The organism is Paenarthrobacter sp. TYUT067 (assembly GCF_023656375.1).
Taxonomy (GTDB): domain Bacteria; phylum Actinomycetota; class Actinomycetes; order Actinomycetales; family Micrococcaceae; genus Arthrobacter.
Map to the genome: position 1 here is coordinate 1 of NZ_JAMOIT010000014.1, position 57,671 is coordinate 57,671.

Genomic DNA, 57,671 nt, shown 5'->3' on the forward strand with positions numbered 1-57,671 from the left:
GTTTTCCGAGACAGGGGATCGGGTCGAGGGTGTCGCGGTGGGGGACTCTCACCGCCGTCGTCGTCGCATGTGTTTAGGCCCCTCCATTCGTTGGGGGCGCTTCACAAGTGCTTTGAATTCGGACCGTCCAAGGTATCCGCGTCGGGCAAGGGTTCCGCGTCAGGCCGCACGGCTGACAGCTGCTTCGGCCAGCTGGCGCAATGCCACCAGCGGCAGTTCCTCAAGGGGCAGGCGTTCAAGAGCTTCGAAGGCTCTATCGCTTAGCTCGCCGATCAACGCTTCCGTGGCTTCCAAAGCACCGCATTGGACCATGATGCGCCGAATCTCAGCTACTTCGTCCTCCATCAGGAGAGGATTGCCGAGCATGCGGTCAAGGTAATCTGCCTCGGCGCGGGGTGCCTGGTTGATGGCAAACCCAACCAACACGGTCCTTTTGCCTTCCCGGAGATCGTCCCCGGCGGGCTTGCCGGTAGTTTCGGGATCTCCAAAGACACCCAGGACGTCATCGCGCATTTGGAATGCTTCGCCCAAGGGCAAGGAGAACTCCGAATACCCTGTCATCAGGCTGGCCGGTGCGCCGGCAAGTGCACCGCCCAACGCCAACGGGTGCTCAGTTGAGTATTTGGCGGACTTGTACCGAATGATGGATTGTGCCCGCGCCACAGATCCCGCCCGGTCACGCACGGGGCCGGCCACTTCCTCCAGGATGTCCAGGTACTGACCTGCCATCACTTCAGCCCGCATCACGTTGAAGATCCGGCGTGCAGGGCTTCCAGCTGCTGCCCGGGGGCCGATTTCCGTGAAGGATTCCTCGCTGAAGGAAAGGCAGAGGTCGCCGGTCAGGATGGCAGCCGCATCTCCAAACCGCCCGCTGTCCAGCGCCCACCCATTGACTTCATGGAGCTGGCTGAACCGTTTGTGCACGCTGGGACCGCCGCGGCGGGTGTCGGATCGGTCAATGATGTCGTCGTGGATCAGGGCGGCCGCCTGGAAGAGTTCCAAGGCGCACCCGGCGGTGACAATGTCCTGGTTGTCGGAAGCGCCTCCGGCGCCCCTCCAACCCCAGTAGCACATCAGTGCCCGGAGGCGTTTGCCGCCGGTAACGAGGGCCGAAATGGATCCGATGAGTGGTTCGGCGTCCGGAGAAACCGACGCCATGAGTTCCTGTTGGGAGGACAGGAACCCGTTCAACCTGCCGGCGACACCGCCAATGAACTGTGCCTGCTCCGAGCTGACAAGTGAAGCGGCCGTCACTTGACGGACCCGGCCGCCACGTTCGCACCGATAGTGAACGTTGAAACGCCTTCTTTTTGCCTCACCGAGACATTCACCGTTTCGCCGTCACCACGAATGAAATCCAAGGACGTGACGTTCCCAACAGCGGACGGCCCCGGGACAAGTTTGAAGCCCTGAGCTTCCATGGAGGTCTTGTAGTAGTCCACAACACCCTCGGGTGGGGCCTTGACCGTTCCAACCAGAGCCACGGTGGCTACTGCCTCGCTCTTATCCACGCTGCTTGAACGAATGGAAGTGTTGGGCATGACCGGAATAAGTTGCGCAGGAAAACCAGGAACCAGCGCATTTACCGTTGCTGTGGTGTCCGGTGCCGGCGCGGGCGATTCGGTGAACGTCGTAGTTTCAGGTGAGGCTGTGGACCCCGAAACGGACGGGGATGGTGTTGACGTCGCCTGGGTGGATGCCGAAGCGGCACCAGATGTGGACGGCGCTGCCGTACCGCCGGGCGATGGTGTGCATGCTGACGCCGCCAAAGCGACACTGACTGCGAGCAGGGCAAACCCTCGCGATTGAGGAGTTCCAAAGAGCTTCACAGGGTATCCTTCCTGGGGCTGAGCCGGACTGTGCCTCCAGTTTAGTCAGTGGCCGGGCATAGTATTGCCGATGTGAGGCAGGAAGCATTCGGTGGCGCTCAAAGCGCCGGTAGCAAGCCCGCCCGCAGCGCCGGAGATGCCCTGCGGGAAATGCGGCGAACCAGCATACTTCACGTGGATATGGACGCCTTCTTTGTCTCCGTCGAACTGCGTAGCCGTCCGGAGCTTCGAGGCAAGCCTGTGATCGTAGGATTCCCCGCGGAACGATCGGTAGTACTTTCCGCTTCCTATGAGGCCCGTGCCACGGGCGTGAAGTCGGCCATGCCGATGTCCATCGCCATGAGGCGGTGTCCTTCTGCGGTGATCATCAACCCCCGGCACAAGGAGTATTACGAGGTCTCAGCCCGGCTCATGGAGATCTTCGCTTCCATCACAGACCTTGTGGAGCCGCTGAGCGTAGACGAGGCATTCCTGGATGTGAGCGGAGCAATTCGTCGCCTTGGGTCACCGATGGACATCGGCCACCTCATCCGCCGCAGGGTCCAGTCCGAACTTGGCATCACGGCATCCGTAGGAATCGCCAGCACCAAGTTCGTTGCCAAGATCGCATCAACGAGGTGCAAACCTGACGGCATCCTCCAGATCGATGCCGAGGATTCCATCCGTTATCTGCATAGTCTTCCTGTCGGCGCATTGTGGGGTGTTGGAGGAAAGACGGCCGAAGTGTTGTCGCGTCTGGGCATCCGCACGGTGGCCGATGTCGCTGCAACCCCGCTGGCGTCGCTCAAAAAAGTTCTGGGAGCAAGCGGTGAGCACGTTCACCGCTTGTCCATGGGTATCGACCCGCGCCCGGTAACTCCAACCAGGCTTGAGAAGAGCATCGGAGCGGAGGAGACGTTCTCCGTGGATACGTCAGACGAGGCCTTGCTGCACAGGGAATTGCTGCGCCTGTCGCACCGCACTGCCATCCGGCTGAGGAGCTCAGGCATGCTGGCCAGGACCGTGGCGCTGAAGCTTCGCTACGCGGACTTCTCAACGGTCACACGCAGCCGCACCATGCAGACCCCCGTGGACAGCGCCCAACTGATCTACCAAGTGGCCGTGCAACTCCTTGAATCCTTGGGCACCCGGTCCATGAGCGTTCGATTGGTAGGGGTGCGTGCCGAGCAATTGGAGCCGGCAGGTCAGACGTCTCTGCAGTTAAGCCTTGATCGACGGGATGACAACTGGCGGGCGGCCGAACAGGCATTGGACCGTGTCTCCGAGCGTTTCGGGTCCAAAACCCTTCTTCCGGCCCGGTTACTGGAACCCGGCAAGCCCGCAACGGACACCTGAGGAACGAAGGGGTTTTGCGGCAGGACTCCGGGCGTCTTTCAGAACGGCGTCCGACAAACTATCCTATTTATTACAGAGATTTAGATCGTCTGGACAAACTGTTTCCTGAACAGTCGGCCCCGAGATGCCCGCTGAACCAAGAGGGGATTTTCGGGGAACGATTTTCTTGGTCCGATCGTTATGGAAACAGACGCACAGGAAGCGTTATGTCCAGACGCTGGCTGACTAAAGGAGGTCGCGATGCCCCTCTCGGAGCACGAACAGAAGCTGCTTGAGCAACTTGAAAAGCAACTTCATGAGGACGATCCGAAGTTTGCCAACACCATGGGGTCGGATCCCATCCGCAGCTGGTCTACCCGGCATGTGATCATAGGTGTGCTTGGTGCCATTGCCGGTATCCTGCTCCTGCTTGTTGGAGTATCACTGCAGGCGATACCTGTGGGTGTCCTCGGCTTCGTTGTCATGGGTGCTGGCGTCTATTTCGCTACGTTGCGTGGCGCGGCCTTCGGCAAAGCCAGCAAAGGGAAGCCCGGTAAGAGCAAACCAAAGAGCTCGTTCATGAGCAGCCTGGAAGAGCGATGGGACGAACGGCGTCGCGACGACAACTGACAGTCCGCTTCGAATCGGCGTTAGGCTGCCACGGCCTTACCTGAGTCAGCCTTGTCCCTAAGGTGCCAGGGGACATAACGAAAGACCCGCGCTGCGGGTCTTTTCGCGTTTAAGGCTGAAGATCCTTCAGCCAGGAAATGCCGGTCCGTTTCCCCATCCACGGACGTTCCAAGGCTCGCTCCACATTCCACCCTTTTCTCCACATTGCTCCCCTTGCCCCCGATCAGAGCCGTATTTACCGGTTTTCGTGTGCGAAATTCGGAAGCGGGGCCCGCGCGACTCTCTGCCTTCGCATTGTTCCTCCACTTTCCGCCACCACCCGGAATGCCGCGTGAGTTCAGGGCGGATGAATCTCAAAGTGGTGGAGAAACGCACCATGGTGCGTTGACTGTGGGGCGTTGTGGAGTAAAGTGGAGAGCATAAGAGGGTAGTGGCAGTGTTGGGCATGTGCGGGCACCTTGATTGAGGGGCGGTGGGGCCAGTGTTTCTGGGTACTCACTCGCCGCGTCTCGATGAAAAGGGTCGAATCATCCTTCCAGCCAAGTTCCGCGAGGAGCTTGCCGATGGACTGGTTCTCACCAGGGGCCAGGAACGCTGCATCTACGTCTTCAGCCAGAAAGAATTCGAGCGCATTCACGAGTCGATGCGGGAGGCACCACTGTCTTCCAAACAGGCGCGTGACTACATTCGGGTTTTCCTGTCTGGAGCCTCTGATGAGGTACCTGACAAGCAGGGGCGCGTGACGATTCCGCCGGCGCTCCGGGCTTACGCAGGGCTTGGTCGGGAGCTGGCGGTCATTGGAGCCGGTACCCGGGCCGAGATCTGGGACGCCGAAGCTTGGAATGAATACCTCAACGAGAAGGAAGCAGCCTTCTCGGAAACGGATGACGAGAATCTGCCCGGGTTCATCTGACCCCGGTTGGATGAAGCCGCAGTCCAGCTTCTTGAATGGGATCTCCAGCCGCCCATCGAACTGTCTTCCTGGCTCAACTTCCCCTGAGCCAGGCCGGCGGCCGATAGGCGCGGATGGGGATCCGATTCAAGAAACAGCATGTAAGCGATTGAGGAAAGAGGAGGCAGCGTGGAAGAGCAGGACGCGGCAAAGCCCACATCGGAGCGCCACGTGCCCGTCCTGAAAGACCGCTGCATCAACCTGCTCGCTCCCGGATTTGAAGCTGCCAGAAAACGCGGTGATACCCCCGTGGCCATCGATGCCACCTTGGGTATGGGCGGACACTCGGAGGCAATGCTGCAGCGTTTCCCGGATCTCCACCTCGTGGGCATCGACCGTGACGAGGAAGCCTTGGCTCTGGCCGGTGCCCGATTGGAACCCTTCTCCGACAGGACCGACCTCGTCCACGCGGTCTACGACGAGATCGAGGACGTCCTTCTGGACCTCGGCATAGCAGAAGTCCACGGCATTCTGATGGACCTCGGGGTCTCCTCATTGCAGCTCGATGAGCGTGAGCGGGGCTTCGCCTACTCGTACGACGCACCCTTGGATATGCGGATGGATACCAGCCGCGGGCAAACAGCGGCTGATGTAGTCAACAACTACAGTGAAGACGAATTGGTGCGCATCATCCGCAAATGGGGCGAAGAGAAGTTCGCCGGGCGGATAGCCAACAGGATCGTCAATGCCCGCACGGACAAACCTTTTGCAACCACGGGGGAGCTCGTAGAGCAGATCCGTAGCGTTGTCCCTGCTGCAGCCGCCAAAAGTGGCGGACACCCCGCCAAGCGCACCTTCCAGGCTTTGCGGATTGAGGTCAACGAAGAACTCGATGTCCTGGAACGGGCAGTTCCGGCAGCTGTGTCCGCGACTGCCATGGGTGGTCGGATCGTGGTGATGTCTTACCACTCGCTGGAGGACAAGATCGTGAAGTCAGTTTTCCAGTCTGGTTCCAAATCATCTGCGCCGCTCGGTTTCCCGGTGGAGCTTGAAGAACATAAACCCGAACTAAAGACCATCACCAAGGGCACGGAAGTGCCTACGGCAGCTGAAATCGCTGAAAATCCCCGTGCGGCGTCTGCCCGGCTGAGGGCAGTGGAGCGTATCAAACCGAGGAGAGACGCATGAGCAACGCCGCAGCGAAGATTTTGCCCTCCACAGTGGGTAGCTCTGCCGGCAGCCTTTCCGCGCCGTCGGAAAAGGCCGAAACCGGTCGCAAAGCCCGCACGCCCTTGTCGGTGGTACGCAGTGCCCCGGGCAAGCGGAGGACGCCGTTCGTCGTCCTTTGCTTTGTGGCGATGGCGGCCGCACTCCTGACGGTTCTGGTGTTGAACATCTCCGTGTCCACGGCGCAGTACCAATTGGTGCAGCTGAAAGCCGAAGCTGCAACGCTGAATAAGGAAAACCAGGACCTGACACAGAAGAAGCAGAACTACGAAGCTCCGCAGAACCTGGCTGCGAAGGCAGCAGAATTGGGAATGGTTGCTTCCACGGTCAAGGGTCAGATCGATCTGAACACCATGGCAGTGACCGGCAAGGCATCACCGGCGGTCAAGGGAGACAACCCCGGTGCCCTGCTTGCAGCCCCGGCCGTTGAGGGGTTGATTGATGTGGTTCCGTCGGTGACAACCAAAGACCCCTTGGAAAGCCGCACTACGGAAGCAGCTCCGGTGGCTCCGGCAGCAACGCCGTCCACCCCGGCAGCACCCACCGCGTCCCCTGCCGCTGCCCCGCCTGTTGAACTCCACGGGGGATCGGTACCGGCACCCCGGCAGAAGGCACCAGGGCAGTAGATCGTCAGACCACCGAAGCAGGGCCAGCAGCAAGGAATCAACGTGGCAAAGAACCCCGGCACATCGACAAAAACGAAGACGCCGGCGGCAAGAAAGCGGTTGCGCGTTGGCCTTGGCATCATGCTGACCCTGCTGCTGGTGGTGGGCGGCAAGCTTTTCATGGTCCAGGGCCTGGACATGGGCGGCATGGCTGAAGCCGCCTTGGCGAGCCGCCTGACTCCGCAGGTACTCCCTGCCGAGCGGGGACAGATCGTGGACGCAAACGGCACAGTGCTGGCCAGTAGTGTGATCCGGTACAACATCGTGGTGGACCAGACGGTCAACACCGGGACAGAAACCTTCCATCGCTTCAATGAGAAGACCGAGAAGCTGGACGAGATCACCCGAGATCAAGGGATTGCCGACCTCGCCGGGCTTCTGGGGGCAGACGAAAGCACCATCCGAACGTCACTGACCGGAGACAAGAAGTACTTCATGGTGGCAAAGGACGTGAAGCCGGAGCTGGAAGACCGGATCTCGAAGCTCTATATCCCCGGACTCAGCGCGGAAGGCGTCAGCAAGCGCGTTTATCCCAACGGCAGCGTCGCCGGAGGTGTGGTCGGTTTCCTCAAGGATGGAACCAGCGGCCAGTCTGGTATAGAGCAAACGCAGGACGAGATTCTTCGTGGTGTTGAAGGTAAACGTGTCTTTGAAATAGGTGCTGACGGACTCAGGATTCCGGTGGCGACAGATGAACTCACTCCGGCCGTCGATGGCAGCGACGTCAAACTGACCATCAACACTGATATCCAGTACTTTGCCCAGCAGGCCATCCAGAGCCAAGTCAACAAGATGAACGCCGAGTGGGGTTCCATCATTGTGATCGACACCAAAACGGGCAATCTCATTGCCTTGGCCGATACCAATGCGCCGGACCCCAACGACCCCGGGAAAGTCGATGCCAAGGATCGCGGCGTCAGGTCCGTAACAGCCGCCTATGAGCCCGGTTCCGTGCAGAAGATGATGACCGCCGCGGCCGTGATCGAGGAGGGGAAGTCATTTCCCCTGGACCACTTCACCATCCCTTCGGCCTACACCATTGACGGGCAGACGTTCACCGATGCTTTTGAGCACGGCACTGAAGAGCGCACCCTTGCCGGAATCCTGGGGTGGTCCATGAACACCGGAACGGTGATGGCGGGTAGCCGGCTCACCAAGGAACAACGGTACGACTGGCTGAAGAAATTCGGTATTGGAGAGCAAACGGATATTGGGCTTCCAGCGGAAGCTACCGGCATACTGGCCAAGCCCGAGCAGTGGGATGACCGCCAGCAGTACACGGTGCTTTTCGGTCAAGGCGTTTCCCAGTCGACACTCCAGACAGTGCGTGCTTTCCAAAGTATTGCCAATGATGGCGTGATGCTGCAGCCCAGGCTTATTGACAGCTACATCACTCCGGAGGGTGAGGAACAGAAAGTTCCCGCGAAGGACTCACGCCAGGTGGTTTCCAAGGAAACTGCCCAGCAGGTCCGGGACATCCTGGAAAGCGCCGTGACCGAGGGGCAGATCAAGGATGCAGCCATCGACGGTTATAGGGTGGGGGCCAAGACGGGAACGTCCCAGGCGCCCCGCGAGGATGGGCTGCCCGGCTTTGACGGTTTCACGGCCTCCATGGTGGGCATGGCCCCCATGGATGACCCGAGGTTCATCGTGGAAGTCGTCCTCCAACGGCCCAAAGGAAACATCTATGGCGTCACGAATGGGCCGGTGTTCCGGTCCGTGATGTCCCAGGTCCTCCGGACCTACAACGTGGCCCCGTCCACCGGGACGCCCGCGCGGTTGCCGCAGTTCGTCAAGTAAGCTTCTTGGGCGTCTGTTTCGGCTAAATAGCGATCCACCACCAACGGCCTGGGCGCCGCCGGCCCCAAGCCGGTCGTTCCACGAGCACCAACGGAGAACCACGTGTCAGAGCACCATGAGGCAGCTACCAACGCCACGACCCCGGACGCCGGCCAGAGCGGCTTTCGTCCCGCATCCGTGGCTGCAGTACCGTTGGCCACCATCGCGGAAACACTCGGTGTTGCCGTTCCTGCCGCCAGCCAGGACAGGGGAGTGACGGGCATTTCCCTCAACTCGCGGGCTGTCGAAGCCGGCGACCTCTATATGGCCCTGCCCGGAGCCTCCCGCCATGGTGCGGACTTCGTTCCGCAGGCTATTGACGCAGGTGCGGTTGCGGTCGTGACGGACGACGCCGGAGCGCGCCAGCTGGCGCTTGCAGGTGACCAGCCCGTACCGGTACTCATTGTCGCCGAGCCGCGTACCGCCGTCGGACGCCTGGCTGCCTTGATCTATCGCAGCCAGCCGGCGGATGGCGGGTTCCCGACTCTGTACGGGGTTACGGGTACCAACGGAAAGACCACCACCACCTATTTCATCAACTCCTTGCTGAGCGCCTTGAAGAAGAAGCCCGGCCTGATCGGGACCATCGAGATCCTTGCGGGCGGGGCGGCGATCCCCAGCCTCCTCACGACCCCGGAGTCCACGGATGTCCATGCGTTGCTGGCTCTGATGCGCGAACGGGGCTTGGACGCGGCATCCATGGAAGTTTCATCCCACGCGATCTCCTTCCGCCGGGTGGACGGAGTGATGTTCGACGTTGCCGGCTTCACCAATCTCACCCAGGACCATCTGGACCTTCATGGCAGCATGGACGAATACTTCCGAACCAAGGCGGAACTCTTCACTGCCGGAAGGGCCAGGCGCGCGGTGGTCACAGTGGACGATCACTGGGGCCGCAAGCTGGCCGATTCAGCCGACATCCCGGTAACCACCCTCGCAACCAAGCCCCCCGTTGAGGGCAGCGCCGACGCCGACTGGAGCGTTGGGTCCATCACGGCGCGGGGGCTGGGGTCGGAATTTGAGCTCAGGCACGTCGACGGCCGAACCCTTCACGTCCACACCGGCCTGCCGGGAGACTTCAATGTGGCCAATGCAGCCCTGGCTACGATCATGGTCCTGGCATCCGGCGTCGACGAAAAGACGCTCCAGACTGCCTTGGATGCGCATGACCCCTTCACTGTTGCGGTCCCCGGACGCATGCAGCTCGTTTCAGCAGAGCCTGCCTCGGTTGTTGATTTTGCCCACAATCCGGACGCTCTGTCCCGTGCCCTGGAAGCCGTTCGTTCTCCGAAAGAGGGATCGCGGGTCATCGTGGTCTTCGGTGCAACGGGCCAGCGCGACCAAGGCAAGCGGCCCACCATGGGCGCAATCGCTGCCCGCCTGGCCGACGTCGTGATCATCAGCGATGACGATCCCCACGACGAAGACGCAGCAGCCATCCGGGCCGAGGTCCTCCAGGGCGCCTACGCTGCACGGGACTCCGAGGACCTGAGTAGCGAAATCATCGAGTCTTATCCAAGGGATGCCGCCATCAGACTGGCCGTCAACGTGGCCACCAAAGACGACACCATCCTCATCGCCGGGCGTGGCCACGAGGTGTGGCAGGAGGTCAAGGGCGTGAATCTTGCCTTGGACGACAGGGTGGAGTTGCGGGCCGCCTTGACATCCAAGGGATTCAGCGTTTCAACGGACCAGCGGATAGAGTCCTAAACCGAGATGATTGCACTTACTGCGGCGGAGATCGCCGACATCACCCATGGCCGATTGACCGGAGATCCGGACATCGTCCCCACCTCCGTCGTCACTGATTCCCGGGAAGCGACGCCCGGATCGTTGTATGTGGCCAAACCCGGCGAGCACGCTGATGGGCATGACTTCGTCGATGCCGCATTCGAACGCGGTGCCGTCCTGGTTCTCGCCGAACGTGAAGTGACCGACGCCGACGGCCGCCCTTATCCCGCCGTCGTGGTTAACGACGCTGTGGTGGCCATGGGCGAGCTGGCAGCGGAATCTGTCAGCCGCATCCGCGCTGAGCGTAAGAGCCTCGGCGAGGACTTCACCGTCATAGGGATCACCGGTTCTGCGGGCAAAACCACCACCAAGGACCTCCTTGCCGGTGTATTGTCCACCGCCGGTGCCACGGTGGCGCCGCAAGGCTCCTACAACGGCGAGGTAGGTGTGCCGCTGACGGTCTTTGCCGCGGACGCCGGAACCCGCTTCCTGGTGATCGAGATGGGCGCTACCGGCCTGGGCCACATCAAGTACCTGGCCGAGATGGTCAAGCCGGACATCGGTGTGGTTCTGGTGGTTGGCACGGCCCACGCCGGTGAATTCGGAGGCGTTGAGAACATCGCCAAGACCAAGGGCGAATTGGTGGAAGCACTGGGGGAGCGCGGCACGGCTGTGATCAACCTCGATGATGGCCGCGTCGCTGCCATGCGCACCCGGACCAAGGCCAAAGTGTTGGGCTTCACGGCCTCGCCGGCCACCACTGAAGAAGTGGAAGCGCGCAACGTTGTGGTCAATGAGCAAGGCTTCCCTGATTTTGATTTGGTGCTGCCCGACGGCGGCCCGGCCGTTGAGGTGCGAAGCCGCCTGATCGGTGGTCACCATGTCACCAATCTGTTGGCAGCAGCCGCCGCCGCGTTCGCCGCAGGCATCCCGGCCGCTGACATCGCATCCTCGCTCAGCTCCCAGTCCGCAGCCAGCCGCTGGCGGATGGAACGGACTGAACGTGAAGACGGCGTCACCATCATCAACGATGCTTATAACGCCAACCCCGAATCGATGCGGGCTGCCCTGCGCACGCTGGCGGACCTGGGACAAGGCAGAAGGACCTGGGCTGTTCTGGGAGCCATGCTCGAGCTGGGCGAGGACTCCATCCGTGAACACACTGCAGTGGGCACCCAAGTGGTCCGCCTGAACATTTCCAGGCTGGTGGTGGTGGGGCGTGAAGCCCGTGCGCTCTACGTCTCCGCCATCCAGGAAGGCTCCTGGGGTGACGAATGTTCCTTCACCGAGACAGTGGAAGAAGCCTACGAGCTCCTTCAAAATGAGCTGGAGCCCGGCGACCTGGTGCTCTTCAAGTCCTCCAACGGTGTGGGCCTTCGGCATTTGGGTGATCGGATAGCATTACCTCCACGGGCCGAGCCCACCGGAGACAACGCGGATGAAGCTGCCGCAAGCGAAGGGAACGAGCTGCTGTGATTGCACTTTTGATCGGCGCTGGCGTCGCCCTTCTGGTGGCCCTGATCGGGACGCCCCTGTTTATCAAGTTCCTTGTGGCCAAGAGCTACGGACAATTCATCCGGGACGACGGACCGACGTCCCACCACACCAAGCGCGGCACGCCCACCATGGGCGGAACCGTAGTGGTGGCCGCGGTACTGATCAGTTACTTCGTGACACACCTGATCATGTGGATCATGAATCCGGCCTCCGCCGGCCCCTCGGCATCTGGACTGCTGCTGCTGTTCCTCATGGTGGGCATGGGTTTTGTTGGCTTCCTCGATGACTTCATCAAGATTTCCAACAAGCGCAGCCTTGGCCTGAACGCACGCGCCAAATTGATCCTGCAGGCAGCTGTGGGCATCATCTTTGCGGTGTTGGTCCTTCAGTTCCCCAACGAGGACGGCCTGCGGCCCGCATCCACGCAAATTTCCCTGGTGCGCGACATTCCGTGGCTGGACCTCGCGTTCGGCGGGACAGTAGTGGGCGCCATCCTGTTTGTGCTCTGGTCCAACTTGATCATCACCGCAGCTACCAACGGCGTTAACCTGACCGACGGCCTGGACGGCCTGGCTGCCGGAGCGTCCATCATGGTCTTCGGCGCTTACACCATCATGGGAATTTGGCAGAACAACCAGGCCTGCGGCTCACCACGGGAAGCCGGCAGCGGTTGCTATCAGGTCCGGGACCCCATGGACCTCGCCCTGTTGGCCGCGATTCTGAGTGCCGCCTTGGTGGGATTCCTGTGGTGGAATACCTCACCTGCCAAGATCTTCATGGGTGACACAGGTTCCTTGGCCATTGGTGGTGCCGTTGCGGCGTTCGCTATCCTCTCACGCACCGAACTCCTGCTTGCGTTCATTGGCGGGCTCTTTGTACTCATTACCTTGTCCGTCATCATCCAAGTGGGCTTCTTCAAGCTGAGCGGCGGGAAACGCGTCTTCAAGATGGCTCCGCTGCAACACCACTTTGAATTGAAGGGCTGGGCAGAAGTTACGGTGGTGGTGCGGTTCTGGATTCTCGCCGGGCTCTTTGTGGCTGCGGGCCTTGGAATTTTCTACGCTGAATGGGTGGTGCTGCTGTGAACGAAAGCCCGGAAACTCTGTCATCGAACGCTGAGAGGCTCAGCACACTGACCAGCTGGGATGCTGACTGGTCAGGTCTGCGCGTTGTGGTGACAGGTATAGGTGTCTCCGGCTTCGCTGCAGCCGACACACTCATCGAACTCGGCGCAAAAGTTGTTGTGGTTGACGCAGCCACCAGCGCCAAGGCCAAGGCCCAGGCCGACACCCTCAAGATCGTGGGTGCCGTTGATGTGCTGTTGGGGGAGGAAGCCGTGACGGCTCTCCCGTTGATCGACGGAAGTTTGCCGGACCTCGTGGTCACGTCGCCAGGATGGCGCCCGGATCAGGCCCTGCTTGCCGCGGCCAAGCGCAAGCACATCCAAGTCTGGGGCGACGTCGAACTCGCTTGGAGGCTGAGGGAGCGGGCAGGGCGCAAGACCGCGGACTGGCTGACGATTACCGGTACCAACGGCAAGACCACCACAGTCGGCATGGCCGAATCCATGCTGCAGGCGGCCGGGCTCAAAGCAATCGCCGTGGGTAACGTCGGCACCCCTATTCTTGACGCACTCCGGGATCCGGTGGACTACGATGCTTTCGCTGTTGAGCTCTCCAGCTTCCAGCTGCATTGGAGCCACTCGTTGTCTCCTGTAGCGAGCGTCTGCCTGAACGTTGCCGAGGACCATGTTGATTGGCATGGATCCTACGCCTCCTACCTCGCGGACAAAGCCAAGGTGTACGAGAACACCCAAAAGGCGGCGATCTACAACGCCGAACAGATTGAAACTGAACGTATGGTGGAGAACGCCGACGTCGTTGAGGGATGCCGGGCCATCGGTTTCACCACCAACACGCCGGCCATCAGCATGGTGGGCGTGGTGGATGGCCTCCTTGTTGACCGGGCCTTTATTGCCGAACGCAAAGACTCTGCCGCGGAACTTGCCTCAATGTCCGATCTTGGCCCGGTGGCACCCCGCCACATGGTGGCCAATGCCCTTGCGGCGGCGGCCCTGGTGCGGGCCTACGGAGTTGATGCCGCATCCGTGAAACAAGGCATCCTCAATTACCTGCCAGGTGCCCACCGCATCCAGTTGGTGGCGAACCACAAAGACGTCTTGTGGATCAACGACTCCAAAGCAACCAACCCGCACGCAGCCTCCGCGGCACTCTCGGCTTTCCAGAAGGTTGTATGGATTGCCGGCGGGTTGTCCAAGGGCGTCAACTACGACGACCTCGTCAAAGAGCACGCGCCCAGGCTCAAAGCCGTAGTCCTTATCGGAACTGATACTGAGGCACTGGAGGGGGCCCTCCAGCGACACGCACCCGATGTCCCCGTGATCGCGCCTTCAAAGGGCGACACTGAAGGAGTGCAGACCGCAGCCGGAGACGCAGCTTCGCCTATCTACGGTGAGACCATCATGGCCCGGGCAGTGGCATCGGCGGCCGAAGTGGCTGCCTCTGGCGATACCGTGCTGATGGCACCGGCGGCTGCATCCATGGATCAGTTCTCTTCCTACGCTCACCGTGGCGACGCTTTCGTCCTGGCAGTTCGCGAGCTTGTGGAAGGGCAGGCACCGACCACCGAGGAGTAACAATGGTCAGCACGCCCACCCGCACCCGCGGCAAAGAACCCCGGGACGGGAAGCCCAAGCCGGCATCAGGTGACGGCAGCCGCCCCTCAGGGCTCCGCGGACACCTGCGTGGCTTTTGGGAGAGCCTTGAAGGAAAGAGCAAGGCACCTAACAGCTCCACCTACTATCTGATTCTCGGCTGCGCCCTCGCGTTGACGGCGATCGGGATCATGATGGTGTTGTCCGCGTCAAGCGTTGAAGCCATTTCCGAGGGCAAGTCGCCCTATGCTGATGCCCTCAAACAGGCGCTCTTCGGTGTGGTTGGACTCATCGCCATGTACGTCATTTCGCGGACCAACGTGAACTGGATGAAGAAACTCTCCTGGTGGGCGCTGGGGGCCGTCATTGTGCTCCTAGCCTTGGTCCAGGTCATGGGCAACACCGTCAACGGCAACAAGAACTGGATCGACATTGGAGGTATCACCCTCCAACCCTCGGAGATGGCCAAGCTAATCCTCTGCGTGTGGATCGCTGCCGTTCTGGCGCGGAAGCAGAAACTCCTTAACCGTTGGATGCACGTCATCATTCCGGTGGTTCCCGGTGCAGGACTCGTCATTGCCTTGGTGATGTTGGGCAACGACCTCGGAACTGTGATCGTCATCGCGGCCATTACCGCTGCCGGGCTGTATTTCGCCGGCGTTCCCGGCCGCATGCTGGCCATTGCCGGCGCGGTTGGCGCCCTAGGCGCCGTCCTGGGGACCATCAGCAGCCAAAACCGGATCTGCCGGATCACCTCGTGGTTGGGAACAGCCTCCACGCAGTGCACCGAGCAGTTTGACTTCGATTTCCAGTCAACCAATGGCATGTACGGCCTCGCACAGGGGAGCTGGACCGGATTGGGCCTTGGCCAAAGCCGGCAGAAGTACAACTGGCTGCCGGAGGCGCACAACGACTTCATCTTTGCCATTATTGGCGAGGAGCTGGGACTTGTTGGAACCATCGTGGTCCTGGTCCTGTTCGCCATCCTGGGTATCGCCATCTTCCGTGTAGTCGTGAGGCAGACCGACCCGTTCCAACGCACGCTGGCTGGTGGAATCATGGTGTGGCTGCTCGGCCAGGCGAGCATGAATATGGCGGTGGTGACCCAACTTCTTCCTGTGGTGGGGGTGCCCCTTCCGTTCATCTCCTATGGTGGCTCCGCGCTGATCATGTCCCTCTGCGGTGTGGGCGTAGTGTTGTCTTTGGCCCGCGGCCAATTGCCGGCGCAGCAGCGTTCAGGATTCTTCCCGCGCCTCATGTCCAAGACTGCACGAAAGCGTACCTAGCACTTCATGACTTTTGACTCCGCAAACGCGCCCAAGCCGTTGTCCGTCGTCCTTGCCGGCGGCGGGACAGCCGGTCACGTCAGCCCGCTGTTGGCGATTGCCGACGCCATCAAGGACAAACGTCCGGAGGCCGCCATCCTGGCTGTAGGGACGCCGTCGGGCATGGAAACCCGTCTCGTCCCGGCGGCCGGGTACCAGCTCGCAACCATCGACCGTGTTCCCTTTCCGCGGCGGCCGTCAGCGGACCTCCTGAAGCTGCCCGCCCGCTTGAGCGGCGCGGTCCGGCAGGCCCGGCACATTTTGGAGGCCTCCGGCGCGGATGTTCTGGTGGGTGTGGGCGGGTACGTCTGCACGCCCATGTACCTTGCTGCACGCAAACTCCGGATCCCCATCGTCATCCACGAGGCCAACATGAAGGCCGGCCTGGCTAATCGCGTCGGCGCCCGGTTCAGCAAGCATGTTGCCGTGGCATTTGCCGGGACGCGCTTGAGGGGGGCCCGCCACGTGGGAATGCCCATGCGCCGGGCTATCTCGCAAGTGGACAGGGCTGTTGCGGCGCCTGCGGCAAAGGCCGCGCTGGGGCTTGATGCCCACCGTCCGGCCTTGATCGTCACAGGCGGCTCCTCAGGGGCGTTGAGCATCAATCGTGCCATCACCGCAGCTCTCCCCGCACTGGCCGCTGCCGGTATTCAGACCCTCCACATCACGGGCAAAGGCAAAGCCGTCAAGGATGACGACGGCGGACTCCTCGCCGCCGACGGCTACAGGCAGGTTGAGTACGTGGACGGCATGGAGAACGTCTACGCCGCTGCCGACGTCATTCTGGCCCGTGCCGGTGCCGGCACCGTCAGCGAGGTAGCGGCTGTGGGAGTCCCCGCAGTGTTCGTGCCCTTGCCCATCGGGAACGGAGAGCAGGCACTGAACGCCGCCCCCTTGGTTGCCGCAGGCGGTGCACTGATGATCGATGACAAGGATCTCAGCCCGGAGTGGCTCCGGACCGAACTGATTCCGCTGCTGACAAACCGCAGCAAACTCAATGACATGGCTCGGAAATCCGAAGCACTTGGTATCAGAAACGCCGATCAGCGGATGGCTGATCTTGTCTTGGAAGCGGTATCCGCATGACCACCAGCATCGCCCGGCTCGAGTCCCTCGGACGCGTCCACTTCATTGGAATCGGCGGAGTGGGAATGTCCGCCGTCGCGCGCATTATGGTGGCGCGGGGCATCCCCGTCAGCGGCAGCGATGTCAAAGACCTGCCCGTGATGCGTGACCTCGCCGTGGCAGGTGCGCGTATTGCGGTCGGCTACGACGCCGGAAACCTGGGCGATGCCCAGACGGTCGTGGCTGGTTCAGCCATACGGGACGACAACCCGGAGTTGGTGGCGGCGCGTCAGACCGGGTTGCCCGTGCTTCACCGTTCGGAAGCTTTGGCCGCCACCATGGCCGGGCACCGGGTTGTCACCGTGGCAGGTACCCACGGCAAATCCACTACTACGTCGATGGTTGCGGTACTCCTCAAGGAAGCCGGTCTGGATCCCTCCTTCGCGATCGGCGCGAACGTGCCGGCACTGGGCGTCAACGCAGCCCACGGTGAATCCGATATTTTCGTGGCAGAGGCCGATGAGTCGGATGGGTCATTCCTCAACTACCGTCCGTTGATTGCGGTGGTTACCAATGTCGAAGCGGATCACTTGGATCACTACGGAACACCGGAGGCCGTCTTCGCGTCCTTTGATGAGTTCGCCGCGCTCCTGCCTGCCAACGGCGTCCTGCTGGCTTGCGCCGACGACGCCGGTGCCCTGGCCTTGGCGGAACGGACAGCCTCAAAGGGGATAACGCGCGTCCTGACGTACGGAACATCATCTGCTGCCGATGTCCGGCTTCATGACGGCGGTCCGGGCGATGTATCCGTTGCCCTGGGCGGAGCCGTCCATAGCCTTGAGCTGAAGGTGCCGGGACGGCACAACGCCCTGAACGCCGCAGCGGCGTTCGCAGTCGCCGTCGAACTCGGCGTGGAACCGGGCGCTGCCGCGGCTGCACTGGGCCTCTTTACCGGTGCTTCACGTCGCTTTGAGTTCAAAGGCCAGGGCAGGGGAGTGCGGGTCTATGACGACTACGCCCACCATCCCACCGAGGTCCGCGCAGCATTATCGGCAGCGCGCTCAGTGGCAGCCGGCAAGAAGGTGCACGTCCTTTTCCAGCCGCACCTGTTTTCGCGGACCCGTGAGTTCGCCACGGAGTTCGCCGCTGCTTTGGACATGGCGGACACCGCATTGATTTTGGACATCTATCCTGCCCGCGAAGATCCCATCCCGGGGGTCACGAGCACGCTGATCACCGATCACTTGGTGAACGGCCGGCTCGTTTCAGCCGGTGAAGCCGTGGACGCCGTGGTGGACGCTGCAAGCGACGGCGACGTGGTCCTGACGGTCGGGGCCGGAGACGTCACTGCCTACGGGCCTGCCATCGTGGCGGCATTGGATGGCTAACACCCGGAAACCCACCTTCAAACCGGCCACGGAGCCGCGCCCCGGCAAGGCGGAGAGGTCCGGAGGTGACCCAATGGAGGTCATCAGTGCACAACGATCTGTTGACACTGACCTCAAGGCCCCGGTGGCGTCGGGTCGCCCCTCGAAGCCTGGCGGTGCCGCGAAGGCCGGCAAGGCGCCAGGGACTGACAACGTCATTGCTTTTCCTGAGCCCAGGAACCGACGTCAGCGGAGACTGGTGCTCTGGACGCTCTCGATGGTGGCTTTGGTGGTCGGATCCTTGATCGCAGGGGCCATCTTTTCTCCCGTGTTGGCAGTGCGCACCATAACCGTGGACGGAACATCGCTTGTGACGCCGGATGCGGTGCAAAAGGCGCTGTCAGGCTTGGAAGGCAAGCCGTTGCCGCAAGTCAGCGAACAGGAGATCAACGAGCTCCTGAAACCACTTGTCCAGGTCCGTTCGGCAACCATGGAAGCACGGCCGCCGTCAGAGTTGCTGGTGCACGTGGACGAGCGCGTTCCTGTGGCACTGCTCAAGCAGGGTGACAGCTACGTGATGGTGGATGTAGATGGCGTTCAACTCGGAGCGACGCAGGATTTGGCCGCTGTAGCCCTGCCGTTGATCGACGCTGGCGTGGGCACCACCAACACGGAGTTGTTCAAGGCGATTGCCGCTGTTCTGGACACCTTGCCCGCGGACATCCTTGCCAGGATGTCTACCGCCTCTGCAGCCTCGCCCGACGCCGTTGAGCTGAAACTGGTGGACGGAAAGACGGTAGTCTGGGGCAATGCCGAGGACAGGGAACTGAAGGCCAAAGCACTCGAGGCGTTGCTGAGGATGCCGGCGGACCCAAAGGTCCCGGTCAGTATCTACGACGTCAGTGTTCCCCGGCATCCATTCACAAAATAGGCAGTATTGAGAACGTAACCTGCGGGCCGGCGGTGGCCTTATTTCACGGCAATCACACGACACGCGCAAGCGGAGATTGCATGTGGGAACCAGAGGAAATACCGTCGCAGTAGAGTTACTTGACATAACTATAACCTTCAACTAGAGGGTTAAGGTCCAAGGATTCAAGTTGGACTCGATCAGTTTCGCTATAGGACACAAGCAAGGGGCACGAAACGTGGCAGCACCGCAGAATTACTTGGCCGTCATCAAGGTCGTCGGCATCGGCGGCGGTGGCGTGAACGCAGTCAACCGTATGATCGAGGTCGGCCTTCGGGGCGTCGAGTTCATCGCCATCAACACCGACGCGCAGGCGCTGCTCATGAGCGACGCCGACGTCAAGCTCGACGTCGGACGTGAGCTCACCCGTGGCTTGGGTGCAGGAGCGAACCCGGAGGTCGGAAAGCAGGCAGCAGAAGACCACGCCGACGAGATCGAAGAAGTTCTCCGCGGTGCTGACGTGGTCTTCGTCACGGCAGGCGAGGGCGGTGGCACCGGTACCGGTGGTGCTCCCGTGGTCGCGCGCATCGCCCGCTCCCTCGGTGCGCTGACCATCGGCGTCGTGACCCGACCCTTCACCTTCGAAGGCCGGCGCCGTGCAGGCTCTGCCGAGGCTGGAATTGACGCCCTCCGCGACGAAGTCGACACCCTGATTGTGATCCCGAACGATCGCCTTCTGTCCATCAGCGACCGCAATGTCTCCGTCCTGGACGCCTTCCGCTCTGCGGACCAGGTACTCCTGTCCGGTGTCCAAGGCATCACTGACCTCATTACCACTCCCGGCCTGATCAACCTTGACTTTGCTGACGTCAAGTCAGTCATGCAGGGCGCGGGGTCTGCCCTCATGGGCATCGGTTCCGCCCGTGGTGAAGACCGAGCCGTCAAGGCTGCGGAACTGGCCATCGCCTCGCCGCTCCTGGAGGCCTCCATTGACGGCGCCCACGGTGTCCTGCTGTCCATTCAGGGCGGCTCCGATCTGGGCCTGTTCGAAATCAATGAAGCCGCGCGCCTGGTGCAGGAAGTGGCCCACCCTGAAGCGAACATCATCTTTGGTGCCGTCATTGACGACGCCTTGGGAGATGAGGCTCGCGTGACAGTCATCGCAGCGGGCTTCGACGACGTCAAAGCAACCTCGCCTTCCATGGATCAGTCCCGTCCGGCCCAGAACCCGGTGCCTTCGGAAAGGCCTGCTGCTCCGAGCAGTGCGCCGTCCAACGCTGCAGCCCCGCAGCACGCCACGGCAGGTATCGGTGCTGCAGGCCTGAGCAACTGGGGCCAGCAGCGTCCGTCGGCCTTGCCTGCGGACTCCGGCTTTGACGTCGACCTCCCTGCAGTTGTTGAACCCGACCTTTCGGGCAGCCGCTCCGATGATCTCGACGTTCCTGACTTCCTGAAGTAAGCCGCGGTTCGAAAGAGTCAGTACCAGGTGTTTTGGTGGCGAAATGAAGTACGACCCGGCGTTTCTGTAGCCTTCACGGATACAGGCGCCGGGAACCTGGCTCTCCACGTACAGGACGACCCCACGGAAGTGATGGTTCGTCGTGCCCGGGTGGAACACACTCTCGGCTTGCGCCCGGACGGTTCGCGTACGTGCCAGTTCCAGTACATGAACCAGGTCCATGGAAATCATGTGGAGTTCATTGCAGCTCATGGACCTGGACCAACCGCTGATGCCATGGTCTCCGCTGCCCCTGTACCGTCTGGACAGCATGCAGTCTCCCACCCGCCTGCAATCCCCGGGCGATCAGCACAGCCTTTGGCCGTGATGGTGGCCGATTGTGTCCCGGTTCTGCTGGTTGGTAGCGACTCCAACAACAGCCCCGTTCTGGCCGCTGCCCATGCCGGGCGTCCCGGGGTCGCTTCAGCCGTGGTGCCCGCTACTGTCGCTGAAATGCGGCGTCGGGGAGCTGTTGATATCAGCGCTTGGCTCGGACCGTCCATTTGTGGCTCGTGTTACGAGGTCCCCGAACAGCTGCGTGCCGAGGTGGCAGAAAAAATACCTGAAGCGTGGTCCTCCACATCGTGGGGTACACCTGCCCTTGACCTTCCGGCGGGTGTACGCGCGCAGTTGCACTCACTGGATGTCCCCGTGGAGTACTCGGGGGAATGCACCCGTGAAAACGACTCCCTTTTCTCTTACCGGCGGGACTCCCGGACCGGTCGATTTGCAGGTTTGGTGTGGACGCATGACTAGCCTCAAAGACGGCAACCAACAACGGGAAGAATCATCAAGTGATCCCCGCACGGCTGAGCTGTCGGCCCGGCTGGAGGTGGTGCGGCAGCGGATTGACGTCGCTACCCGCACTGCAGGACGGCTTGACCTGCCGCGGTTGGTGGTGGTGACTAAATTCCATCCGGCGGCCGATGTTCGCCGCCTGGTGACACTTGGTGTCGAGGATGTCGGCGAGAACCGCGACCAGGAAGCGGCCTCCAAGACTGCTGAACTCTCCGGGATTGACGTCCGATGGCATTTCATCGGCCAGCTTCAGAGCAATAAGGCAAAGTCGGTGGTCAAGTATGCTGCTTCGGTCCAGTCTGTTGACCGCGTGCAGCTGGTTGATGCTCTGGCCAAGGCCGTCGCCAGGGAGAAGGATGCCACGGGGCGAAGCGATCTTGACTGTTTCATCCAAGTCAGCCTGGATGACGACGCCGGCGCACACCGGGGCGGCGCCACGCCCTCCGATGTTGAGATGCTCGCGGAAAAAATCGAGGTGGCGGACGGTCTGGTGTTGTCCGGACTGATGGCCGTGGCGCCTTTGGGGGCTGATCCGAATGTGGCATTCGAGCGACTCGCGGGGATTTCCAAAGCGCTCTGCGCAGTGCATCCGGCCGCAACCGGTATATCCGCCGGCATGAGTCAGGACTTGGAAGCCGCCGTGAAGTTCGGAGCGACACACCTGAGAATTGGCTCCGATATTCTCGGTTCCCGTCCGGCCGTGGGGTAGCGTCAAAGTATTGGAATGACGGGCCGGGGTTCCAATATGTCAAGTCATGGCGGCCCGCCTACTGCAGAAACGATAGGAGTGCACCATGGCTGGCGCTCTGCGCAAGACAATGATCTATCTTGGGCTCGCCGACGGCGATGAACACTACGAATCTGAGCAGTCCGTCGCCACGCAGCACGATGAAGAACGCCCCCAGGCACAGGAACGGGAAGAGCGCCGTGCGCCCGCTCCCGTCCGGGAAGTTGTCCGTGAAATGCCCACTGTAGATGCCGAAGAGGAATACCGCGCACCCGTGACACCCATCAAGCGTGCGGCATCCAGCCGCGAAGATGCCTCGGGCCTGAGGCAGATCACCACCGTCCATCCTCGTTCGTACAACGACGCAAAGGTCATTGGCGAGAGCTTCCGGGATGGCATTCCGGTCATCATGAATGTCACTGACATGGGTGAGTCCGATGCCAAGCGGCTTGTGGACTTCTCCGCCGGCCTCGTCTTTGGCTTGCACGGCAGCATCGAGCGGGTGACCAACAAGGTCTTCCTGTTGTCGCCGTCGTACGTTGAGGTCATCGGGGATGACAAAAAGGCCAGCGAAACGCAGGCCAGCTTCTTCAACCAGAGCTGACAACAGTCTTTTGCGGATGCCAGGCGGGTCAACCCGCCTGGCATCTGTGTTGCAATAGTAGGGACCGATCGGCATTCCGGAACAAGTGGGAGATCTGAGCTAACTCGTGGGCATTGTTTTCGGCCTTATCTATATTGTGTTGTTGCTGTTCTTCATCGCCCTGATCATCCGACTCATCTTCGAATGGGTCCAGATGTTTGCCCGCCAGTGGCGGCCCAGGGGTGTGGCGTTGGTTACAGCCCATGTGGTCTACTCCGTCACTGATCCTCCCCTTAGCAGGCTCAGGAAGCTGATCCCGCCCCTCCAACTTGGCGGAATCTCCTTGGATCTTGGGTTCTTGATCCTGATTATTGCCGTCAGCATAGCCATGGCAGTGACCAACAGCCTGGCGTAGTTGCTCCGCGGAACCCGGGCCACCGATGGTCCATAGGCCGCAAATTCTCCAAATCAACACGATGGTGTTGAATTGGAGGAACAAGATGATATTTAGGTACCGTAGTTTTGAACGGCCGGAAGGCCTACTGACTAACTAGACCAACGAGGTGACCAGATGGCTTTGACGCCAGAAGACGTTGTCAACAAGCGCTTTCAGCCGACCAAGTTCCGCGAAGGCTACGACCAGGACGAGGTTGACGACTTCCTCGACGAGATCGTGGTGGAACTTCGCCGCTTGAACCAGGAAAACGACGAACTTCGCAAGAAGCTCGGCGAGGCCGGTTCGGCCGTTCCCGCTGCAACTGCTGCGGCTCCGGTCGTCGAGAAGGTTCCGGCCCCGGTCAAGGTTGACAAGGAAGCTGAGGCGAAGGCGGAAGCCGAAGCCAAGGCCGCAGAAGATGCCAAGAAGAAGGAAGCCGAGAAGGCAGCAGCCGCTGCTGCAGCTCCGAAGGCACCTGCTGCAAGCAATGGCGTCACCACGTCCGCTGAGTCCGCTGCAGGTCTGCTGGCCATGGCGCAGCAGATGCACGACAAGCACGTTTCCGACGGTGCGCAGCAGAAGGAAAAGATCATTGCCGAGGCTCAGATCGAGGCTTCCAGCCTCGTCAACGACGCCCAGGAGAAGTCCCGCAAGATCCTTGGTGCCCTTGAGCAGCAGCGCTCCGTTCTTGAGCGTAAGGTTGAGCAGCTCCGTGGTTTCGAGCGCGACTACCGTTCACGCCTGAAGGCTTACATCGAAGGTCAGCTCCGCGACCTTGACGCCCGTGGTTCCGTCGCTGCCCCTGAGGTTGGCGAAGCAACCGCTGACGTTTAGCAAGTATTCTGAAAGCCGGTGGCTGAGGACTCCTCGGCCGCCGGCTTTCTCTGTTAAGAGACCGACAGCAGCCCGCACGCTTCCCGAATGAAAGCACTATGACCGACGACTTCACCGCTGAGGCCACACAGCCGACGCCTGCCGGACGCCGTAAGTGGCGTCCTGCCATGCTCTGGCTTTTTGCCGGCTTCGCCGTGTTCGCCTACGTTTTTGACCAACTCACCAAACTTTGGGTCACCAGCACCATGACGGAGGGTGAGCGCATTCCGGTGCTGCCTCCGCTGCTGCACTGGTACTACATCCGCAACTCCGGGGCGGCATTTTCCATCGGCGAGAATGTGACGTGGGTTTTCACGATCGTCATGGCTGTGGTCTCTGTGGCGATTCTCTTTCAGCTGCGAAAGGTGGGCTCGGTCTGGTGGGCGCTATCCCTGGGACTGCTCTTTGGCGGTGCCCTCGGCAACCTGACCGACCGCTTGTTCCGCGAGCCGTCTTTCGCCATGGGACATGTGGTGGATTTCATTCAGCTGCCGAACTTCGCCATCTTCAACATCGCAGACTCGGCGGTGGTGTCCGGCGTCGTCATTATCTGCCTCCTGACCTTGCGGGGGGTTGGCATGGACGGAACCCGTCATGTGGCAGCGCCAAAGCCGGCCAAAGATGCCAAATCCGCCGGCGGCACCAACGGGGAGCCCGCTGGTGAGTAAATCCATAGTGGTTCCCGAGGAGCTGGCCGGGGCGCGAGTTGATGCCGGACTGGCACAGCTTCTGGACATTTCCCGCTCTGCTGCCGCGCTGCTGATTTCAGAAGGAAACGTCACCAGCGGCGGAGTTGCGCTGGGTAAATCGGCGAAGCTCGTTGCCGGTACATTGCTTGATGTCACGGTTCCCGAGCGGCCGGATCCCCTGGAAGTCGTGGAGGAAGTTGTGGAAGGCCTGAAGATCCTGTTGGACGACGACGAATTCGTTGTCATCGACAAACCGGTGGGGGTCGCAGCCCACCCTTCACCAGGCTGGGTGGGCCCCACAGTAGTGGGAGGCCTTGCCGGAGCAGGTTACAGGATTTCTACGTCGGGAGCGCCCGAGCGTGCGGGGATTGTTCACCGGCTGGATGTGGGGACATCCGGTGTCATGGTGGTGGCTAAGACCGAGAACGCTTACACGGTGCTGAAGAAGGCCTTCAAGGAACGCACCGTGGACAAGGTGTATCACGCAGTTGTTCAGGGACTGCCCGATCCTCTTCAGGGGACCATTGACGCCCCCATCGGACGGCATCCCGGCCACGACTGGCGGTTCGCCGTCATCGAGGACGGCCGACCCTCAGTGACCCACTATGAGGTCCTGGAAGCTTTTGGTAAGGCGACCCTGGTGGAAGTGCATCTGGAAACGGGGCGCACCCACCAGATCCGCGTCCACTTCTCAGCGCTGCGGCATCCTTGTGCCGGCGACCTCACCTACGGAGCGGACCCCCGCCTGGCTGCCACCCTTGGTCTCACCCGTCAGTGGCTGCACGCCCGTCAACTTGGATTTACCCATCCCCGCTCCGGCGATTGGGTGGAAGTCAGCAGCGAATATCCGGCGGACCTCCAGTACGCTCTGGATCTGCTGGCCACTGGCTCCGCATAGACGGATTTCACTGCCCGGGTCCGATTTCTGTATGACACGGGACGGTAGACTGTCGTGGTGACTTCCAGCAATGATTCGTTTGTCCACCTGCACACCCACACTGAGTACTCCATGCTGGATGGAGCTGCCCGGCTCGGTGAGCTTTTCGATGAAACCGAACGGCTGGGCATGCCGGCCCTGGCCACGACTGACCACGGATATTTGTTCGGGGCGTTCGACTTCTGGCGCAAAGCCACAGACAAGGGCATCAAGCCGATCATCGGCGTCGAAGCCTATGTAACACCCGGCACCGCCCGCGGGGACAAGGAGCGTGTGCGCTGGGGCGACGAAAGCCAGCGTAAGGACGATGTCTCCGGCGGTGGCTCGTACACCCATATGACGCTGCTGAGCTACAACAACGTGGGCATGAGGAACCTCTTCAGGGCTTCTTCGATTGCTTCCCTGGACTCTGTCTTTGGTAAGTGGCCGCGGCTGGACCGGGAACTGCTCAACACCTACTCCGAAGGCCTGATCGCCACCACCGGATGCCCGTCCGGAGAGGTCCAGACCAAGTTGCGCCTGGGGCAGTACCGCGAAGCCGTGGAGGCTGCAGCAGAGTTCCGCGACATCTTCGGAGCGGAGAACTATTTCTGCGAACTGATGGACCACGGGCTGGACATTGAACGGCGCGTCACCGGCGACCTCCTGCGCTTGGCCAAGGAACTCAACCTGCCACTCGTGGCCACCAATGACCTCCATTACACCCATGAGCACGATGCCAAGGCCCATGAAGCGTTGCTGGCGATTCAGTCCGGTTCCACGCTCCTGGAACCGACGTACGATAACGGCGGTTCCCGCTTTGCGTTCTCCGGTAGTGGCTATTATCTGAAATCTCCGCAGGAAATGCGGGAATTGTTCCGCGATCACCCTGAAGCCTGCGACAACACGCTGCTCATCGCCGAGCGTTGCGAAGTTTCCTTCAACACCGGCGCCAACTACATGCCGCGCTTCCCTTGTCCTCCCGGTGAAGACGAGACCTCCTGGTTGGTCAAGGAAGTGGACGCCGGTCTGAAGTACCGCTATCCCCAGGGCATTCCGGACAAGGTCCGCAAGCAAGCTGACTATGAGCTCGGTGTCATCACCTCCATGGGATTCCCCGGGTACTTCCTGGTGGTTGCCGACTTCATCAACTGGGCCAAGAACAATGGCATCCGGGTAGGTCCCGGCCGTGGTTCCGGTGCAGGATCCATGGTGGCCTACGCCATGCGCATCACCGACCTCGACCCGCTGCAGCACGGCCTGATCTTTGAACGCTTCCTCAACCCGGACCGCGTTTCCATGCCTGACTTCGACGTCGACTTCGATGATCGCCGCCGCTCCGAGGTGATCGACTACGTCACCAAGAAGTACGGCGACGAGCGCGTTGCCATGATCGTCACGTACGGAACCATCAAGACCAAGCAGGCGCTCAAGGACTCTTCCCGTGTGCTCGGCTATCCGTTCAGCATGGGCGAGACACTCACCAAGGCCCTTCCGCCTGCCGTCATGGCCAAGGACATTCCGCTGGCCGACATCCAGAACCCGGAGTCCAAGCGCTACAGCGAGGCAGGGGACTTCCGCCAGCTGATCGCTACCGATCCCGAGGCCGCCAAGGTCTTCGAGACCGCGCTGGGCATCGAGGGCCTGAAACGCCAGTGGGGTGTTCACGCCGCCGGCGTCATCATGTCCTCGGACCCCATCATCGACGTCATCCCCATCATGCGCCGTTTCCAGGACGGCCAAGTCATCACCCAGTTCGACTATCCGACCTCCGAGGGCCTCGGACTGATCAAGATGGACTTCCTGGGCCTGAGGAACCTGACGATCATTTCCGATGCCCTGGAAAACATCAAGATGAACCGCGGCGTTGACCTGGACCTGGAAAACCTGGAACTCGATGACGCTCCGTCCTACGAGCTCCTGGCCCGCGGTGACACCCTTGGTGTGTTCCAGCTCGACGGTGGACCCATGCGGTCCCTGCTCAAGCTGATGAAGCCTGACAACTTCGAAGATATCTCCGCAGTCCTTGCGCTGTACCGGCCTGGTCCCATGGGTGCCAACGCCCACACCGACTATGCTCTGCGCAAGAACGGGATTCAGGAAGTAATCCCCATCCACCCGGAACTGGAAGAACCGCTCAAGGAAATCCTGGGTGGAACCTTTGGCCTGATCGTGTACCAGGAACAGGTCATGGCTGTGGCGCAGAAGCTGGCCGGCTACTCTCTCGGCCAAGCAGACATCCTCCGTCGTGCCATGGGCAAGAAGAAGAAGTCCGAGCTGGACAAGCAGTTCGCCGGCTTCTCCCAAGGTATGCAGGACAACGGCTACTCCATGGCCGCTGTCAAGACGCTCTGGGACATTCTGCTCCCGTTCTCCGACTACGCCTTCAACAAGGCCCACTCGGCCGCGTACGGCGTGATCTCCTACTGGACGGCCTACCTGAAGGCGCACTACGCGCCGGAGTACATGGCGGCACTTCTGACGTCGGTGGGTGATGACAAGGACAAATCCGCCATCTACCTCAACGAGTGTCGTCGAATGGGCATCACGGTCCTGCCGCCGGATGTCAACGAATCATCGCTGAACTTCACCCCTGTGGGCACGGACATCCGCTTCGGTATGGGCGCCATTCGCAACGTGGGTGTCAACGTGGTGGATGCCATGGTGGCCGCCCGCACTTCCGAAGGAAAGTACACGTCCTTCAAGGACTTCCTCCTGAAGGTGCCGGCCGTGGTGTGCAACAAGCGCACCATCGAATCGCTGATCAAAGCCGGGGCCTTCGACTCGCTCGGCCATCACCGGCGGGCTCTGGCGATGATCCATGAAGAAGCCATAGATTCCGTGATCACGCTCAAGCGCAATGAGGCCATTGGCCAGTTCGATCTTTTCGCCGGCTTTGAAGACCAGGAGCCCGAGGCGTCGCTGACAACGGAAATCCCGGATCTGCCCGAGTGGGAAAAGAAGGACAAGCTGTCCTTCGAACGGGACATGCTGGGCCTTTATGTCTCAGACCATCCCCTGCAGGGATTGGAGGGCGTCCTCAGCCAGCACGCGGAACAGTCCATCACCTCGATCATCGCTGAGGACGGACCGCACGACGGCGCCATTGTCACCATTGCGGGCATGATCACCTCGCTGAGCCGCAGGATCGCCAAGGCCAGCGGAAACGCGTACGCCCGGGCAGAGATCGAGGACCTCGGCGCTTCCATGGAGGTCATGTTCTTCGGCCAGGTGTACGGGCCCATTGCCTCGGTCCTGGCCGAGGACTTGATTGTTGTTGTCAAGGGACGGTTGCAGCGCCGCGATGACGGTGCGGTCACCCTGAATTGCATGGAGCTTTCCGTCCCGGACCTCAGCGAAAGCGTGAACGGTCCGGTGGTTATCACCATTCCTACGTTCAAGGCCACCGAAGCAGTTGTGACAGACCTGCGGGATGTGCTGCGCACTCACCGCGGAAACTCGGAAGTCCGTCTCAAACTGATGGGCGATACGAAGGTAGAGGTTATGGGCTTGCCGGTCCATATGAGGGTTAACCCCAGCCCATCACTGTTCGGGGACCTCAAGGTGCTGCTGGGTCCGGCCTGCCTGGACAACTGATACACCTGCGCAACTGATACACCTGGATAACTGATACAGAGGTCCTGGCAAGGCTGGCCGCCGCAGGAATCCTCAGCCCTTAGATTTCGTAGTCGAGCGGGGCGGGCTTGCTGTAGGCGCCGCCGTGGTAGAGCAGGGGAGTGCCGTCCTGGCCCACTTGCCCATCAACCACCTCCACCACCACTACTGCGTTGTTCTCGAAGGACAGGCGCATTTGGATTCTGCCCACGAGCCAGCCGCTGACGTCCTTGAGAATGGGGACGTCGTGGGGGCCCGGCTCCCAGTGGTCGCCGTCGAACCGATCGCGGGTCCGGGCGAAGCGATTGGCGAGGGCTTGGTTTTCCAGCCCCAACATGTGAACTCCGATGTACTCCGCGTTGGCCACAGCCGGCCAGGAACTGGAGCTTCTGGCCATATTGAAGGTGAAGCGGGGCGGTTCGGCTGACAGGGAGGCCACGGACGTGGCAGTGAATCCAAACGGGCTTCCGTTCAGGTTCGCCGTGATGATTGCCACTCCGGCGGCATGCCGACGGAACATTTCCCGGAAGGTCTGATCGTAGCCGGATGGTTCGCTGGACACGTGGGTGTTCTCCTGGGCTGTGGCGGTGGTACTTCTCACCTTCAGGGTATTCCTCCCATCCGGCGAGCCCCACATTTTGTTGGGTAGGCGTGAGCCTTTGTTAAGGTGAGTTGCATGACCGAGCCCACCGCGCACGTCCCACCCGTTTCAGAACCGTTGCCCGCCACGAAACCCCGGCGGCCGAAGGATGTGCTGTGGCTGGTACTTCCGGCTGCTTTGGGCGTGGTGGCCGGGGTGGTCTGGTGGCTGTTGGCTCCGGGCGGGTTGAACCTGGTCTCGGGCAATCCGGATCTGGCCAATGCGGCCAATCCTGATTCCTGGCTTCCGCGGGACTTGGTCCTCGGAGCCCTGATGTTGCTGGCAGGCTGCCTCACCGGCGTCATGCTTGACGGGAAGCTGCAGGGGGAGGGTTCGGGCAGACGCTTGACCTTTGCCCTTGTTGGCGGTGCTTTAGGGGCTCTTATCGCCTGGTTGGTCGGGCTACTGACGGGCCAGCTACTGGGTCCGGCCCCGGATCCGGCACTTGGCTCCGGGTTTGGTTTCACGCTTCGCTCCTATGCTGTGCTGGTCCTGTGGCCTGCTGCCATTGCCTTCATCACGTTCGTCCTGGCCCTGTTCGGGGTTCTGTCAAAGAAGCCCGTAAAATAGCCGGGTGACCACTTCTCCGGATACTTCCGCCCCTTCCACTGACGCCCTTGCCTTTCGGAGCATCGATTTCCGGGGCCGCCACCTCTCCCTGGCGGAGCTGCGTGCAGCGGTTCCCAGGGCGCAGCATCAGACCATGGCGGATGCGGAGCAGAAGGTCCTAAACATCATTTCCGATGTCCGAAGCCGTGGCTTTGCCGCCTTGGGTGAACTGGCCAGGAAATTCGACGGTGTGGAACAGTCCCACCCGCGGGTCCCGGCAGAGGCGCTCTCCAAGGCCCTGAACGAACTTGATCCGAAGGTTCGGGCCGCCTTGGAAGAATCCATCAACCGTGCACGGCAGTTTGCTGACCAGCAGCGCCCTGCCAACGTTGACGTTCAGCTTGGCGACGGCGCTGTTGTCAGCCAGAACTGGATTCCGGTGGGGCGCGTAGGGCTGTACGTTCCCGGCGGACTGGCCCCTCTGGCGTCATCGGTGATCATGAACGTGGTCCCCGCGGTTGCGGCGGGCGTCGAGTCCATTGCATTGGCATCCCCGCCGCAGAAAGACTTCGATGGACTTCCGCACCCCACCATCCTGGCCGCCGCGAAGCTCCTGGGCATCGATGAGGTCTACGCCATCGGTGGTGCACAGGCAATTGTTTCGTTTGCTTACGGCGTTCCGGGTACCGGAGGCGAGTTGCCCATTGAGCCCGTTGACGTGGTCACTGGACCCGGCAACATCTTTGTGGCCACAGCCAAGCGGCTCGTGAAGGGCGTGGTGGGCATTGACTCGGAGGCCGGAACTACCGAGATCGCCATCCTCGCCGACTCCACTGCGCAGGCCCCCTTGGTGGCCGCTGATCTCATTAGCCAGGCCGAGCATGATCCCAAAGCAGCTTCCGTCCTGGTGACGGACTCCCCGGAGCTGGCCGACGCCGTCGTGCGTGAACTGGCCCGGCAAGCCTCTGCAACCAAGCACAGTTCCCGGGTCCTCGAGGCGTTGTCCGGACCGCAGTCCGGTGTGGTGCTGGTGGACGATCTTGAGCAGGGGATCGCAGTCTGCAACGCGTACGCCGCTGAGCACCTGGAAATCATGACGGCAGATGCGGCGGCAGTCGCATCGCGGATCCGTAACGCGGGGGCGATCTTCGTGGGCGACTTCAGCCCGGTAAGCCTGGGGGACTATTGCGCCGGTTCCAATCACGTACTGCCCACCAGCGGGACGGCGGCTTTCTCATCAGGACTCAATGTCACGACGTTCCTCCGTGCAGTTCAGGTCATCAATTATGACCGCGCCGCACTGGAGCAGGTCAGCGGACATATTGTGAGCTTGTCAGGTGCCGAAGACCTTCCCGGCCACGGAGACGCCGTCCGGATCCGCTTCACTGAGGGGTCGTAAGCAGTCCTGAGAAGTCCTGAGAAGTCCTGACCAGCACCTAACTGACCACTACATATATGGGTACCCTGTACTACATGTAGTAGTTACACGCTTGTCATTACGGTGGGGCGGCCCGTAAACTGGTGCCGGAGGAGAATCTTCCGGCACTTTTGCGTATCCGGCGTCCTGCCGTTTCCGAGTCCGTGCCGGAGCTGTCAGGGGAGGCCCAGCGTGTATTGTCCGTTCTGCCGGAATCCCGACTCCCGCGTCGTTGACAGCCGCATGGCTGACGATGGCTCCGCTATTCGCCGCCGCCGCCAATGCCCTGAGTGCGGACGCCGCTTCACCACTGTGGAGACCACCAGCTTGTCCGTCATCAAGCGGTCCGGCGTTGGCGAACCATTCAGCCGGATCAAGGTCATCAGCGGAGTCCGCAAAGCATGCCAAGGGCGTCCGGTCACTGAAGACGATCTGGCGATGCTGGCTCAGGAAGTCGAGGAAAATATTCGTTCCTCGGGCGCGGCGGAGATCGATGCCCATGAGGTGGGCTTGGCGATTCTGGGCCCGCTGCGGAAGCTGGATGAAGTGGCGTACCTTCGTTTCGCGAGCGTCTATCAGGCGTTCGAGTCCTTGGAAGACTTTGAGTCGGCCATCTCGCTGCTGCGCCATGAGGCAGACGAAGCCAAGGCAGGCGCCAAAGAAGCCACGGGTTCGGAAAAGAGCCCGCTCTAACTCCGGTGGCGGCAGCGGAGGGGAAGCCGCAGCCGCCACCGGCACCAATCCGGGCCGGGCTGTCCCGGTCAGGCGCTAGCGTCCGCCAGATACGGGGAGCACAGCACCTGTAATGTAGCCAGCCCCATCCGACATCAGCCACATGACGGCCGCAGCCACCTCTTCCGGTTCGGCTCCGCGACCCATGGGAATGGTTGGGTTGAGCCTTTCCACCCGGTCCGGCATTCCGGCCGCTGCGTGGAGCCCGGTGTTCGTGCTGCCTGGGGCAACGGCGTTGACACGGATGCCCTGCTTGGCCACTTCTGCTGCCAGACCAACCGTCAGGACGTCAACGGCGCCCTTGGTGGCCGCGTAGTGGACCCAGGTTCCCGGTGAACCGGCTTTGGTGGCGGTGGACGAGATATTGATGATGGATCCGCCACTGCCGCCGTTGTGCGTTGTGAGCCTCCGGACTGCTTCCTGGCACATGAACATCATTCCGGAGATGTTCACATCAACAACGCGCTGCACTACTGCTGCAGGGACGTCAGCCAGTGGACCAATCAGGTTGCCGGTGATGGCAGCGTTGTTGACGACGGCGGTGAGCGCACCGCAGCTGCCGGCGACGTCGAACAAACGCCCGACGTCGGCGGGCTGGCTGATATCGGCCTGCACGCTGACTGCCTTGCCGCCTTGAGCCAGGATGTCGTTGACCACTGACTCTGCGCCTTCGCTGTCTGCAGAGTAATTAACCACTACGAGGTAGCCGACGGCCGCCGCGGCCCGGGCCACGGCGGCACCGATCCCGCGGCTGGCGCCAGTGACAATCGCCACTCCGCGTTCGGTGGGCCGGGCAGCCGGCAGCTGTTCTGCCACGCTGGAACTACTTTGCGAGTTTGTGGTGCAAGGCGACTTCGAGCGCAGCACCCACGATCCCGGCGTCGTTCTTCAACTTTGCCGTGACGATTTTGGTCCGCAGGTCAAGATGCGGGAAGTACTCGTCGGAGCGCTTGGAAATGCCTCCGCCCACAATGAAGAGTTCGGGGGAGAAAAGGAACTCAACGTGCTGAAGGTAGCGGTTGAGAAGGACCCCGTATTCGTCCCAGCTGAGGCCATCGCGTTCCCGTGCCACGGCGGATGCCTTGGTCTCGGCGTCGTGTCCGTCAACCTCCAGGTGGCCGAGCTCGGCATTGGGGACCAACTGTCCGTTGAAGATGAAGGCCGATCCGATGCCGGTGCCCAGCGTGATCACCAGGACTGTGCCGTCCACGCCCTCGCCGGCTCCGTAGCGGGCTTCGGCGAGGCCCGCGGCGTCGGCATCATTGATGACCTCTACGGGGCGGCCGAGGCGCTTGGTGAACGTGGCATCGATGTCGGTGCTGAGCCAGGTCTTGTCCACGTTGGCCGCAGAGTTGACCACTCCGTGCTGGATGATGCCGGGGAAAGTGACACCCACCGGTGAGTCGGCCGCAGGAGCGTCGGGGCGGCTGGAGAGTTCCTCGACGATGTGGGCGACAACCTCGGCCACGGCCTCCGGAGTGGCGGGCTGCGGAGTGGGAACGCGGAAGCGGTCGCCAATCAGTTTGCCCTTCTTCAGGTCGACAATGCCGCCCTTGATGCCGGTGCCGCCGATGTCGATACCGATCAAAGGGGCGTTCTTGTGGTTCTTCTCATCCTTCTTGGACAATGCATTTCCGATCATGGCAGGAGGGGATGGGCATGGCGCAGCCGCCCGGGCTGCGGGACCTTCCGGAGAGCTTAGGGAAGGGTAAGGATTTCCGCGCCGGTCTCGGTGACCAGCAGGGTGTGTTCGAACTGGGCTGTGCGTTTGTGGTCCTTGGTGACGACCGTCCAGTCATCGGCCCACATCTCCCAGTCGATGGTGCCGAGGGTCAGCATGGGTTCGATGGTGAAAACCATGCCCGCCTCGATCACGGTGTTGTACGCCGGGGCTGCGTCGTAATGCGGAATGATGAGGCCTGTGTGAAAGGCCTCGCCCACGCCGTGGCCGGTGAAATCCCGCACTACGCCGTAGCCGAAGCGTTTGGCGTAGGACTGGATAGCTCGGCCGATTACGTTGATTTCGCGGCCTGGGGCCACGGCCTTGATGGCCCGGTTGAGCGACTCCTGCGTGCGCTCAACCAGTAAACGGGATTCTTCGTCCACGTCGCCAACCAGGAAAGTGTAATTGGTATCCCCATGCACTCCGTTGATGAAGGCTGTGATGTCAATATTCAGGATGTCGCCATCCTGGAGCACGGTCGAGTCGGGGATTCCGTGGCAAATGACCTCGTTGAGGGAGGAACACAGAGATTTGGGAAACCCACGGTAACCGAGCGTGGAGGGGTAGGCATGGTGATCCAGAAGGAACTCATGCCCTATTTGGTCCAGCTGGTCTGTGGTGACGCCGGGCTGGATGTGCTTGCCCACCTCGACGATTGCTTGCGCGGCAATCTTCCCCGCAATCCGGATCTTCTCTATGGTCTCCGGGGACTTCACCTCGGATCCGGTGAACTTGGCTGGCGCCTTCTTGCCTACATACTCCGGCCTGGGAATCGACGCCGGCACGGGTCGTTCAGGGCTGATGGTTCCCGGGGTGAGGGCGCCGATGGGTGCAGTCGAGGCAAGAGAAGGCATAGATTGATCATATAAGGCACACAAGAGACGTAAGTAACAAAGCGTGGCTGGGTTCCTGTGACCCCGCCAACGTTACGCGTCCAATAGCCCCTGGATCGAGGAGGAGACGTGACGGAGTACTGGTACAACGTCAAGACGCACGAGATCGAAGAAGACGCTATGTCTGATTGGTCCCAGCTGATTGGCCCCTACAAAACCAGGGAAGAAGCTGAGCACGCCTTGGAGAAGGTTAAAGCCCGCAACGACGCCTGGGACGCCCAGGACGACGATTAGCGGTTAGAAGGAGTGCTCCGGTCCGGGGAACTGTCCGGATCGGACATCCTCCGCGTAGGCGACCGCGGCATCGCTCAATGTGGTGCGAAGATCTGCGTATTGCTTGACGAACTTTGCCATCTTGCCACCCCGCAAACCTGCCATGTCCTGCCACACAAGGACCTGCCCGGTGGTGCTCTTGCCGGCGCCGATACCGACGGTGGGCACCCGCAGGGCTGCATCCACAACGGCTGCAGTCTCGGCAGGCACCATTTCCATCAGGACACTGAAGGCGCCAGCGTCCTGCAGGGCGATGGCGTCGTCCACGAGCCGCTGGGCGTCATCGCCACGGCCCTGGACGCGGTATCCCCCTAGGGAATGTTCACTTTGGGGAGTGAAGCCGATGTGGGCCATGACGGGAATTCCTGCCTGGACCATGGCCTTGACGGTTTCGGCGTAGTAAGCGGTTCCTTCAATTTTGACGGCGTGTGCCAGTCCTTCCTTGAGGAACCGGACGCCGGTGGCAACCGCCTGGGCCGGGGACACTTCGTAGCTGCCGAAGGGCAGGTCAGCCACCACCAGCGCCCGCTTGGCCGCCCTGGCTACAGCCCGCGTCAAGGGCAGGAGCTCCTCCACAGTGACGGGAAGGCTCGTCTCATTGCCGAACACGTTGTTCGAAGCGGAGTCGCCCACCAGGAGGACTTCAATCCCGGCCTGGTCAAAAATCTCGGCGGTGTACTGCTCATATGCCGTCAGCATGGCGAAGTGCTCGCCGTTGTCCTTGGCTTGCTGAAGGTGGTGGATCCGGACCCTGCCGATGGGCTTCCTGCCCGCCGCCGACGGCACGTCGGCGGCCGCTGCAGGTCCCGTGCCGTAAGGTGCGGGAACTTCGGCGGGCGTGGTGGACTCAGGAAGGTTGCTCGGGGCCATGGATAGAGCCTAAGCGGTGCCGACGGCGGCTGCCACCAGTGTGCCCGGCGTCACCTTTTGTAAACGCTGTGTTACGCGCAGCTACTGCTGCGGCATTAGCACGGAACTGTTAGTAGAGTGAAGGCTGAGCTGCCGTGGCTTCTACTCCTTGAAACCAGCGGCATGGACACTGAATCGGAAAAGAGGCCCTATGGACCGCCAGCAAGAGTTCGTTCTGCGGACAATCGAAGAGCGTGACGTGCGCTTCGTACGCTTGTGGTTCACCGACGTCGTGGGTTCGCTCAAATCGGTGGCGCTTGCGCCGGCTGAGGTTGAGGGCGCCTTTGAAGAAGGCCTGGGTTTTGACGGTTCCGCCATTGAAGGCCTGGCCCGCGTGTTCGAGTCCGACATGCTCGCCCAGCCGGACCCGTCCACCTTCCAGATCCTGCCGTGGCGTGGAGAGACGGAACAGACGTCGCGCATGTTCTGTGACGTCCTTACCCCCGATGGCGAGCCGTCCGCCGCGGACCCCCGCAACGTCCTGAAGAGGACCCTTGCGAAGGCCGCTGACATGGGCTTTACCTGCTACACCCACCCCGAGATTGAGTTCTACTTGTTGAAGTCAAAGGACCTGGGCCCGGACAGCGCTCCAGTTCCCGTGGACGAGGGCGGCTACTTTGACCACGTGCCGGGCGGCGTAGCACAGGACTTCCGCCGCACCGCAGTCACCATGCTCGAATCCGTCGGCATCTCGGTGGAGTTCAGCCACCACGAGGCCGGGCCGGGCCAGAACGAGATCGACCTCCGCTATGCGGACGCGCTTCAGACCGCGGATAACATCATGACGTTCCGGACGGTCATCAAGGAAGTGGCCCTTCAGCAGGGTACGTACGCCACCTTCATGCCCAAGCCGTTCACGGACCACCCCGGTTCAGGCATGCACACCCACTTCTCGCTCTTCGAGGGCGACACCAACGCGTTCTTCGAAGCCGGTGCCGAGTTCCAGCTCTCAAAGACCGCACGCCAGTTCATCGCCGGAATCCTCAAGCACGCTCCTGAATTCACGGCTGTCACCAATCAGTTCGTCAATTCCTACAAGCGCCTCTGGGGCGGCGGCGAAGCCCCGAGCTACCTGAGCTGGGGCCACAACAATCGCTCGGCATTGGTGCGCGTTCCGCTGTACAAGCCGGGCAAGGGCCAGTCGGCACGCATCGAGTACCGGGGGATCGATAGCGCAACCAACCCCTACTTGGCCTACGCCGTGCTGCTGGGTGCCGGTTTGAAAGGCATCGAGGAAGGCTACGAACTTCCCGCGGCAGCCGAAGACGATGTGTGGTCCTTGACCACCGCGGAACGCAGGGCCATGGGACATGCGCCGTTGCCGGCCAGCCTCCATGACGCCATCAGGGCCATGGAGGAATCCGAGTTGGTGGCCGAGATCCTGGGGGAGCAGGTGTTCGAACACTTCCTGCGCAACAAGCGTGCCGAGTGGCAGGACTACCGCCTCCAAGTCACGCCGTACGAGTTGCAGCGCAACCTCGGCATCCTCTAGGCCGGGCCAATGAGCCTAGCGCGTCGGCTCATTTCAGCCGGATTCAGTGACCTGGAAAAAGGCGAACGGTTTCTCGCTGCCCCGGAACTTGAGGGAATAGATGAGGATGCCCTGTTCGCCGGGCTCTCTCTGTCAGCAAGCCCGGATACTGCACTCCAATCACTGGTCCGGCTCATCGAGAAGAATCCGGAGCTCAGGAAGCTTGCCGCGGCTGACCAGGACACCAGCGAGCCCATGTATCGGCTCCTGGGTGCCTCGGAGGCTCTGGGGGAGTTTCTCATGCGGCGGCCGGAGCATTTGGATGTGTTCAATGTCCGGGTCAGTCCGGAACCGGTGCAGGCCTCCCATGAAGAGCTCCGGGCAGGGCTGTTGCGTTCCGTGAAAGCCGAGCCCGGCGCACAGCGCCCGGTGGCCGGAATGACCGGGCTGCCAGCCTATGCGGCCCTACGGAGTGCGTACCGCCGTGGTCTGACTGAGCTGGCCATCAAGGACATCTGCGCTGCATCGCCAACAGACTTCATGCCATCGGTCGGGGCGGAGCTGGCCGATCTTGCCGGGGCGGCCATCGAAGCTGCCCTCGCGGTGTCCCGGGCCGAAGCTGCGGCACAGTTCACCGCGGCCGAGATCGCTGACGTCGGGCTTGCTGTCATTGGCATGGGCAAATGCGGCGCCCGGGAGCTGAACTACATATCCGACGTCGATGTCATCTACGTCATTGAATCAGCGGAGTTGGACGACGCCCGCGCGTCCACCATCGGTACTGCCCTTGCCTCCGGCATTTCCAGGGCCATCTCTTCCTCAGCGCCGGAACCGGGGCTGTGGGAAGTCGATGCCAATCTTCGTCCGGAAGGGAAATCCGGCCCGTTGGTGCGGACTCTGCCCTCGCACTTGAGCTACTACGCACGGTGGGCCGAAAGCTGGGAGTTCCAAGCACTGCTCAAGGCAAGGACCATTGCCGGTGATAGAGAGCTGGGGCAGCGCTATGAGAAGGCCGTAGAGCCCCTTGTCTGGGCATCCGCGGGCCGGGAAGGTTTTGTGGAGTCGGTCCAGGCAATGCGCCGAAGGGTGACCGACTATATCCCGGCAGCCGAGGAGCAGCGTCAGATCAAGCTGGGGCGCGGCGGCCTCCGGGACGTTGAATTCACGGTTCAGCTGCTGCAGTTGGTGCACGGGAAGTCTGACGAGTCCCTTCGTCGCAGGGACACCACTTCTGCCATCGCCGCTCTGTCTGCCGGGGGTTACATAGGCCGCGCTGACGCCGCGGCTTTTGACAACGCATACCGCTACCTGCGCCTGCTGGAGCATAGAATCCAGCTCTTCCAGCTGCGTCGGACCCACCTCATGCCTGTGTCCGAGGACGCCCAGCGATTCCTGGCCAAGGCCGTCCTGGGTCCGTTCGCCCTGGAGCGGCCGCATCCGGACCAGCTGATGGCCACGTGGCAAAAGACCAAGAAGGCCGTCCGCGAACTCCATGAACGAATTTTTTACAGGCCGTTGCTCAACACAGCGGCAAAGCTGAGCAGCGAAGACGCGAAGCTCAGCCCGGAGGCTGCCCAAGGCCGTCTTGCCGCACTTGGCTATGCGGACCCCCAGGGTGCCATGCGGCATATTGAAGCACTTACCGCGGGTGTCAGCCGACGCGCTGCGCTGCAGAGGCAGCTCTTGCCGATCCTCTTGGGATGGCTTGCCGAAGGTGTAGACCCCGACGCCGGACTGCTCGCTTTCCGCAGGGTTAGTGAAGCCCTCGGCACAACCCACTGGTACTTGGGGCTGCTCCGCGATTCCCAAGCGGCCGCCGAGCGGCTTTGCCAGGTGCTGGCCAATTCCCGGCTGATTTCGGACTTATTGGAAGTATCTCCGGAGTCCGTTGCCTGGCTGGGCAGCGACAAAGAACTGGCACCAATTCCTTTTGAAGCCCAGTGGCAGGAAATCCGGTCCAAGCTCTCCCGCCATGCGGATCCCGAGAGCGCTATGAGGCTGATCAGGCTGATCCGACGTCGCGAGATCCTGCGTACCGCGATCGCCGATAGCGCCGGATTGCTCGATCAGGATGCCGTGGGCTTGGCCTTGTCCGAAACTGATCGGGCTGCGGTTCTTGGTGCATTGCATGTAGCGGAGTCCGTCGTCGCGGCGACGGGTCCGCTGAAAACTGACGTCCTGGTGGTGGCGATGGGGCGGCAGGGTGGCCGGGAGATTGGCTACGGCTCGGACGCTGACGTCATCTACGTTCACCGTGCCCGTGCCGGATTCTCCGATGCCGAGGCTCAGGAGCAAGCGGCCACCATAGTTGCCAAGGTATCCAGCTTCCTCACCCAGCCGCTGAAGCCCGCGATCATGGCCGAACGGGTGCTCATGGTGGACGCAGATCTCCGTCCGGAGGGCAAGAACGGCGCTATGGTGCGGTCCTTGGAGTCGTATGCGGAGTACTACCGGCGGTGGTCCCTTATCTGGGAGGCGCAAGCCCTCCTGCGGGCCCGCCCGATGGCAGGCTCGGACGAGCTTGCCACTGACTTCTTACGCCTCATTGATCCCATACGGTACCCCGAGCACCTTGCGGAGCAGGACGTCCGTGAGATCCGCCGTGTCAAGGCCAGGGTGGAGTCCGAGCGTTTGCCCCGTGGCGCTGATCCCGCACGGCACGTCAAGCTTGGCCGTGGCGGCTTGAGCGATGTTGAATGGCTGGTTCAGCTGATTCAGCTCCAGCACGCCGGAGAGCACCCGGAGCTGCGAACATCGTCAACCCTGGACGCATTGGCTGCTGCGGAACAGTTGGAGTTCATTGCTGAGGAGGATGCCGCGCTCCTGCGGGAGGCGTGGCGACTCGCCAGCCGCATCCGCTCCGCCAACGTCATTGTGACGGGCCGGGCCTCGGATCTCCTGCCGTCATCACGGAAGGACCTGGAGGCAGTGGCGCGCTGGTGTGGCTATGAACCAGGGAACGCGGGTCACTTCGAGGAGGATTATCTGCGGCTTAGTCGCCGGGCCCGGGGTGTCTTCGAAAAAGAGTTCTACGGCAACTGAAGGATGAGAAATCCAGTTAATGCTTGAAGGCGAACCAGAGGACGATTTTTTGATACACGCTGATCCTCACGAGCGTATGGACGTTTGGTTGATTCCCCTCAAAATGCTCGACGACGACGCCCGCGCCATTCAGCTTGGCGCGGTCGCGGAGTTGGCGGTGGAACCGGGCCAGCGGGAGTTCGTTGGAGATCCACTGCGCATGATGCTGATCTCCTTGGAAGAAGAATCCCGTTTCCCGTACGTCATTGAGGCCGGGGGAGCCGCTGTTGGTGTGCTGACCCTCCAGACCGGAGCTGCCACGCTCGCAGGCTGGCCCGATGACGAGTCGGTGTGGTTGCTGCGGGGATTCCTCATCGACACAAAAAGCCAGGGGCGCGGACTCGGTACTTCGGCTGCGCGGGCCGCTGCGGAGGAGGCGCGCAAACTGACCTCGAGGCTGGGTGGCGGACAGGCCGGCGTCGTGCTTTCCGTCAACGAGCGCAACCGCGCAGGTCTGGCCGCTTATGCGAAGGCCGGTTTCGTGGACTCGGGTCGTTATCTGGGCGGCGGTGCCGGACCGCAGCGGACCATGTACAAAGCCTTCGCGTGATCAGGGTCCAGCACCCTCCTTCTATATCGAAGTCAACTAAGGTTGACGCATGTCATTTCGTCAATTATGGTTGACGGCATGGAGGTGGACCGAATGAAAACCCTGGTGGGATCAATGGATGGGATGGGCCCGGCTGAGGCTCTTTACGCTGTTGCGGAGTTGCAAAAGGAAGTGGGTCGCAGGGAGGCTTCGCTGGTGCGGGCCGCCCGGCAATCGGGCTTGTCCTGGGAAGCGATCGCCCTTTGCCTGGGCGTCAGTAAGCAGGCCGTGCACAAGAAGTACGGAAAGCAGTAGTCGGCCGGTTTTCCGGTGGAGCCCGATGACGTGCGCTGGCCCCAAAAGCTAAGTGCCCTTATAGACTTCTTATGTATCTGATCTCAACGCATAGGGGAAGTACATGGAATACAACGGAAATCCGTCCGAGAAGGCCATTCCTGCCGGAGAGCTGGACCGGCGTCACGTGGGCCATTCTGTGAGCTTTCAGCCCAATGACTTCACCGTCGTCTTCGGCACGATTGCGGGCATCGCCAGGACCGAAGCACTTGTGTACCTGTCCCTCGACGGAGTTGCCGGCGGTACCCATCTGAAGGACGAATACGATCTTCCCATCGATAAGAACGTGTACCTTCAGTTGGACCCGTTAGGTAGCGCCGAGAAGGGCCTTTCAGAGGCAGCCTCGTTCGTCAAGGACAAGCTTGACGAGATCACCAGGAACATCAAGGAGCGGGATCAGGGCAAGTCTGAATAAGCCGTTAAAGCAAAGGCCAGCGCCAGTCCTTCCGGACTGACGCTGGCCTTTTTGCTGGTTACAGCGAGTGCACGTAAATGCTAGACGCCGTAGTAGAGCTCGAACTCGTAGGGGTTCGGGCGCAGTGACAGCGGGCGGATCTCATTCTCGTACTTGTAGTCGATCCAAGTATCGATCAGGTCCTGGGTGAAGACGCCGCCGGCCTGGAGGAACTCGTTGTCCTCGCGCAGGGCCTCAAGGGCTTCTTCCAGGGTACCCGGAGCCTTGGGGATGTCCTTGGCTTCTTCGGCCGGGAGCTCGTAGAGGTCCTTGTCGATGGGAGCCGGGGGTTCAATGCGGTTACGGATGCCGTCAATGCCGGCCATCAGCTGGGCAGCGAACGCCAGGTACGGGTTGGAGGAGGGATCCGGAGCGCGGAACTCGATGCGCTTGGCCTTCGGGTTGGTGCCCGTGATGGGGATACGGATACCGGCGGAGCGGTTGCCCTGCGAGTAAACCATGTTCACGGGAGCTTCGAAGCCCTTGACCAGGCGGCGGTAGGAGTTGACCGTCGGGTTGGTGAAAGCCAGGACAGCGGAAGAGTGCTTCAGCAGGCCGCCGATGTACCAGCGAGCCGTGTCCGAGAGGCCTGCGTAACCCTTTTCGTCGTAGAACAGCGGATCGCCGTTGCTCCACAGCGACTGGTGGCAGTGCATGCCCGAGCCGTTGTCACCGAAAACAGGCTTCGGCATGAAGGTGACCGACTTACCCCAGGCATCGGCAGTGTTCTTGATGATGTACTTGAACTTCTGCAGGTCATCAGCAGCTGCGGTCAGCGTGGTGAACTTGTAGTTGATCTCAGCCTGGCCGGCGGATCCAACTTCGTGGTGGGAGCGCTCAACCTCAAGGCCGGCCTTGTCCAACTCGATGCACATGGCGTCGCGAAGGTCCGCCTGCTTGTCAGTGGGGGAGACCGGGAAGTAACCGCCCTTGACGGGGGTCTTATAACCGAGGTTTCCGCCCTCTTCCTTACGTCCGGTGTTCCAGTGTGCTTCTTCCGAGTCGATCTTGTAGAAGCTGCCCTGCGGTGAGGACTGGTACTGGATGTTGTCGAAGACAAAGAATTCGGCCTCAGGAGCGAAGAACGCGGTGTCGGCGATGCCGGTGGAGGCCAGGTAGGCTTCAGCCTTCTCAGCCACGCCGCGGGGGTCGCGGTGGTACGGGTCACCCGTGCGGGGGTTGACGATGGAGAAGTTCAGCGCGAGCGTCTTCTCGATGCGGAAGGTGTCGATGAAAGCCGAGGTCACATCCGGGATGAGCTGCATGTCGGACTCGGCGATGCCCTGGAAGCCGCGGATGGAAGATCCGTCGAAGAGCTGGCCGTGGACGAAGAAATCGAGGTCGACGCTCTTGGCCGGCACGTTGAAGTGCTGCTGGACACCAGGGAGGTCGGTGAAGCGGATATCGACGAATTTGACGTCTTCGTCTTTGATGAACTTGAGGACTTCGTCCGCAGTCTTGAACATCTATGCTCCTTATGCATATCAAGTAACAGGCCCGGAAGGCCGCGTGGTGCAGCCCATTCCAAGGGTCCGGAGACACAAAAAGTTCCCCGTGCCATGGTGGCTGGCAACTCATACCACCATAGGGAGATGGGATTTCCCGGGGGTGTCAGTATTGTTTCCGGCAGGTTACAGAATCATCTGTTGTGTAAACGGTAGTCGGCTGTCCTGTGTCCGGTCCATCCGGGTCCGGCAGGCGAACACCCCGGGCATTGCATACCGATCAGGGCTCCCTCGGGTCGGTCGCCAGTCATGCCAGCCGTTAGGCTTGGAGTGTGGTAGATCGAAAAGACATTGGCTCATGGTTGAGCGGTCCGGACACGTCCGGAATCTCCAAATATCCCGGTGAACGGCTTGGCTTGCCAGAGTCCGGTCCCGGCTCCATGGCGCGGGCAGGACGCCGCATCCTGGGAATCGTGGTGGACTGGGCGATCGCACTGGTGATCAGCAACTTTGCCTTCGGCGGTGATGCGTGGGCAACCTTGGCCATCTTCGCTGCGGAGCAGATCCTCCTGATCGGAACGCTGGGGTACAGCATCGGTCACAGAATCGCCGGGATCCACGTGGTCCGCCTGGGCGGCGGTCCTGCTGGACCTTTGGCCGCCGTGGTGCGCACCCTCCTTCTGTGTCTTGTCATCCCCGCAGTGGTGTTCGACCCCGATCATCGCGGGCTGCACGACAAGGCGATGAACACGATCCTCATCAGGATGTAAGCGCACCTGACTTCAGCCGGGCCTGCGATAAAGCAACCCAACGAAGAACCGCCCCCGTCTCGTAGTACAGACGGGGGCGGTTCTTCGTTGAGTGGATCAGCGTCCGCGGGCGGCCTTGCGGTCCGGACGGGCCTTGTAAGGGTCAATGCCCTTAGGGATCGGCAGCCGGTTTCCAAGGGAGTTGATGCGCTTTGAAACCGCGTTGACTTCCACCTTGGTGAGTTCGTTCTTCAGTTTGCCCATGGTCTTGGCCAATTTGTTCAGTGGTACCTGGCCTTCTCCGCGACCGGATTCCAACACGTGGATGGTCACGTTGGGCAGGATGCGCGCGAGGCGCTTACGCTCGGCGTCCACCAACGGCTTGACGCGGTGGGTGGGGCCTTCGCTGACCAGGACGACGCCGGGGCGGCCAATTGCCATGAACACAGCGTCTTGAGTGCGGGGGTTGACAGCAACAGGCTGGTCCTGGGTTACCCATCCGCGGCGGAGAGTACCCAGTGCCGCGCCGGAAGCGCCTGGCTGGTTCTCAATTTGCGCGAAAGCAGCCTTCTCGGCCCTGCGGGACAGTATGAAGACGGCCGCAAGCAGGCCCAGTGGGATACCAATGATCAGGCCGGTAACCCAGTTCTCCAGCAGGAAGCCGATGAGAAGGGCCACGGCAACCACTGCAAGGAATGCCAGCAGCATGACCCATGCAACCTGCGGGTCATTTCGCCGGGTCATTTTGAAGACTTCAGCGATCTGCTTCAGCTGGCTCGGCTTCTTGGCCTTGGCTTCCTTAGGCTTGCGCTGGAACAGCCCACGCTTGGGTGCGTCGGCCGAGGGGGTCGAATTGCTGGAATCAGAGGAGTTCGCCATAGTGCCTTAATTCTACGTGATGGACGCAAAAGGACCGGACGCCAAGATGGTGGCATCCGGTCCTTCACTGTTGTGTGGTTCTTGGCCGCGTTTTTTGGTGTCTAGCTGTGGGCGGCGAGGATGGTGGAGGCTTCCTGGCGGGTGGTGCCGGAGTCCTGGATGCCCTCGGCGATGTGGGCGAGCTCGTCGGGGATGTCCCGGCCCTTCTTCCGCATCGCGGTTGCCCAGAGGCGCCCGGCCCGGTACGAGGACCGCACCAACGGACCGGACATGACGCCCAGGAACCCGATCTCTTCGGCCTCGTGCTGGAGGTCCACGAACTCCTGCGGCTTGACCCACCGGTCCACCGGCAAGTGACGCTCGGACGGGCGCAGGTACTGGGTGATCGTGATCAGGTCACAGCCGGCCGCGTGCAAGTCCCTCAGGGCTTCGGAGATTTCCTCGCGGGTCTCACCCATGCCCAGGATCAGGTTGGACTTGGTCACCATGCCCAAATCCCGGCCCTGCGTGATCACATCCAGGGACCTCTCGTACCGGAACGCCGGACGGATGCGCTTGAAAATCCTCGGCACGGTCTCCACGTTATGGGCGAACACCTCGGGCCTGGAATCACAGATCGCCGCGATGTGCTCGGGCTTGCCGGAGAAATCAGGGATCAGCAACTCCACCCCCGTACCCGGGTTCAGCTCATGGATCTTCCGGACCGTCTCGGCGTACAACCACACACCTTCATCGGCCAGGTCATCACGGGCCACCCCGGTCACCGTGGCGTAGCGCAACTGCATCGCCTGGACACTGCGGGCCACCTTGGTGGGTTCGAACATGTCCACCGGTGAGGGTTTGCCGGTATCGATCTGGCAGAAATCACAGCGCCGGGTGCACTCGGACCCGCCGATCAGGAACGTCGCTTCCTTGTCTTCCCAGCACTCAAAAATGTTCGGGCACCCGGCCTCTTCACACACCGTGTGCAGGCCTTCCTTCTTCACCAGGTTCTTGAGCTGGACAAACTCCGGACCCATCTGGACCTTGGCCTTGATCCACTCAGGCTTACGTTCAACCGGGACCGCCGAGTTACGCTGCTCAACGCGCAGCAACTTACGGCCTTCAGGTGCCAAGGTCACTGGAGTGCTCCTTCGGGTGTGGAAACGAGTGCTTCTTCATGCTTGTTGAATTCTTCAACAAAGCGGTCAACGATGTCGGCAGGGTTGATGGTCCGGCCGGTTTCCAGCGACATGGTGGTGACGCTGGCGTCGGTGATACCACAAGCGATGATCTGCGCATAGGGTGCCAGGTCATTGCTGCAGTTGATGGCCACGCCGTGCATGGTGACGCCGTCCAGGACCCGAATGCCGATCGCGGCGATCTTGCGGTCAGGTCCTTTGTCGTCGGCAAGGATCCAGACGCCGGCCCGGCCCTTCACCGTGACGGCGTTAATGCCGTAGTCGTGCATCACGGCAATCATGATGGCCTCGAGCCGTTCCACGTAATCGCGGATACCGGCACGGTTCTTTAGCTTGAGGATGGGATATGCAATGAGCTGCCCCGGGCCGTGCCACGTCAGTTTCCCGCCGCGATCCACGGGAACTACGGGAGTGCCGTCAAAGGGGCGTTCGTGGTCCTCGGTGAGTTTGCCGGCCGTGTAGACGGCGGCGTGCTCAAGGATCAAGACGGTGCTGTTCTTCTCGCCCGCAACAACTTTGTTGTGGACTTCGCGTTGCAGGTCCCAGCCCTGCATGTAATCAACGAAATCAGGGGCAAGACCCAGTTGTGAAAACTCAAGAGTCATGGGTTCAAGCTTAGACCCCGCAGGAGACGAGCCATGGTTTTGTGGTGAAGCTCTCAGTCGCATCCAGGGTAGTGGGAACGTGCAGCTGGCAATGTCAGTGCCTGTGGATAACTTCTGCGGAAATTCCTGAGGTCCGGTACACCTTGTCTATGGAAACTCTTGACGCTCCCGGGGCCGTGGCTCCCCACGTTCCTGGCTATTCGATATCCCGCCCGCTGGGCCGCGGCAGCAGCGCCACCGTTTGGCTGGTCACGAGGGATAAGGACGGTGCGCGGTTTGCGGTCAAGTGCGCCACGCCTGATGCCTCCGGTGGTGGTTCAAAGGCATTGGCCAAGGTTTCCCGGGACCTGGTCCGCGAGATGAGGCTCCTCTCCGGCCTCAAGCACAAGCACCTCATCGGTGTCCACGAGGTCCTCCACGTGGGTGCGGTTGGCGAGGGGACGCTGGGGATCGTCATGGACTACGCAGCGGGAGGCTCGCTGGGCAACCTGATATCAGCAAGGGGAAAGCTCAGGATCGGAGAAGCCGTGACGATCCTGACGCCCCTTGCCCAGGCATTGGAATACTTGCACGTCAACGGCACCGAACATGGAGATGTGTCACCGGGCAACGTCCTGTTGACTGCGGAAGGGATGCCGCTGCTGGCTGATCTTGGCGTTGCCGCCATGGTGGGCGACACTCCACAGGGGCCAAGTGTCGGAACGCCCGGCTTCATGGAACCACCGGCCCCAGTGTCCGCGAACGGCGGTCTTTCCCGGAACAATCTCCAGCCCCAACGCGACGTCTATTCGCTGGGAGCGGTGGGCTGGTACTGCCTGACGGGGACAACGCCTGGCCCGGAACAGGATCGTCCGCCTTTGTCCCTTCTGGTGCCCGAGGTGCCCAAGGCAATGGCGGCGGCTTTAGAGGCCGCCCTGGACCCTAACCCACAAAATCGCCCCTCGGCCAGGGAACTTGGCACGGCAATCTTCAGAAGTGCTGCTCCCGAGTCGCTCGATCTCTCCGGCGCCGTGCATGCCTCCGTCATTCCTGAATTGCTGACCAGACGCGAGGCCATGGGGCGTTCGCCCCGCCGGGCCACCCGCTGGTGGCAGGCGTTGTGGAGATGGCTGCCGTTCGTGCACGGCGTGGCGCTTCCTGTGCCACACCGCGCGCGCAACCCACTGAGCCGCCCCGGCCGTGAAGGTGGCGGCCGGCCGCTGCTCGTGACGGCGATGGTGGCGTTTATTGCTGTCGCTTCATGGATCACCTGGCAGCAGTTTGGACCGACGACGGCGATCGTCCACCAAGCAGCGGCCGAAACCGGCGTTGCCGATCCCAGCCATGCCGGAGATTCTCGGAACCGCCAGGATCTTCCGCAGGCGCTCTCGGAAGGGCTTCAATCCCAGGACCCCCTGATCGCCGTGCCGGCGTTGTCGGCCCTGCGCGACATTGCCTTGGGAGACCGGCGCCTGGACCTTTTGGAGGCCGTGAACGCGCCAGGTTCGCAGGCTGAGGCCGCCGATCAGCAGTTGGAAGATTATCTTCGGGGCGCCGGGACGGCGTTTGCCGGTCTCCACACAACGCTGACAGCCCTGACCCTGGACGGACCCCCGCAGGGAGATCGTGTGCTGGTGGCGGTAACGGCCATGACCTCAGGATATGAGGAACGCCTGGTCTCGGGAGAGATTGTCAGGACCGAGGGCCCAGGGGCGCCGCAGCAACTCCGGCTGGACATGGTTCGAACAGGCGGGCGCTGGCAGATTTCGGGAATCCTGAGCGCCGCGCCCGCTAAGTGATGCCAACCACTGGATGATCGCCCGAACATGCCAGGGGCCCGTGTCAGCGGGCCTCTTGCTGCTTCAGCCATTCCATGGCATCGGGGAGGGTCGGATGCAACCAATGGAAGCCGGCTTCCTGCAGCCGCGACGGCTCCATTCGCTGGTTGGCCATGACGAGTTCGTCTGCCAGCCCTCCCAGAACCAGTTTCAGGGCTGGTCGGGGAACGCGCAGGAAAGCTGGCCTGTGAAAGGCCTTGGCGAGTTCAGCAACGATCGTGTTAACGTCAGCACTCTCCGGGGCGCAGACGTTCACCGGTCCCTCAAGGTTTGCGGTAAGGAGGTAGGCGAGGGCGCGGGCTTCGTCGGCCAATGTGATCCATGGCCAGTACTGGCGGCCATTGCCGAACGGTCCTCCCAGCCCAAGTTTCAGCAAGGGAAGCAGCGGCCCGAGCGCGCCACCGGAGGTACTCAGCACCACGCCGGTCCGGGGGGTTACCACGCGCACCCCGGATGGTGCTGTTCTTGCCATTCGCTCCCATTCAAAGGAAAGATGCCCCAGCACGCCGGTACCCTGGCCTGAATCTTCCCGCAGCACCCCTTCGCGTGAGGCGCCGTAATAGCCGGACGCTGATTGGCTGACAAAGGTGGAAGGGGGGTTGCTGAGCCGCCGCATTGCCGCGGTCAGTGTCTGTGTTGGTCGGAGGCGGGATTCGGTGAGGACCTGAATCCGGCGTTTTGTCCACGGGCGGTCTCCGATGCCGGCGCCCGATAGGTTGACTACGGCATCGGCTCCCTCCAGGACAGACTCATCAAGTTCGCCCTTGTCCGGGTCCCACGCCCATTCACGTGCCGTTTCGGCTGGGCGCCGCACCAGCCGTACTACCTCGTTGCCTTCAGCGGTCAACTGCTCGGCCAGGGCCGACCCGATCATTCCCGAAGCTCCGGACATCACGATTCTCATGACCCATCTCACCATGGCGAACGCTTGTGGTGGAAACGGCGGTGGATGCCGCAGTTCAGTGATGCCTCTTGACTATGATCGAACAATGACCTCCTCCAGCTACCTCCGTTTCCCGCATGTGCACGGCGATCTGGTCACCTTCGTGGCCGAAGACGACATCTGGATCGCACCCCTTTCAGGCGGCCGCGCCTGGCGGATTTCCTCCCAGCAACTGCCAGCCAGGAACCCCAGGTTTACTCCGGACGGCAAGAAGCTGGTGTGGACCACTGTTGTGGGTACGTCACCGGAGGTGGTCACCGCAAACGTCGACGGCGGCGGGTACAGGCAGTTGTCGTACTTCGGGCACAGCACTACGAAGGTTAAGGGATTCACACCGGCAGGGAATGTGGTGGTGACGAGCGCCTTCCAACAGGCCGAAAGCCGCCACACGCACGCTTACAGCCTCCCGCTGGACGGCGGCGCCGCCGTCGAGCTTCCTTTCGGCCCGGTGGAGGCTGTTGCCTTCGGACCCGAAATTGGTGACGAGAAGCCTGTTGTCCTGGCAAGCGTGCTTTCACGCGAGCCCGCTTGGTGGAAGCGCTACCGTGGTGGCACAGCCGGGAAGCTCTGGATCGACGCTGACGGTAACGGCGAGTTTGAGCGGTTGGTGAAGGAGCTCGACGGGAACCTCACCGACCCCCTGTGGATTCAAGGGCGGATTGCGTTTCTTTCGGACCACGAGGGATATGGAAACCTCTACTCGGTGCTTCCGGATGGTTCCGACCTGCGCCGCCACACGGACCATGAGGACTTCTACGTTCGGCACGCCAGCACGGATGGCACCAAGGTGGTCTTTGAATCGGCAGGCGAGCTTTGGATGTTGCCGTCGTTGGATGCAGAAGCAGAGCCCGTCAAAGTGGACGTCACCCTTGGCTCGGCATCACCGGGTCGCCGCCCCGCGCCGCTGAAGACTTCCGCCCACTTGGGGGACGTCTTCCCCAACTTCACCGGAACTGCCAGCGCCGTGGAATCGCACGGCACCATCCACTGGCTTCGTCACAAGGACGGACCCTCGCGGGTAATTGAGGCAACCCCGGGAGTCCGCGCCCGGCTTCCCCGGCCTCTTACGGATGGACGGATAGCGTACGTCGCAGACCACGGGGGAGTGGAAGCGTTGTACATCAAGCGCATCGCCGCCCGCCTGGCTGCTGTGGTGGAGGTTCCCGCACCCACTACCGAACAAGCCGCCCCTGCTGCAGAAGAGTCAGCACCTCTGCCAAAGCCCGTTGCCGCATCCAATGTGTTGGGGCACGCAAACGCCCAGGCGGTGAAGCAGCCCGCACAGGCATCGGCCGAGCAAACACACTCCGGAACGGCTGAGGCAAGCAACGTTGTACCATCCCCGGACACCGCGGGCGGTACCGCGGCCAACGAGGCTCCCGTGGCATCGGAAGACTCTGCGGATCTTCGGGTTGAATTCCCTGCCCCTACGCGGACGAGCGCGCTGGAAGCCAGCCCGGATGGACGCTGGATAGCTGTCGGCACGTCCTTCGGCGACGTCTTTATTGCCGATACCGCTGCAGGAACATTGGTGCGGCTTGTCAGCGTTGGTGAAGGCAGCATTGATCAATTCTCGTGGTCCAGCGACTCCCAGTGGCTTGCCTGGTCCGAGCCGGTGACGTCCTTCGGTTCGCGGAGCAAGCTTCGGATTGCCCGGCCGGCAGAGCCTGGTGCAGGCATCATCGATGTCACGGACGGGCGCTTCCGTGACGAGTCTCCCAGGTTCACCCCGGACGGAAAGTTCCTGGCATTCCTGTCCAACAGGAGCTTCGACCCCGTGTACGACGGTCACTCCTTCGACCTCTCCTTCCCGAGTCCCATCAAGCCGTATATGGTGGCTTTGGCCGCGGATACGCCGTCGCCCTTTGGCCCTTCCGTAGACACGCTTGAGGACGCCTCGGCTACCGCGGTCCCGTCCGATAAGGACAAGACCGACGACGGCGAAGCTGCCGCCGTGCGCGTGGACCCGGACGGGCTCGCCCACAGAGTGATTGCTGTGCCGGTACCTCAAGGGAACTACTCCGAGCTGGGTGTTGGCGAGGGTGCCCTGTTGTGGCTCGACACCGAACTTTCGGGAGTCATGGGCGATGGTCGGGGAACCCTCCAAGACAAAAAGTCGGCGCCGTCCCTGGTCCGTTACGACCTCGCCAAGCGCAAGCCGGTCACGCTCGTCAAGGCAGTGGACAGCTACCGGCTGTCGGGTGACCTGAGCCGGATCGTTTACGTGCTGGACAAGCAGGTTACGTCCGTTCCTGCTGAGAACAAGGTGGAAGAGGACTCTGCCGATCTTGTCAAGGTGGAGCTCAACAGGGTTCGGGCCATCATAGACCCGGTGGCGGCGTGGGGACAGGCGTTCGACGAGGCCTGGCGGCTGCAAAGGGACTTCTTCTGGACCGCCGACATGGCGGGCCAGGATTGGGACTCCGTGTACAAGCGCTACCGTCCGATCGTGGACAGGCTCGGATCCCACGATGACCTGGTGGACCTTCTGTGGGAGATTCATGGTGAGCTGGGCACATCACATGCCTACGTCAAACCGACGGCTGTCACTGAGCCCGGGCGAAACGGCCAGGGCAGGCTTGGAGCAGAGTTCCAACTCGGTGCCAAGGGGTGGGAAATCACCAGGATCCTCGCCGGAGAGTCCTCCGACCCGCTGGCCACCTCCCCCCTGACTCGTCCCGGGGTGGATGCCAAGGTGGGCGACGTCCTTATGGCGATTGACGGCGTCGAGCTTTCGGCGGCCCTAACCCCGGCGATGCAGTTGGTGGGTTCGGCGGGTAGGACTGTTGAGCTGACGCTCCTCAATGGTGATGGCCATGGAGGAGCTGCCGGTGCCCAGCGACGCGTTGCAGTGGTTCCCGTCCGTGATGAGGAGCGGCTGCGATACCAGGATTGGGTCAGGGCCAACCGGCGTACAGTCCGTGAGGCCTCGGACGGAACATTCGGCTACCTGCATGTCCCGGACATGATGGCCAACGGCTGGGCGCAGCTCCACCGCGATCTCGACACGGAGACGGCCTTGGACGGCCTCATTGTGGATGTGCGGCGTAACCGCGGAGGACACACTTCCCAGCTGGTAGCCGAACTGATCGGGCGCAAGGTCACGGGGTGGAGTATGCCGCGCGGTGAAAAGCCTCGGACCTACCCGCACCATGCGCCGCGCGGACCCGTGATCATCCTCGCCGATGAATTTGCCGGATCCGACGGTGACATCATCACCCAAGTATCCAAGCTGCGGGGCATAGGCCCCGTCATTGGTACGCGGACGTGGGGTGGCGTGGTGGGCATCGACAACCGCTTCTCACTCGCCGATGGAACCGGTGTTACCCAGCCAAGATACGCCACGTGGTTCAGTGGCGGGATCGGTTGGGACGTCGAAAACCGTGGTGTGGAGCCGGACATTGAGGTACTGTTCCCGCCGCATGCGTATGCGGCCGGGACGGATCCCCAGTTGGAATACGGAATCGGTGCACTTAAGGAAATGATCCAGGAACTGCCCACCGACCGTCCTCCGTTGCGTGAGGGCTACCGAAAGCTCCGGCCGGCACCGCTGCCGTCACGTCCCCGGAAGGGCTGATAGGCAACCAGGCGCAGAAGAGCCCCGCCGCTTCCCTGAGGGGGAGCGACGGGGCTCTTCCTGGTTTTCGCGCGATGCTGTTCGGTGCTACGCCGTGAGGGTGGCATCCAAGGTGATCTCGATGCTGGCCAGAGCGCCGGAAACGGGGCAGCCGGTCTTCGCGTCTTCGGAGATGCGACGGAAGTCTTCCTCGGAGAGGCCGGGAACCTTTGCGGTCATGGTCAAGTGGCTTCCCGTGATGCCGGTGCCGGGAACAAACGTGACGTCAGCCTTGGTGTTCACTTCCTCTGCGGTGAAACCTTCGCCGGCCAAAGCGTGGCTGAAGGCCATGGAGAAGCATGCGGAGTGGGCAGCGGCAATCAGCTCTTCGGGACTCGTCTTGCCGCCGGACTGCTCGGTGCGCGCCTTCCAAGTGACATCGAACGTGCCCAGACCCGAGCTATCCAGAGTTGTGTTGCCGGCGCCCTCGATCAGGGTTCCGTTCCAAACCGTGTGTGCGGTGCGTGTTGCTGCCATGTCCACTCCTTGGGATCGTTGTGAGTCGGCAACCAGCCTTTGGCAGGTGCCACCGGGATCAATCCTATGGATTTGCCCGCCGGACCGCACGGGCATTCTGCTGACGGTGGATTGTGACCCCCGGACTGGCGTCATGGATACCTAACAACTGACACAGTCCGGCCGGCACAGGGGCCCCGGAAGTTTTGTGTAGCCCGGGCCTAGTTCCAGAGGGTGGCGATGGCGATGTTGATCAAGGCCAAACCGCCTACGCCATGTGCCAGTCCGGTGGACACAGGCTCGCCGTTCTTGACCTTGCGGGCTCCTATGACGGCGAGGACGGCGACGGCAACGCCGATGGCAAACTTGATGCCAAGCTTGAAGTAGCTGGGGTCGGCGTCCGGCAGCAGGGGAATCACACCCATCATGGCGATGCCCGTGAGCAGCTGAAGGAAGGCGCCGTCACGCTGGCGCGGGTGGACGGTGGGGGTCTTGAGAGTGGCGATCCAGTAGCCCACGATCATGGCCGCGCCGACGATGTGCAAGAACACCAGAATGCTGAAGAGAATACTCATGGCCCCAGCTTATCCAGTTGGTTCTACGTCCCGTAGCAAAGCCACGCGGACGCCGTCAGGTGCATCGAAAGCAGAAGGGCAGGTTACCGGTTGTCCCGGTAACCTGCCCTTCTGATTCTTACAAACGCTGCTTAGTTCAGCACGGTCTTAGAGGCCGAGGTCTGCTTCGAAAGCACCGTCTTCAAGGCGGGCCTTGAGGGTTTGCAGGAAGCGTCCGGCATCCGCACCGTCCACCAGGCGGTGGTCGTACGTGAGGGACAGGTACATCATGGAGCGGATGGCGATGGAGTCGTCGCCGTTTTCGTCGGCAACCACGACGGCGCGCTTGACGATCGCGCCGGTTCCGAGGATGCCTACCTGTGGCTGGTTGATGATGGGGGTATCAAACAGTGCACCAACGGAACCGATGTTGGTGATGCTGAAGGTGCCACCGGAGAGCTCGTCCGGGCCGATCTTGCCATCGCGGGTACGGCCTGCGACGTCGGCGATCTTGCTGGCCAGGCCGGCAAGGTTGAGGTTACCGGCGTCGGAAATGACGGGAACCAAAAGGCCCTTGTCTGTGTCCACGGCGATCGCCAGGTGCTCGGCGTTGTGGTAGGTGATTTCCTGCTTGGACTCATCGTAAGCAGCGTTCAGCTTCGGGTGCTGCTTCAGGGCCTCGGCCACTGCCTTGGCGATGAAGGGCAGGAACGTCAGCTTGACGCCATTCTGGGCCTGGAAGGAGTTCTTGGCCTTGAGCCGGAGCTTGGCGATCTTGGTCATGTCGACCTCGTGCACCTGGGTCAGCTGAGTGGAGACCTCAAGGGACTCGCGCATGCGGCGGGCAATAACCTGGCGGATACGCGGGGCCTTCTCAGTGGTGCCTCGCAGGGAGGAGGCAACCACGGGGGCAGCGGCCTTCGCGGCCGGAGCTGCAGCGGGGGCAGCTGCAGCGGGAGCTGCGGCTGCTTGCTTCGCTTCGGCGGCAGCCAGGACGTCCTGCTTGCGGATGCGGCCACCGACGCCGGTGCCGGAGACCGATGCGATGTCTACACCGTGCTGGTTGGCAAGCTTGCGAACCAGCGGAGTGACGTAACCGGATTCCGAAGAACCTTCTGCCGGAGCAGCCTGAGCAGATGCAGCGGCAGGGGCTGCCGGTGCCGGGGCGGCTGCGGGTGCCGCCGGAGCAGCGGCAGGTGCTGCGGGTGCCGGGGCGGCAGCGGGTGCTGCGGGTGCCGGGGCGGCAGCGGGTGCTGCGGGTGCCGGGGCGGCTGCGGGTGCAGCCGGGGCCTCAGCGGCGGGCGCGGCAGACGGTGCGGGAGCCGAAGCGGGGGCAGCGCCGGAGCCGATGACGGCAAGGACGGAGCCAACCTCTGCTGTCTCATCCTCGCTGACGCGGATTTCCTGCAGGGTGCCGGCAACGGGGGACGGGATCTCGGTGTCTACCTTGTCGGTGGAAACCTCGAGGAGGGGCTCGTCCACCTCAACGGTGTCGCCTACGGCCTTCAGCCAACGGGTGACGGTACCTTCGGTGACACTCTCGCCCAATGCGGGGAGGGTGACTTCGTGGCCTTCGCCGGAAGCCGCGGGGGCTTCAGCGGCCGGGGCCTCTTCAGCGGCAGGAGCGGCGGGAGCTTCTTCTGCCGGTGCAGCCTGCTCAGCCGGGGCTTCCTCAGCCGGTGCAGCCTCGGCTGCAGGAGCGGCCGAACCGGAGCCGTCGCCGATGCGGACCAAGGGGGCGCCTACTTCGGCCGTCTCGTCTTCAGCGACGAGGATTTCTTCGATGACGCCAGAGATCGGAGAAGGGATTTCGGTGTCTACTTTGTCGGTTGAAACCTCGAGCAACGGCTCGTCGATCTCCACCCGGTCACCAACCTGCTTGAGCCAGCGGGTGACGGTTCCTTCGGTGACACTCTCACCGAGGGCGGGCAAGTTAACGGATTCAGACATGTCGTCCCCGTTCTCCTTATTGATCTTTGTGCGGATGAATTCTGCTGGTCCGGGTCAGGTGCATGCGGCATATTGCGCTGCATGCACCTGACCCGCGGGTCTTGGTAAGACTTAGCCGTGGAGAGCTTTGCCCGCGAGGGCAAGGTGGGCTTCGCCCAGGCTTTCGTTCTGGGTGGGGTGGGCGTGGACCAACTGTGCCACGTCCTCCGGGTAGGCTTCCCAGTTCACGATCAGCTGGGCTTCACCGATCTGCTCGCCCATGCGGGAGCCGATCATGTGGATGCCCACAACGGGGCCATCTTTCTGGCGTACGAGCTTGACAATGCCGCCGGTCCCGAGGATGGAGCTCTTGCCGTTGCCGGCCAGGTTGTATTCCTGGGTCTGGACCTGGTCGTCGCCGAACTTTTCCTTGGCGGCCTTCTCGGTGTAACCGACTGTGGCAATTTCGGGCTCGCAGTAGGTGACCTTGGGGATGTTGATGTCCTCGACGATTGCCGGGTTCAGGCCGGCGATTTCCTCGGCGACGAAGATACCCTGCTGGTAGCCACGGTGCGCGAGCTGAACACCGGGGACGATGTCGCCAACGGCGTAGATGTTGCCGACGCCAGTGTGGAGGCGTTCGTTGGTGATGACGAAGCCGCGGTCGATGGTGATGCCGGCCTCTTCGTAGCCGAGGTTGGCGGTGACGGGACCACGGCCGACGGCAACCAGGAGGAGGTCGGCTTCGAACGTTTGGCCGTCAACCAAGGTGACCTTGACGCCGTCGTCGTTCTGCTCGACACCCTTGAAGAAGATGCCGGTGGTGAACTTAATGCCGCGCTTCTTGAAAGCACGCTCAAGGTTCTTGACGATCGAGGCGTCCTCGTTGGGGACCAAGGAGGGGAGGCCTTCGATGATGGTGACATCCACGCCGAAGGACTTCCAGACGGAAGCGAATTCGACTCCGATGACGCCGCCGCCCAGAACGATGGCGCTCTTGGGGATGTAGTCCATGGTGAGGGCCTGGTCGGAGGTGATGACCTTGCCGCCGATTTCAAGGCCGGGCAGCGAACGGGAGTATGACCCCGTGGCCAGGACGATGTTCTTGCCCGAGTAGGAGGTGCCGTTCACGACGACTGTGTTGTTGCCCTGGAGCTTGCCTTCACCCTCAATGACGGTGATGCCCTTGGACTTGATGAGTCCCTGGAGGCCCTTGAACTTACCGGCAATGATGCCGTCCTTGTACGCGTTCACGGCCGACATGTCGATGCTGTCGAGCGTGACGTTCACGCCGTACTTGGCGGAATCGCGTGCATGGTCGGCAAGTTCGGCCGAGTGCAGGAGTGCCTTGGTGGGAATGCAACCGTTGTGC

At 61.8% G+C, this 57,671-nt stretch carries 51 protein-coding genes (1 of these 51 running past the window's edge); 35 read left to right on the top strand and 16 right to left on the bottom strand.

Annotated features, from left to right (window positions below):
* Window positions 1–159: 159 nt before the first annotated feature.
* Window positions 160–1,254, bottom strand: coding sequence for a polyprenyl synthetase family protein (locus tag MOD31_RS13580; RefSeq protein ID WP_166842737.1), 1,095 nt, complete (start codon window positions 1,252–1,254; stop codon window positions 160–162).
* Entirely contained in the window at window positions 1,251–1,829 is a 579-nt protein-coding gene (locus MOD31_RS13585; protein ID WP_166842738.1) for a hypothetical protein, read from the bottom strand. The genes MOD31_RS13580 and MOD31_RS13585 overlap by 4 nt, the downstream gene beginning before the upstream one ends.
* A 72-nt stretch (window positions 1,830–1,901) precedes the next feature.
* On the opposite strand from MOD31_RS13585, the gene dinB reads away from it, so the two are divergent.
* The 23 genes from dinB to dnaE all read left to right on the top strand — a co-directional run bounded on the left by dinB (window position 1,902) and on the right by dnaE (window position 29,082).
* Window positions 1,902–3,164, top strand: coding sequence for a DNA polymerase IV (dinB, locus tag MOD31_RS13590; RefSeq protein WP_250820914.1), 1,263 nt, complete (start codon window positions 1,902–1,904; stop codon window positions 3,162–3,164).
* A 240-nt stretch (window positions 3,165–3,404) separates the two neighbouring features.
* Complete coding sequence (locus MOD31_RS13595) at window positions 3,405–3,773, top strand: DUF3040 domain-containing protein (protein WP_142939537.1); 369 nt, start codon at window positions 3,405–3,407, stop codon at window positions 3,771–3,773.
* 481 nt (window positions 3,774–4,254) lie between these two features.
* On the top strand, window positions 4,255–4,686 hold the full coding sequence (mraZ, locus tag MOD31_RS13600; RefSeq protein ID WP_142939536.1) for a division/cell wall cluster transcriptional repressor MraZ: 432 nt from the start codon (window positions 4,255–4,257) through the stop codon (window positions 4,684–4,686).
* 168 nt (window positions 4,687–4,854) lie between these two features.
* Window positions 4,855–5,853, top strand: coding sequence for a 16S rRNA (cytosine(1402)-N(4))-methyltransferase RsmH (gene rsmH / locus MOD31_RS13605; RefSeq protein WP_166842741.1), 999 nt, complete (start codon window positions 4,855–4,857; stop codon window positions 5,851–5,853).
* Complete coding sequence (locus MOD31_RS13610) at window positions 5,850–6,518, top strand: hypothetical protein (RefSeq protein WP_166842742.1); 669 nt, start codon at window positions 5,850–5,852, stop codon at window positions 6,516–6,518. The genes rsmH and MOD31_RS13610 overlap by 4 nt, the downstream gene beginning before the upstream one ends.
* A 42-nt stretch (window positions 6,519–6,560) precedes the next feature.
* Complete coding sequence (locus tag MOD31_RS13615) at window positions 6,561–8,357, top strand: penicillin-binding protein 2 (protein WP_250820915.1); 1,797 nt, start codon at window positions 6,561–6,563, stop codon at window positions 8,355–8,357.
* A 102-nt stretch (window positions 8,358–8,459) separates the two neighbouring features.
* Window positions 8,460–10,106 carry a UDP-N-acetylmuramoyl-L-alanyl-D-glutamate--2,6-diaminopimelate ligase gene (locus MOD31_RS13620; RefSeq protein ID WP_250820916.1) on the top strand — a complete coding sequence of 549 codons (1,647 nt, stop codon included), beginning with the start codon at window positions 8,460–8,462 and terminating at the stop codon, window positions 10,104–10,106.
* Between the two features lie 6 nt (window positions 10,107–10,112).
* A complete protein-coding gene (murF, locus tag MOD31_RS13625; protein ID WP_250820917.1) occupies window positions 10,113–11,603 on the top strand; it encodes a UDP-N-acetylmuramoyl-tripeptide--D-alanyl-D-alanine ligase in 1,491 nt (496 codons plus the stop codon).
* Window positions 11,600–12,709 carry a phospho-N-acetylmuramoyl-pentapeptide-transferase gene (gene mraY, locus MOD31_RS13630; protein WP_142939530.1) on the top strand — a complete coding sequence of 370 codons (1,110 nt, stop codon included), beginning with the start codon at window positions 11,600–11,602 and terminating at the stop codon, window positions 12,707–12,709. The genes murF and mraY overlap by 4 nt, the downstream gene beginning before the upstream one ends.
* On the top strand, window positions 12,691–14,280 hold the full coding sequence (gene murD, locus MOD31_RS13635) for a UDP-N-acetylmuramoyl-L-alanine--D-glutamate ligase (RefSeq protein WP_142939529.1): 1,590 nt from the start codon (window positions 12,691–12,693) through the stop codon (window positions 14,278–14,280). Before mraY ends, murD begins: the two co-directional genes overlap by 19 nt.
* A gap of 2 nt (window positions 14,281–14,282) precedes the next feature.
* Entirely contained in the window at window positions 14,283–15,584 is a 1,302-nt protein-coding gene (ftsW, locus tag MOD31_RS13640; protein ID WP_142939528.1) for a putative lipid II flippase FtsW, read from the top strand.
* A gap of 6 nt (window positions 15,585–15,590) precedes the next feature.
* Window positions 15,591–16,709: an undecaprenyldiphospho-muramoylpentapeptide beta-N-acetylglucosaminyltransferase gene (gene murG, locus MOD31_RS13645; RefSeq protein ID WP_142939527.1), complete on the top strand. Its 1,119-nt coding sequence runs from the start codon at window positions 15,591–15,593 to the stop codon at window positions 16,707–16,709.
* On the top strand, window positions 16,706–18,076 hold the full coding sequence (murC, locus tag MOD31_RS13650) for a UDP-N-acetylmuramate--L-alanine ligase (protein ID WP_250820918.1): 1,371 nt from the start codon (window positions 16,706–16,708) through the stop codon (window positions 18,074–18,076). The genes murG and murC overlap by 4 nt, the downstream gene beginning before the upstream one ends.
* Entirely contained in the window at window positions 18,069–18,986 is a 918-nt protein-coding gene (locus MOD31_RS13655) for an FtsQ-type POTRA domain-containing protein (protein ID WP_142939525.1), read from the top strand. The genes murC and MOD31_RS13655 overlap by 8 nt, the downstream gene beginning before the upstream one ends.
* A gap of 217 nt (window positions 18,987–19,203) precedes the next feature.
* Entirely contained in the window at window positions 19,204–20,424 is a 1,221-nt protein-coding gene (ftsZ, locus tag MOD31_RS13660) for a cell division protein FtsZ (RefSeq protein ID WP_250820919.1), read from the top strand.
* A gap of 27 nt (window positions 20,425–20,451) precedes the next feature.
* Window positions 20,452–21,219, top strand: a complete 768-nt coding sequence (locus MOD31_RS13665) for a polyphenol oxidase family protein (RefSeq protein WP_223942289.1) — start codon at window positions 20,452–20,454, stop codon at window positions 21,217–21,219.
* Window positions 21,212–21,970 carry a YggS family pyridoxal phosphate-dependent enzyme gene (locus MOD31_RS13670; RefSeq protein WP_250820920.1) on the top strand — a complete coding sequence of 253 codons (759 nt, stop codon included), beginning with the start codon at window positions 21,212–21,214 and terminating at the stop codon, window positions 21,968–21,970. Before MOD31_RS13665 ends, MOD31_RS13670 begins: the two co-directional genes overlap by 8 nt.
* A gap of 85 nt (window positions 21,971–22,055) precedes the next feature.
* On the top strand, window positions 22,056–22,592 hold the full coding sequence (locus MOD31_RS13675) for a cell division protein SepF (RefSeq protein ID WP_142939522.1): 537 nt from the start codon (window positions 22,056–22,058) through the stop codon (window positions 22,590–22,592).
* Window positions 22,593–22,698: 106 nt separating this feature from the next.
* A complete protein-coding gene (locus tag MOD31_RS13680; RefSeq protein ID WP_024820479.1) occupies window positions 22,699–22,986 on the top strand; it encodes a YggT family protein in 288 nt (95 codons plus the stop codon).
* 156 nt (window positions 22,987–23,142) lie between these two features.
* Window positions 23,143–23,841: a DivIVA domain-containing protein gene (locus MOD31_RS13685; protein ID WP_142939521.1), complete on the top strand. Its 699-nt coding sequence runs from the start codon at window positions 23,143–23,145 to the stop codon at window positions 23,839–23,841.
* A gap of 98 nt (window positions 23,842–23,939) precedes the next feature.
* A complete protein-coding gene (gene lspA, locus MOD31_RS13690; RefSeq protein ID WP_142939520.1) occupies window positions 23,940–24,548 on the top strand; it encodes a signal peptidase II in 609 nt (202 codons plus the stop codon).
* Window positions 24,541–25,467, top strand: a complete 927-nt coding sequence (locus tag MOD31_RS13695; RefSeq protein ID WP_142939519.1) for an RluA family pseudouridine synthase — start codon at window positions 24,541–24,543, stop codon at window positions 25,465–25,467. Before lspA ends, MOD31_RS13695 begins: the two co-directional genes overlap by 8 nt.
* Before the next feature lie 57 nt (window positions 25,468–25,524).
* Window positions 25,525–29,082 (top strand): DNA polymerase III subunit alpha, encoded by a 3,558-nt coding sequence (gene dnaE, locus MOD31_RS13700; RefSeq protein ID WP_142939518.1) that lies wholly within the window; start codon window positions 25,525–25,527, stop codon window positions 29,080–29,082.
* A 79-nt stretch (window positions 29,083–29,161) separates the two neighbouring features.
* Here dnaE and MOD31_RS13705 read toward each other — a convergent pair whose 3' ends face one another.
* Window positions 29,162–29,662, bottom strand: coding sequence for a flavin reductase family protein (locus MOD31_RS13705; RefSeq protein WP_142939576.1), 501 nt, complete (start codon window positions 29,660–29,662; stop codon window positions 29,162–29,164).
* A gap of 114 nt (window positions 29,663–29,776) precedes the next feature.
* On the opposite strand from MOD31_RS13705, the gene MOD31_RS13710 reads away from it, so the two are divergent.
* The 3 genes from MOD31_RS13710 to nrdR all read left to right on the top strand — a co-directional run bounded on the left by MOD31_RS13710 (window position 29,777) and on the right by nrdR (window position 32,399).
* Window positions 29,777–30,310 (top strand): hypothetical protein, encoded by a 534-nt coding sequence (locus MOD31_RS13710; RefSeq protein WP_142939517.1) that lies wholly within the window; start codon window positions 29,777–29,779, stop codon window positions 30,308–30,310.
* A gap of 4 nt (window positions 30,311–30,314) precedes the next feature.
* The gene (hisD, locus tag MOD31_RS13715; RefSeq protein WP_223942291.1) at window positions 30,315–31,688 is read left to right on the top strand and encodes a histidinol dehydrogenase; all 1,374 of its coding nucleotides are present in this window, start codon (window positions 30,315–30,317) and stop codon (window positions 31,686–31,688) included.
* A 210-nt stretch (window positions 31,689–31,898) separates the two neighbouring features.
* Window positions 31,899–32,399, top strand: a complete 501-nt coding sequence (gene nrdR / locus MOD31_RS13720) for a transcriptional regulator NrdR (protein WP_142939515.1) — start codon at window positions 31,899–31,901, stop codon at window positions 32,397–32,399.
* A 75-nt stretch (window positions 32,400–32,474) separates the two neighbouring features.
* Here nrdR and MOD31_RS13725 read toward each other — a convergent pair whose 3' ends face one another.
* The 3 genes from MOD31_RS13725 to map all read right to left on the bottom strand — a co-directional run bounded on the left by MOD31_RS13725 (window position 32,475) and on the right by map (window position 35,015).
* Window positions 32,475–33,254: an SDR family oxidoreductase gene (locus tag MOD31_RS13725; protein WP_238703444.1), complete on the bottom strand. Its 780-nt coding sequence runs from the start codon at window positions 33,252–33,254 to the stop codon at window positions 32,475–32,477.
* A gap of 7 nt (window positions 33,255–33,261) precedes the next feature.
* Window positions 33,262–34,065 carry a polyphosphate--glucose phosphotransferase gene (gene ppgK / locus MOD31_RS13730; protein ID WP_142939574.1) on the bottom strand — a complete coding sequence of 268 codons (804 nt, stop codon included), beginning with the start codon at window positions 34,063–34,065 and terminating at the stop codon, window positions 33,262–33,264.
* Window positions 34,066–34,136: 71 nt separating this feature from the next.
* Window positions 34,137–35,015 (bottom strand): type I methionyl aminopeptidase, encoded by an 879-nt coding sequence (gene map, locus MOD31_RS13735; RefSeq protein ID WP_142939514.1) that lies wholly within the window; start codon window positions 35,013–35,015, stop codon window positions 34,137–34,139.
* A 108-nt stretch (window positions 35,016–35,123) separates the two neighbouring features.
* Between map and MOD31_RS13740 the strand changes: the two genes are divergently transcribed.
* A complete protein-coding gene (locus tag MOD31_RS13740) occupies window positions 35,124–35,288 on the top strand; it encodes an SPOR domain-containing protein (protein WP_142939513.1) in 165 nt (54 codons plus the stop codon).
* 3 nt (window positions 35,289–35,291) lie between these two features.
* Here MOD31_RS13740 and panB read toward each other — a convergent pair whose 3' ends face one another.
* Entirely contained in the window at window positions 35,292–36,197 is a 906-nt protein-coding gene (gene panB, locus MOD31_RS13745) for a 3-methyl-2-oxobutanoate hydroxymethyltransferase (RefSeq protein ID WP_142939512.1), read from the bottom strand.
* A gap of 190 nt (window positions 36,198–36,387) precedes the next feature.
* Between panB and glnA (MOD31_RS13750) the strand changes: the two genes are divergently transcribed.
* The 5 genes from glnA (MOD31_RS13750) to MOD31_RS13770 all read left to right on the top strand — a co-directional run bounded on the left by glnA (MOD31_RS13750) (window position 36,388) and on the right by MOD31_RS13770 (window position 42,086).
* The gene (glnA, locus tag MOD31_RS13750; protein ID WP_142939511.1) at window positions 36,388–37,728 is read left to right on the top strand and encodes a type I glutamate--ammonia ligase; all 1,341 of its coding nucleotides are present in this window, start codon (window positions 36,388–36,390) and stop codon (window positions 37,726–37,728) included.
* A gap of 9 nt (window positions 37,729–37,737) precedes the next feature.
* The gene (locus MOD31_RS13755) at window positions 37,738–40,749 is read left to right on the top strand and encodes a bifunctional [glutamine synthetase] adenylyltransferase/[glutamine synthetase]-adenylyl-L-tyrosine phosphorylase (RefSeq protein WP_250820921.1); all 3,012 of its coding nucleotides are present in this window, start codon (window positions 37,738–37,740) and stop codon (window positions 40,747–40,749) included.
* Between the two features lie 76 nt (window positions 40,750–40,825).
* Window positions 40,826–41,338: a GNAT family N-acetyltransferase gene (locus MOD31_RS13760; RefSeq protein ID WP_374206992.1), complete on the top strand. Its 513-nt coding sequence runs from the start codon at window positions 40,826–40,828 to the stop codon at window positions 41,336–41,338.
* 78 nt (window positions 41,339–41,416) lie between these two features.
* On the top strand, window positions 41,417–41,632 hold the full coding sequence (locus tag MOD31_RS13765) for a hypothetical protein (protein ID WP_026542533.1): 216 nt from the start codon (window positions 41,417–41,419) through the stop codon (window positions 41,630–41,632).
* A 103-nt stretch (window positions 41,633–41,735) separates the two neighbouring features.
* Window positions 41,736–42,086, top strand: coding sequence for a hypothetical protein (locus MOD31_RS13770; RefSeq protein ID WP_142939507.1), 351 nt, complete (start codon window positions 41,736–41,738; stop codon window positions 42,084–42,086).
* Between the two features lie 80 nt (window positions 42,087–42,166).
* Here MOD31_RS13770 and glnA (MOD31_RS13775) read toward each other — a convergent pair whose 3' ends face one another.
* The gene (gene glnA / locus MOD31_RS13775) at window positions 42,167–43,591 is read right to left on the bottom strand and encodes a type I glutamate--ammonia ligase (protein ID WP_142939506.1); all 1,425 of its coding nucleotides are present in this window, start codon (window positions 43,589–43,591) and stop codon (window positions 42,167–42,169) included.
* 311 nt (window positions 43,592–43,902) lie between these two features.
* On the opposite strand from glnA (MOD31_RS13775), the gene MOD31_RS13780 reads away from it, so the two are divergent.
* Complete coding sequence (locus tag MOD31_RS13780; RefSeq protein WP_142939505.1) at window positions 43,903–44,340, top strand: RDD family protein; 438 nt, start codon at window positions 43,903–43,905, stop codon at window positions 44,338–44,340.
* A 96-nt stretch (window positions 44,341–44,436) separates the two neighbouring features.
* Here MOD31_RS13780 and MOD31_RS13785 read toward each other — a convergent pair whose 3' ends face one another.
* From MOD31_RS13785 to lipB, 3 genes are all read right to left on the bottom strand, one after another.
* Window positions 44,437–45,198, bottom strand: a complete 762-nt coding sequence (locus tag MOD31_RS13785; RefSeq protein WP_250820923.1) for a DUF4191 domain-containing protein — start codon at window positions 45,196–45,198, stop codon at window positions 44,437–44,439.
* Between the two features lie 101 nt (window positions 45,199–45,299).
* Entirely contained in the window at window positions 45,300–46,319 is a 1,020-nt protein-coding gene (lipA, locus tag MOD31_RS13790; protein WP_250820924.1) for a lipoyl synthase, read from the bottom strand.
* Window positions 46,316–46,984, bottom strand: coding sequence for a lipoyl(octanoyl) transferase LipB (gene lipB, locus MOD31_RS13795; RefSeq protein ID WP_142939502.1), 669 nt, complete (start codon window positions 46,982–46,984; stop codon window positions 46,316–46,318). The genes lipA and lipB overlap by 4 nt, the downstream gene beginning before the upstream one ends.
* 149 nt (window positions 46,985–47,133) lie before the next feature.
* On the opposite strand from lipB, the gene MOD31_RS13800 reads away from it, so the two are divergent.
* Complete coding sequence (locus MOD31_RS13800; RefSeq protein ID WP_223942299.1) at window positions 47,134–48,762, top strand: serine/threonine-protein kinase; 1,629 nt, start codon at window positions 47,134–47,136, stop codon at window positions 48,760–48,762.
* 43 nt (window positions 48,763–48,805) lie between these two features.
* On the opposite strand, the gene MOD31_RS13805 is transcribed toward MOD31_RS13800, so the two are convergent.
* A complete protein-coding gene (locus tag MOD31_RS13805) occupies window positions 48,806–49,705 on the bottom strand; it encodes a TIGR01777 family oxidoreductase (RefSeq protein ID WP_223942300.1) in 900 nt (299 codons plus the stop codon).
* 85 nt (window positions 49,706–49,790) lie between these two features.
* Between MOD31_RS13805 and MOD31_RS13810 the strand changes: the two genes are divergently transcribed.
* Window positions 49,791–53,321 carry a S41 family peptidase gene (locus tag MOD31_RS13810; protein WP_250820925.1) on the top strand — a complete coding sequence of 1,177 codons (3,531 nt, stop codon included), beginning with the start codon at window positions 49,791–49,793 and terminating at the stop codon, window positions 53,319–53,321.
* Window positions 53,322–53,408: 87 nt separating this feature from the next.
* On the opposite strand, the gene MOD31_RS13815 is transcribed toward MOD31_RS13810, so the two are convergent.
* The 4 genes from MOD31_RS13815 to lpdA form a co-directional block, all read right to left on the bottom strand.
* Window positions 53,409–53,837 carry an OsmC family protein gene (locus MOD31_RS13815; RefSeq protein WP_142939498.1) on the bottom strand — a complete coding sequence of 143 codons (429 nt, stop codon included), beginning with the start codon at window positions 53,835–53,837 and terminating at the stop codon, window positions 53,409–53,411.
* A gap of 200 nt (window positions 53,838–54,037) precedes the next feature.
* Window positions 54,038–54,391 carry a hypothetical protein gene (locus MOD31_RS13820; RefSeq protein WP_142939497.1) on the bottom strand — a complete coding sequence of 118 codons (354 nt, stop codon included), beginning with the start codon at window positions 54,389–54,391 and terminating at the stop codon, window positions 54,038–54,040.
* 147 nt (window positions 54,392–54,538) lie between these two features.
* Complete coding sequence (sucB, locus tag MOD31_RS13825; protein ID WP_223942302.1) at window positions 54,539–56,320, bottom strand: 2-oxoglutarate dehydrogenase, E2 component, dihydrolipoamide succinyltransferase; 1,782 nt, start codon at window positions 56,318–56,320, stop codon at window positions 54,539–54,541.
* Window positions 56,321–56,431: 111 nt separating this feature from the next.
* A protein-coding gene (lpdA, locus tag MOD31_RS13830; protein ID WP_250820926.1) for a dihydrolipoyl dehydrogenase crosses the window boundary here: on the bottom strand, window positions 56,432–57,671 show its 3' portion. The gene runs 143 nt beyond the window's last position; 1,240 of the gene's 1,383 nt are visible here — the last part of the coding sequence; its start codon lies beyond the right edge, outside the window; it ends in the stop codon at window positions 56,432–56,434.

What these genes read in the sequence shown, in the direction of transcription:
- MOD31_RS13805 (WP_223942300.1), bottom strand. Translation starts at nt 49,705, where the DNA reads ATGAGAATCGTGATGTCCGGAGCTTCGGGAATGATCGGGTCGGCCCTG.
- MOD31_RS13655 (WP_142939525.1), top strand. Translation starts at nt 18,069, where the DNA reads ATGGCTAACACCCGGAAACCCACCTTCAAACCGGCCACGGAGCCGCGC.
- MOD31_RS13685 (WP_142939521.1), top strand. Translation starts at nt 23,143, where the DNA reads ATGGCTTTGACGCCAGAAGACGTTGTCAACAAGCGCTTTCAGCCGACC.
- murF (WP_250820917.1), top strand. Translation starts at nt 10,113, where the DNA reads ATGATTGCACTTACTGCGGCGGAGATCGCCGACATCACCCATGGCCGA.
- MOD31_RS13675 (WP_142939522.1), top strand. Translation starts at nt 22,056, where the DNA reads ATGGCTGGCGCTCTGCGCAAGACAATGATCTATCTTGGGCTCGCCGAC.
- lipB (WP_142939502.1), bottom strand. Translation starts at nt 46,984, where the DNA reads ATGACTCTTGAGTTTTCACAACTGGGTCTTGCCCCTGATTTCGTTGAT.
- ftsW (WP_142939528.1), top strand. Translation starts at nt 14,283, where the DNA reads ATGGTCAGCACGCCCACCCGCACCCGCGGCAAAGAACCCCGGGACGGG.
- murG (WP_142939527.1), top strand. Translation starts at nt 15,591, where the DNA reads ATGACTTTTGACTCCGCAAACGCGCCCAAGCCGTTGTCCGTCGTCCTT.
- MOD31_RS13815 (WP_142939498.1), bottom strand. Translation starts at nt 53,837, where the DNA reads ATGGCAGCAACACGCACCGCACACACGGTTTGGAACGGAACCCTGATC.
- MOD31_RS13710 (WP_142939517.1), top strand. Translation starts at nt 29,777, where the DNA reads ATGACCGAGCCCACCGCGCACGTCCCACCCGTTTCAGAACCGTTGCCC.
- MOD31_RS13595 (WP_142939537.1), top strand. Translation starts at nt 3,405, where the DNA reads ATGCCCCTCTCGGAGCACGAACAGAAGCTGCTTGAGCAACTTGAAAAG.
- MOD31_RS13765 (WP_026542533.1), top strand. Translation starts at nt 41,417, where the DNA reads ATGGAGGTGGACCGAATGAAAACCCTGGTGGGATCAATGGATGGGATG.
- glnA (WP_142939511.1), top strand. Translation starts at nt 36,388, where the DNA reads ATGGACCGCCAGCAAGAGTTCGTTCTGCGGACAATCGAAGAGCGTGAC.
- murC (WP_250820918.1), top strand. Translation starts at nt 16,706, where the DNA reads ATGACCACCAGCATCGCCCGGCTCGAGTCCCTCGGACGCGTCCACTTC.
- MOD31_RS13785 (WP_250820923.1), bottom strand. Translation starts at nt 45,198, where the DNA reads ATGGCGAACTCCTCTGATTCCAGCAATTCGACCCCCTCGGCCGACGCA.
- sucB (WP_223942302.1), bottom strand. Translation starts at nt 56,320, where the DNA reads ATGTCTGAATCCGTTAACTTGCCCGCCCTCGGTGAGAGTGTCACCGAA.
- MOD31_RS13820 (WP_142939497.1), bottom strand. Translation starts at nt 54,391, where the DNA reads ATGAGTATTCTCTTCAGCATTCTGGTGTTCTTGCACATCGTCGGCGCG.
- MOD31_RS13610 (WP_166842742.1), top strand. Translation starts at nt 5,850, where the DNA reads ATGAGCAACGCCGCAGCGAAGATTTTGCCCTCCACAGTGGGTAGCTCT.
- MOD31_RS13755 (WP_250820921.1), top strand. Translation starts at nt 37,738, where the DNA reads ATGAGCCTAGCGCGTCGGCTCATTTCAGCCGGATTCAGTGACCTGGAA.
- MOD31_RS13670 (WP_250820920.1), top strand. Translation starts at nt 21,212, where the DNA reads ATGACTAGCCTCAAAGACGGCAACCAACAACGGGAAGAATCATCAAGT.
- murD (WP_142939529.1), top strand. Translation starts at nt 12,691, where the DNA reads ATGGGTGGTGCTGCTGTGAACGAAAGCCCGGAAACTCTGTCATCGAAC.
- MOD31_RS13770 (WP_142939507.1), top strand. Translation starts at nt 41,736, where the DNA reads ATGGAATACAACGGAAATCCGTCCGAGAAGGCCATTCCTGCCGGAGAG.
- MOD31_RS13800 (WP_223942299.1), top strand. Translation starts at nt 47,134, where the DNA reads ATGGAAACTCTTGACGCTCCCGGGGCCGTGGCTCCCCACGTTCCTGGC.
- MOD31_RS13760 (WP_374206992.1), top strand. Translation starts at nt 40,826, where the DNA reads ATGGACGTTTGGTTGATTCCCCTCAAAATGCTCGACGACGACGCCCGC.
- panB (WP_142939512.1), bottom strand. Translation starts at nt 36,197, where the DNA reads ATGGCCCCGAGCAACCTTCCTGAGTCCACCACGCCCGCCGAAGTTCCC.
- glnA (WP_142939506.1), bottom strand. Translation starts at nt 43,591, where the DNA reads ATGTTCAAGACTGCGGACGAAGTCCTCAAGTTCATCAAAGACGAAGAC.
- lspA (WP_142939520.1), top strand. Translation starts at nt 23,940, where the DNA reads ATGACCGACGACTTCACCGCTGAGGCCACACAGCCGACGCCTGCCGGA.
- MOD31_RS13810 (WP_250820925.1), top strand. Translation starts at nt 49,791, where the DNA reads ATGACCTCCTCCAGCTACCTCCGTTTCCCGCATGTGCACGGCGATCTG.
- map (WP_142939514.1), bottom strand. Translation starts at nt 35,015, where the DNA reads ATGCCTTCTCTTGCCTCGACTGCACCCATCGGCGCCCTCACCCCGGGA.